Origin of the sequence: [Mycobacterium] fortunisiensis (assembly GCF_019050325.1) — a bacterium.
GTDB classification, from domain to species: domain Bacteria; phylum Actinomycetota; class Actinomycetes; order Mycobacteriales; family Mycobacteriaceae; genus Mycobacterium; species Mycobacterium fortunisiensis.
The window spans coordinates 54,847-111,107 of the sequence record NZ_VOMB01000026.1 but is presented as its reverse complement, the minus strand read 5'-3'; the positions used below and the strand labels follow the sequence as shown (position 1 = coordinate 111,107).

56 protein-coding genes and 1 riboswitch (1 of these 57 running past the window's edge) are annotated in these 56,261 nt (G+C 68.2%); of the genes, 32 read left to right on the top strand and 24 right to left on the bottom strand.

The features are described from left to right. Together FR943_RS24050 and FR943_RS24045 are read right to left on the bottom strand one after the other, a co-directional pair. Nucleotides 1-1,109 carry the 5' portion of an EspA/EspE family type VII secretion system effector gene (locus FR943_RS24050; RefSeq protein WP_308170643.1) on the bottom strand. The gene continues 352 nt to the left of window position 1, outside the view, so the window shows 1,109 of its 1,461 coding nt (coding positions 1-1,109); it begins with the start codon at nt 1,107-1,109; the stop codon falls past the left edge of the window. A 60-nt stretch (nt 1,110-1,169) separates the two neighbouring features. Next, nucleotides 1,170-2,927, bottom strand: coding sequence for a hypothetical protein (locus tag FR943_RS24045; protein WP_217160785.1), 1,758 nt, complete (start codon nt 2,925-2,927; stop codon nt 1,170-1,172). Nucleotides 2,928-2,983: 56 nt separating this feature from the next. Here FR943_RS24045 and FR943_RS24040 point away from each other — a divergent pair, with 56 nt between their 5' ends. Together FR943_RS24040 and FR943_RS24035 are read left to right on the top strand one after the other, a co-directional pair. Then, nucleotides 2,984-3,925, top strand: a complete 942-nt coding sequence (locus FR943_RS24040) for a GDP-mannose 4,6-dehydratase (RefSeq protein ID WP_217160784.1) — start codon at nt 2,984-2,986, stop codon at nt 3,923-3,925. 139 nt (nt 3,926-4,064) lie between these two features. Then, on the top strand, nt 4,065-4,472 hold the full coding sequence (locus FR943_RS24035) for a hypothetical protein (protein ID WP_246585238.1): 408 nt from the start codon (nt 4,065-4,067) through the stop codon (nt 4,470-4,472). Here the strand turns inward: FR943_RS24035 and FR943_RS24030 are convergent. Genes FR943_RS24030 through FR943_RS24005 form a run of 6 tightly spaced genes read right to left on the bottom strand, consistent with a single transcriptional unit; the run spans nt 4,469 to nt 13,418 of the window. Then, nucleotides 4,469-5,758 (bottom strand): tetratricopeptide repeat-containing protein, encoded by a 1,290-nt coding sequence (locus FR943_RS24030; protein WP_246585237.1) that lies wholly within the window; start codon nt 5,756-5,758, stop codon nt 4,469-4,471. The genes FR943_RS24035 and FR943_RS24030 overlap by 4 nt on opposite strands. Continuing rightward, nucleotides 5,751-6,101: a DUF2304 domain-containing protein gene (locus FR943_RS24025; RefSeq protein WP_217160783.1), complete on the bottom strand. Its 351-nt coding sequence runs from the start codon at nt 6,099-6,101 to the stop codon at nt 5,751-5,753. The genes FR943_RS24030 and FR943_RS24025 overlap by 8 nt, the downstream gene beginning before the upstream one ends. Next, a complete protein-coding gene (gene ppgS, locus FR943_RS24020; protein WP_217160782.1) occupies nt 6,098-6,796 on the bottom strand; it encodes a polyprenyl-phospho-N-acetylgalactosaminyl synthase PpgS in 699 nt (232 codons plus the stop codon). Before ppgS ends, FR943_RS24025 begins: the two co-directional genes overlap by 4 nt. Nucleotides 6,797-6,820: 24 nt before the next feature. Further along, complete coding sequence (locus tag FR943_RS24015; protein ID WP_217160781.1) at nt 6,821-8,134, bottom strand: hypothetical protein; 1,314 nt, start codon at nt 8,132-8,134, stop codon at nt 6,821-6,823. Continuing rightward, a complete protein-coding gene (locus FR943_RS24010) occupies nt 8,131-9,462 on the bottom strand; it encodes a M1 family metallopeptidase (RefSeq protein ID WP_217160780.1) in 1,332 nt (443 codons plus the stop codon). Before FR943_RS24010 ends, FR943_RS24015 begins: the two co-directional genes overlap by 4 nt. Continuing rightward, the gene (locus FR943_RS24005; protein WP_217160779.1) at nt 9,459-13,418 is read right to left on the bottom strand and encodes a Pls/PosA family non-ribosomal peptide synthetase; all 3,960 of its coding nucleotides are present in this window, start codon (nt 13,416-13,418) and stop codon (nt 9,459-9,461) included. Before FR943_RS24005 ends, FR943_RS24010 begins: the two co-directional genes overlap by 4 nt. A 243-nt stretch (nt 13,419-13,661) precedes the next feature. Here FR943_RS24005 and FR943_RS24000 point away from each other — a divergent pair, with 243 nt between their 5' ends. From FR943_RS24000 to FR943_RS23980, 5 genes are all read left to right on the top strand, one after another. Further along, complete coding sequence (locus FR943_RS24000) at nt 13,662-14,630, top strand: TerC family protein (protein WP_217160778.1); 969 nt, start codon at nt 13,662-13,664, stop codon at nt 14,628-14,630. 42 nt (nt 14,631-14,672) lie between these two features. Then, nucleotides 14,673-15,104, top strand: coding sequence for a hypothetical protein (locus FR943_RS23995; protein ID WP_217160777.1), 432 nt, complete (start codon nt 14,673-14,675; stop codon nt 15,102-15,104). 125 nt (nt 15,105-15,229) lie between these two features. Beyond that, a complete protein-coding gene (locus FR943_RS23990) occupies nt 15,230-16,450 on the top strand; it encodes a PP2C family protein-serine/threonine phosphatase (RefSeq protein ID WP_217160776.1) in 1,221 nt (406 codons plus the stop codon). After that, nucleotides 16,447-18,024, top strand: coding sequence for a sensor histidine kinase (locus FR943_RS23985; protein WP_217160775.1), 1,578 nt, complete (start codon nt 16,447-16,449; stop codon nt 18,022-18,024). The genes FR943_RS23990 and FR943_RS23985 overlap by 4 nt, the downstream gene beginning before the upstream one ends. Beyond that, complete coding sequence (locus FR943_RS23980) at nt 18,021-18,464, top strand: response regulator (protein WP_217160774.1); 444 nt, start codon at nt 18,021-18,023, stop codon at nt 18,462-18,464. The genes FR943_RS23985 and FR943_RS23980 overlap by 4 nt, the downstream gene beginning before the upstream one ends. Here FR943_RS23980 and FR943_RS23975 read toward each other — a convergent pair. The 4 genes from FR943_RS23975 to FR943_RS23960 form a co-directional block, all read right to left on the bottom strand. Further along, entirely contained in the window at nt 18,437-18,880 is a 444-nt protein-coding gene (locus tag FR943_RS23975; protein WP_217160773.1) for an ATP-binding protein, read from the bottom strand. The genes FR943_RS23980 and FR943_RS23975 overlap by 28 nt on opposite strands. 27 nt (nt 18,881-18,907) lie before the next feature. Beyond that, complete coding sequence (locus FR943_RS23970; RefSeq protein ID WP_217160772.1) at nt 18,908-19,267, bottom strand: STAS domain-containing protein; 360 nt, start codon at nt 19,265-19,267, stop codon at nt 18,908-18,910. Nucleotides 19,268-19,362: 95 nt separating this feature from the next. After that, nucleotides 19,363-19,806 (bottom strand): 2-oxo-4-hydroxy-4-carboxy-5-ureidoimidazoline decarboxylase, encoded by a 444-nt coding sequence (locus FR943_RS23965; RefSeq protein WP_217160818.1) that lies wholly within the window; start codon nt 19,804-19,806, stop codon nt 19,363-19,365. Nucleotides 19,807-19,885: 79 nt separating this feature from the next. Continuing rightward, nucleotides 19,886-20,374, bottom strand: coding sequence for an inorganic diphosphatase (locus FR943_RS23960; protein WP_217160771.1), 489 nt, complete (start codon nt 20,372-20,374; stop codon nt 19,886-19,888). A 127-nt stretch (nt 20,375-20,501) separates the two neighbouring features. Here FR943_RS23960 and dacB point away from each other — a divergent pair, with 127 nt between their 5' ends. The 4 genes from dacB to hpt are packed head-to-tail and all read left to right on the top strand — an operon-like array spanning nt 20,502 to nt 24,514. Continuing rightward, complete coding sequence (gene dacB, locus FR943_RS23955; protein WP_217160770.1) at nt 20,502-21,884, top strand: D-alanyl-D-alanine carboxypeptidase/D-alanyl-D-alanine endopeptidase; 1,383 nt, start codon at nt 20,502-20,504, stop codon at nt 21,882-21,884. Next, complete coding sequence (locus tag FR943_RS23950; RefSeq protein ID WP_217160769.1) at nt 21,872-22,939, top strand: Rv3626c family coenzyme F420 biosynthesis-associated protein; 1,068 nt, start codon at nt 21,872-21,874, stop codon at nt 22,937-22,939. The genes dacB and FR943_RS23950 overlap by 13 nt, the downstream gene beginning before the upstream one ends. Next, nucleotides 22,918-23,877, top strand: coding sequence for a tRNA lysidine(34) synthetase TilS (tilS, locus tag FR943_RS23945; RefSeq protein ID WP_217160768.1), 960 nt, complete (start codon nt 22,918-22,920; stop codon nt 23,875-23,877). Before FR943_RS23950 ends, tilS begins: the two co-directional genes overlap by 22 nt. Before the next feature lie 58 nt (nt 23,878-23,935). After that, nucleotides 23,936-24,514, top strand: a complete 579-nt coding sequence (gene hpt / locus FR943_RS23940; protein ID WP_217160767.1) for a hypoxanthine phosphoribosyltransferase — start codon at nt 23,936-23,938, stop codon at nt 24,512-24,514. An 82-nt stretch (nt 24,515-24,596) separates the two neighbouring features. Here hpt and FR943_RS23935 read toward each other — a convergent pair whose 3' ends face one another. The 4 genes from FR943_RS23935 to FR943_RS23920 form a co-directional block, all read right to left on the bottom strand. Beyond that, on the bottom strand, nt 24,597-25,313 hold the full coding sequence (locus FR943_RS23935; protein WP_217160766.1) for an SIMPL domain-containing protein: 717 nt from the start codon (nt 25,311-25,313) through the stop codon (nt 24,597-24,599). After that, entirely contained in the window at nt 25,310-26,320 is a 1,011-nt protein-coding gene (locus FR943_RS23930) for a zinc-binding dehydrogenase (protein ID WP_217160765.1), read from the bottom strand. The genes FR943_RS23935 and FR943_RS23930 overlap by 4 nt, the downstream gene beginning before the upstream one ends. After that, nucleotides 26,320-27,504 carry an LLM class flavin-dependent oxidoreductase gene (locus FR943_RS23925; protein ID WP_217160817.1) on the bottom strand — a complete coding sequence of 395 codons (1,185 nt, stop codon included), beginning with the start codon at nt 27,502-27,504 and terminating at the stop codon, nt 26,320-26,322. The genes FR943_RS23930 and FR943_RS23925 overlap by 1 nt, the downstream gene beginning before the upstream one ends. Before the next feature lie 62 nt (nt 27,505-27,566). Continuing rightward, nucleotides 27,567-28,529 (bottom strand): alpha/beta fold hydrolase, encoded by a 963-nt coding sequence (locus FR943_RS23920; RefSeq protein ID WP_217160764.1) that lies wholly within the window; start codon nt 28,527-28,529, stop codon nt 27,567-27,569. A 133-nt stretch (nt 28,530-28,662) separates the two neighbouring features. Here FR943_RS23920 and ftsH point away from each other — a divergent pair, with 133 nt between their 5' ends. From ftsH to FR943_RS23865, 11 genes are all read left to right on the top strand, one after another. Beyond that, nucleotides 28,663-31,011 (top strand): ATP-dependent zinc metalloprotease FtsH, encoded by a 2,349-nt coding sequence (gene ftsH / locus FR943_RS23915; RefSeq protein ID WP_217160763.1) that lies wholly within the window; start codon nt 28,663-28,665, stop codon nt 31,009-31,011. Between the two features lie 19 nt (nt 31,012-31,030). Further along, on the top strand, nt 31,031-31,648 hold the full coding sequence (gene folE / locus FR943_RS23910) for a GTP cyclohydrolase I FolE (protein WP_217160762.1): 618 nt from the start codon (nt 31,031-31,033) through the stop codon (nt 31,646-31,648). Beyond that, nucleotides 31,645-32,478, top strand: a complete 834-nt coding sequence (folP, locus tag FR943_RS23905) for a dihydropteroate synthase (RefSeq protein WP_308170641.1) — start codon at nt 31,645-31,647, stop codon at nt 32,476-32,478. Before folE ends, folP begins: the two co-directional genes overlap by 4 nt. After that, nucleotides 32,471-32,854 (top strand): dihydroneopterin aldolase, encoded by a 384-nt coding sequence (gene folB, locus FR943_RS23900; protein WP_217160761.1) that lies wholly within the window; start codon nt 32,471-32,473, stop codon nt 32,852-32,854. Before folP ends, folB begins: the two co-directional genes overlap by 8 nt. Next, nucleotides 32,851-33,387, top strand: a complete 537-nt coding sequence (folK, locus tag FR943_RS23895) for a 2-amino-4-hydroxy-6-hydroxymethyldihydropteridine diphosphokinase (RefSeq protein ID WP_217160760.1) — start codon at nt 32,851-32,853, stop codon at nt 33,385-33,387. The genes folB and folK overlap by 4 nt, the downstream gene beginning before the upstream one ends. Continuing rightward, the gene (locus tag FR943_RS23890; RefSeq protein WP_217160759.1) at nt 33,387-33,863 is read left to right on the top strand and encodes a DUF3180 domain-containing protein; all 477 of its coding nucleotides are present in this window, start codon (nt 33,387-33,389) and stop codon (nt 33,861-33,863) included. The genes folK and FR943_RS23890 overlap by 1 nt, the downstream gene beginning before the upstream one ends. A 76-nt stretch (nt 33,864-33,939) precedes the next feature. Next, nucleotides 33,940-35,472: a DUF6779 domain-containing protein gene (locus tag FR943_RS23885; protein WP_217160758.1), complete on the top strand. Its 1,533-nt coding sequence runs from the start codon at nt 33,940-33,942 to the stop codon at nt 35,470-35,472. A gap of 79 nt (nt 35,473-35,551) precedes the next feature. Beyond that, nucleotides 35,552-36,511 carry a Rossmann-like and DUF2520 domain-containing protein gene (locus FR943_RS23880; RefSeq protein WP_217160757.1) on the top strand — a complete coding sequence of 320 codons (960 nt, stop codon included), beginning with the start codon at nt 35,552-35,554 and terminating at the stop codon, nt 36,509-36,511. Further along, nucleotides 36,508-37,452: a pantoate--beta-alanine ligase gene (gene panC, locus FR943_RS23875; protein WP_217160756.1), complete on the top strand. Its 945-nt coding sequence runs from the start codon at nt 36,508-36,510 to the stop codon at nt 37,450-37,452. Before FR943_RS23880 ends, panC begins: the two co-directional genes overlap by 4 nt. Beyond that, nucleotides 37,452-37,868, top strand: coding sequence for an aspartate 1-decarboxylase (gene panD / locus FR943_RS23870; RefSeq protein WP_217160755.1), 417 nt, complete (start codon nt 37,452-37,454; stop codon nt 37,866-37,868). The genes panC and panD overlap by 1 nt, the downstream gene beginning before the upstream one ends. Further along, the gene (locus FR943_RS23865; protein ID WP_217160754.1) at nt 37,868-38,683 is read left to right on the top strand and encodes a type III pantothenate kinase; all 816 of its coding nucleotides are present in this window, start codon (nt 37,868-37,870) and stop codon (nt 38,681-38,683) included. The genes panD and FR943_RS23865 overlap by 1 nt, the downstream gene beginning before the upstream one ends. A 16-nt stretch (nt 38,684-38,699) precedes the next feature. Here the strand turns inward: FR943_RS23865 and FR943_RS23860 are convergent, their stop codons facing one another. Next, nucleotides 38,700-39,929, bottom strand: a complete 1,230-nt coding sequence (locus FR943_RS23860) for an alanine racemase (RefSeq protein ID WP_217160753.1) — start codon at nt 39,927-39,929, stop codon at nt 38,700-38,702. Nucleotides 39,930-39,952: 23 nt separating this feature from the next. On the opposite strand from FR943_RS23860, the gene lysS reads away from it, so the two are divergent. The 6 genes from lysS to FR943_RS23830 all read left to right on the top strand — a co-directional run bounded on the left by lysS (nt 39,953) and on the right by FR943_RS23830 (nt 46,613). Then, nucleotides 39,953-41,476, top strand: coding sequence for a lysine--tRNA ligase (lysS, locus tag FR943_RS23855; RefSeq protein ID WP_308170640.1), 1,524 nt, complete (start codon nt 39,953-39,955; stop codon nt 41,474-41,476). Nucleotides 41,477-41,606: 130 nt separating this feature from the next. Beyond that, nucleotides 41,607-41,948 carry a histone-like nucleoid-structuring protein Lsr2 gene (gene lsr2 / locus FR943_RS23850; protein WP_066902399.1) on the top strand — a complete coding sequence of 114 codons (342 nt, stop codon included), beginning with the start codon at nt 41,607-41,609 and terminating at the stop codon, nt 41,946-41,948. A gap of 303 nt (nt 41,949-42,251) precedes the next feature. Next, the gene (gene clpC1 / locus FR943_RS23845) at nt 42,252-44,780 is read left to right on the top strand and encodes an ATP-dependent Clp protease ATP-binding subunit (RefSeq protein ID WP_217160752.1); all 2,529 of its coding nucleotides are present in this window, start codon (nt 42,252-42,254) and stop codon (nt 44,778-44,780) included. 64 nt (nt 44,781-44,844) lie between these two features. Beyond that, a riboswitch (cobalamin riboswitch) is annotated at nt 44,845-45,034 on the top strand. Continuing rightward, complete coding sequence (locus tag FR943_RS23840; RefSeq protein WP_443732538.1) at nt 44,990-45,205, top strand: CbtB domain-containing protein; 216 nt, start codon at nt 44,990-44,992, stop codon at nt 45,203-45,205. (Overlaps the previous riboswitch by 45 nt.) Nucleotides 45,206-45,228: 23 nt before the next feature. After that, the gene (locus tag FR943_RS23835) at nt 45,229-46,032 is read left to right on the top strand and encodes a CbtA family protein (protein WP_217160751.1); all 804 of its coding nucleotides are present in this window, start codon (nt 45,229-45,231) and stop codon (nt 46,030-46,032) included. A gap of 26 nt (nt 46,033-46,058) precedes the next feature. Then, nucleotides 46,059-46,613 (top strand): histidine phosphatase family protein, encoded by a 555-nt coding sequence (locus tag FR943_RS23830; RefSeq protein ID WP_217160750.1) that lies wholly within the window; start codon nt 46,059-46,061, stop codon nt 46,611-46,613. Between the two features lie 109 nt (nt 46,614-46,722). Here the strand turns inward: FR943_RS23830 and FR943_RS23825 are convergent, their stop codons facing one another. Both FR943_RS23825 and FR943_RS23820 read right to left on the bottom strand, forming a co-directional pair. Further along, the gene (locus FR943_RS23825) at nt 46,723-48,048 is read right to left on the bottom strand and encodes a serine hydrolase (protein WP_246585236.1); all 1,326 of its coding nucleotides are present in this window, start codon (nt 48,046-48,048) and stop codon (nt 46,723-46,725) included. Nucleotides 48,049-48,061: 13 nt separating this feature from the next. Continuing rightward, the gene (locus FR943_RS23820; RefSeq protein ID WP_217160749.1) at nt 48,062-48,379 is read right to left on the bottom strand and encodes an antibiotic biosynthesis monooxygenase family protein; all 318 of its coding nucleotides are present in this window, start codon (nt 48,377-48,379) and stop codon (nt 48,062-48,064) included. Nucleotides 48,380-48,418: 39 nt separating this feature from the next. Between FR943_RS23820 and FR943_RS23815 the strand changes: the two genes are divergently transcribed. Then, nucleotides 48,419-49,180, top strand: a complete 762-nt coding sequence (locus FR943_RS23815) for an alpha/beta fold hydrolase (protein WP_217160748.1) — start codon at nt 48,419-48,421, stop codon at nt 49,178-49,180. Here FR943_RS23815 and FR943_RS23810 read toward each other — a convergent pair. Further along, nucleotides 49,163-49,393 (bottom strand): hypothetical protein, encoded by a 231-nt coding sequence (locus FR943_RS23810; protein WP_217160747.1) that lies wholly within the window; start codon nt 49,391-49,393, stop codon nt 49,163-49,165. The two genes, FR943_RS23815 and FR943_RS23810, sit on opposite strands and share 18 nt — an antisense overlap. A 71-nt stretch (nt 49,394-49,464) precedes the next feature. Here FR943_RS23810 and FR943_RS23805 point away from each other — a divergent pair, with 71 nt between their 5' ends. Further along, the gene (locus tag FR943_RS23805) at nt 49,465-50,436 is read left to right on the top strand and encodes a GlxA family transcriptional regulator (protein ID WP_217160746.1); all 972 of its coding nucleotides are present in this window, start codon (nt 49,465-49,467) and stop codon (nt 50,434-50,436) included. A gap of 62 nt (nt 50,437-50,498) precedes the next feature. On the opposite strand, the gene FR943_RS23800 is transcribed toward FR943_RS23805, so the two are convergent. Further along, nucleotides 50,499-51,389, bottom strand: a complete 891-nt coding sequence (locus FR943_RS23800) for an HhH-GPD family protein (protein ID WP_217160812.1) — start codon at nt 51,387-51,389, stop codon at nt 50,499-50,501. A 25-nt stretch (nt 51,390-51,414) separates the two neighbouring features. Here FR943_RS23800 and FR943_RS23795 point away from each other — a divergent pair, with 25 nt between their 5' ends. Beyond that, nucleotides 51,415-52,035 carry a carbonic anhydrase gene (locus FR943_RS23795; protein ID WP_217160745.1) on the top strand — a complete coding sequence of 207 codons (621 nt, stop codon included), beginning with the start codon at nt 51,415-51,417 and terminating at the stop codon, nt 52,033-52,035. A 56-nt stretch (nt 52,036-52,091) separates the two neighbouring features. Continuing rightward, a complete protein-coding gene (locus FR943_RS23790) occupies nt 52,092-52,859 on the top strand; it encodes a hypothetical protein (RefSeq protein ID WP_217160744.1) in 768 nt (255 codons plus the stop codon). Nucleotides 52,860-52,874: 15 nt separating this feature from the next. On the opposite strand, the gene disA is transcribed toward FR943_RS23790, so the two are convergent. From disA to FR943_RS23775, 3 genes are read right to left on the bottom strand one after another with little or no spacing between them, the layout of a single operon-like run. Next, a complete protein-coding gene (disA, locus tag FR943_RS23785) occupies nt 52,875-53,993 on the bottom strand; it encodes a DNA integrity scanning diadenylate cyclase DisA (RefSeq protein ID WP_218046138.1) in 1,119 nt (372 codons plus the stop codon). 39 nt (nt 53,994-54,032) lie between these two features. Beyond that, nucleotides 54,033-55,433: a DNA repair protein RadA gene (gene radA / locus FR943_RS23780; protein WP_217160743.1), complete on the bottom strand. Its 1,401-nt coding sequence runs from the start codon at nt 55,431-55,433 to the stop codon at nt 54,033-54,035. 57 nt (nt 55,434-55,490) lie between these two features. Next, nucleotides 55,491-56,078: a copper chaperone PCu(A)C domain-containing protein gene (locus tag FR943_RS23775; RefSeq protein WP_217160742.1), complete on the bottom strand. Its 588-nt coding sequence runs from the start codon at nt 56,076-56,078 to the stop codon at nt 55,491-55,493. Nucleotides 56,079-56,261 lie beyond the last annotated feature (183 nt).

Here is a 56,261-nt window from a genome sequence, read left to right as displayed (position 1 = left end):
GTGTGATCGGCAAAGGGACCCTGTGGATCTGCTGTTATCTGCGGAGCGAAAGGATTTCCGGCGTCATATTTTATCCGTACCGCGCCATCGGCGGTCTGTGTGACGCTGCCTTGGGGCGAGCCGACTTCCACTCTTCCCGGAGATCCATCCGCATTCAATTCAACCGATGGGTTCTGGCGCATTATTACGACACCATTTTCGTAATCGATATACGTTGTAACTTTGGTATCTTCTGGGTCAAAATTTGCATCGGCTGAACGATTATTTCCCATGTCCCGCTTGTAAGGGGGGAAACTAGTAACGTCTCGCTGTTCGATCCACTGCGATACGCGGACTACACCCTCGCCCGGAACTGGGCGTATCTTCACAACCCTGACTTCGGATTTCGTGTTCTCAGAATTGGTCCCGGCATATGCGGGATTGTAGGTGTGCGGGTCCAGTGCGGCTGCAGTGGACCAGTCAGATTTAGACGTCGGATCTCGACCGAATGTATTCTTAAATGCTTCGATCTGATTGCGGCGGCGCGCATCATCCGTGGACGGCGGGTTCTCCTTGAACCCGAGCAGTTCGTTATCCTTTTCATCCTCTTTATCCGGCCCGAACTTCTGATTCGTCCCCAGCTCGTCGTATTGGTTCTTGATATCGGTGATGCGAAAGCCCACCTTGAGCATGTCGCCGTTGGCCGTGCTGACGGTCTTGTTGACCTGGCCGATACCTTCTTTCGCGATCGGGATCAGGCTCTTTTCCCGGGCGTCGGAGCTGAGTGATGCGGGTAGCGAGTTGACGGCGCTGTCGACCCAGGACTTGGTGGCGTCCAATTGCTGACGTCCGCTGGTGACGATGTTGGCGGCGTTGGTGACTTCGGCGGCCATCTTCTTGTCGAGCGCGGCCAGCTTCTCGTATACGCCGGCGTGTTCTTTGTTGGCCGCGGCGTAGGCCTCAGACCCGGAGCCTTGCCAGCGATGATCGGGCGCGGCCGATTCGATCATGCCTTTCATGCGCATCAGCTGAGAGCTGCCATCGTGGCCAGAGCCATCGACGGGCGTGCCCACACCGAAGGTTTCGCGCGCTTTGTTCCACGTCGAATAGAAGCCGTCAAGCGCGCTCACAGAAATGTCCCCCTCGACAGGAATCCCCGACAGTTAACCGTCAGTATCTCAGGTCCGGGACTACCGAGGTGCCAGGAAACCCACAGGTCCGGGGGAGATGCACACCGACAGCGCGGCGGTGTTGGCGGCCACGGCAATCGATTGTCCGGCCCCGGGCAGTCGCACGAACACCCGGTTGAGCCCGGGCCGCACCGGCACCTTCACCTCGGGGCCTTCGGCCAGCGCCATGGTCAGCGAGCCGTCGCTGTTGGCCAGGTAGTTGATCTCGGCCGTCCAGTCGGCCGGCAGCAGCGGCCCATCGAGCGGCATCACCACGGGTTCGTCGGGCTGGACCAGGAACCCGCAGTTCGGCGATGGCCCCGCGACGATGGTGCGCACCCAGGTCACTTTCGCGTCGACCAATGTCCCGGACCGGTCGAACATGCGCAGATCGGTTGTGGCCGACGCGAACTCGGGTCGGGGGGAGGCCAGGGCGAACATGTGGCTGGCCAGGTTCTCCGGATAGGCCACCCGCTGCAGGATCAGCGGGTCCACTTCTTGGTCCAGCAGTGGCGCCGCTGGTGAGGCGGCGGCCAGCGACGCCCGGGCATTGTTCAAATAGGCCGGCACCGGGCTGTCCCGCCACACCTTCGTAAACGTCCAAGTCGAATACAGGCTGCTCGCCACGAACAGCGTCGCGACGGTGACGACGACAAAACTCCGCCGCCGTGACGCGGAAAGCAGACGCGAGGATTCCCGGTTCGGCGCACAGAATCCCACCGCCGCCAACAGCGCGAGCACCACCACCAGATCCGGCAGGTAGCGCAGCGTCTGGGCCAGCTCCAACGCGGTGAACCGGGATGAGCGCATGAGATAAATCGGGATCTGGCAGGCCACCGCGTAGCCCAGCGCCACCACCAGCACCGGCCAGATGCGGGTCTTTCGCACCAGCACCACCGCGACGGCAGCAACAAGCACCACCCAGCCCAGCGCCATCACCGACACCGGCGGCGTGGCCCAGGGCGAGGCGGGTGCCCAGCGCTGCCAGGACCACGGCCCGCCGACCAATCCGGGCACGATGCCATGGGTGAAGGACCGGCTCAGCAGGTCCCAGGTCATGGCCACGTCGAAGCTCCACCGCTTCTGGTCGACGACGAGCAGGTACACCCCGATCCAGGCGACGACGAGCGCCAAACATGACACCCACAGCCGGATACCGCGACGCCACACGTCAGTCAGGCCAAATGAACCGGTCACATAGCCCAGCAGCGCCACCACGGCGAACGCCACGAACGGGATCACCGCGGCCTTCTCGAAGAACAACAACCCGCCGAGGAAGACGAGCGCGCCGAGGACCGCGTGCCGCAGCGCCCCGGTCCGCACCAGCAGCACGGCCTCGCCGCACACCCAGGCCAGCGCGGCCAGCATGGGCAGGGAGTTCAAAGCCGCTGCCCACCAGGCGAACCCGGGTATCGCCAGCGGCGTGAACAACGCGAAGGTCAGCGGGATCAGCAGCACAGGTCGCCAGCCCAGGATCACCCACAGCGCCCGCAGCAACGCCAGTGAGGCCAGCAGTTGCATCACCACCAGGCTCACCGCGGCCAGCACCCAGGAGAACGGGGCCACTCGGGTGACCGCGCCGGACACCAGGAACGCCGCGGGCATGACGTGCCCGTCGTGATCGTCGAACAGGAAGGACGGTGAAAGCAGATTCTGGGTTCCGGCCCGGCCGATCAGGATCAGATCGTCCCAGTAGAAATAGCCTCCGAAGGCCACCACGGCCCGGACCACCAGGTGCAGCGCGATGAGCGCGGCGGCTGCGCGGGCGACCTTGTTCACTCTTGCCGACTGTACGGACCCAGCTGGCGCGAATCTGCCGTCGGTATGGTGTGCCCGTGCGAACACTGGTAACTGGAGCGGCAGGTTTCATCGGATCGACGCTGGTGGACCGGCTGCTGGCGGACGGTCACAGCGTGGTCGGGCTCGATGACCTGAGCTCGGGCCGGGCAGAGAACCTGAGCAGCGCCGAGAACAGCGACAACTTCGAGTTCGTCAAGGCCGACATCGTCGACGCGGACCTGCTGGGACTGTTCAAGGACGTCCAGCCCGAGGTGATCTTTCACCTGGCCGCCCAGATCTCGGTGAAGCGCTCGGTGGACGACCCGCAGCTCGACTCGACGGTGAACGTGGTGGGCGTGGTGCGGTTGGCCGAGGCGGCGCGGCAGTCCGGGGTGCGCAAGGTGGTGCATACGTCCTCGGGTGGCTCGGTGTACGGCACCCCGCCGTCGTACCCGACGAGTGAGGACATCCCGACCAATCCGTCGTCGCCGTATGCGGCGAGCAAGGTGGCCGGCGAGGTGTACTTCAACATGTTCCGCAATCTTTATGACCTGGACTGCTCGCACATCGCCCCGGCGAACGTGTACGGACCGCGCCAGGATCCGCATGGTGAGGCAGGGGTGGTGGCAATCTTCGCCCAGGCGCTGCTGGCCGGGCGGCCGACAAAGATCTTCGGCGACGGCACCGATACCCGTGACTATGTCTACGTCGACGATGTGGTGGACGCCTTCGTGAAGGCGTCGGGCGCCGCCGGCGGCGGGCAGCGGTTCAACGTCGGCACCGGGGTGGAGACGTCGACGCGCGAGATGCACACCGCGATCGCGCTGGCTGTCGGTGTGGCCGACGAGCCGGAGATGCACCCGCCGCGGCTCGGTGACCTGCGCCGATCATGCCTGGACATCAGCCGGGCGCGGGACGTACTGGGGTGGCGTCCGCAGGTGGATCTGGCCGCCGGTATCCCGAAGACGGTGGAGTTTTTCCGGACCAATTCCCGCTAAAAGATTGTGAGTACTCACTTTCTGTTCTAGCGTGGCGTCATGTCTTATGACGTCATCGTTCGCAACGGCCTGTGGTTCGACGGCACCGGTGCCCGCCCGCAGGTCCGCACGCTGGGAATCCGCGACGGAGTGGTATTTCATGGCGGCCACCGCCCGTGAGGTGGCGCGACGCCAGCTGGAGCTGGGCAGCAAGCTGATCGCCGGTATCGCCGCTGAGCAGCCGCCGCTGCCGGCGGTGTTGGCGATCCTGCGGGACATCGCGGGCAGCGACACCAACACCGTGTGGCATGAGCTACTGATGGCGGCCCGCACCGACGAAAAGCTGCGGGGCCCGCTGCAGACCGTGCTGGCCGAGTACATCGACAACATCTACGAAACCGCGAGGAGCACACCGGGAGCCGACCAGATTCCCGAGGAATCGTTCAGCGTGGTGCTGGCCATCTTGCTCAACACGTTCGACGGTGCGGCCATGGTGCGCCGGGTACTGCCGCTACCCGAGCTGGAGGATGCCCGGATCGAAATGTTGGCGGCGTTGCTCAGCCGCTAGCTCCCGGACAGTTCAGCGGCGTCGCTACCGTCCCAGAACGGTGACAGTCCGGTCCATGCCTGGGTCTCGTTGAAGGACAACAACGTCCGCGCCGCGTCGGTCAACGGATCGTCCTCGCCGAGGATGATCGTGCTGTCCTCGACCAGGCGTCGGGCCCGCTGACCGGCCGAGCCGAATTCGTGTCCGGCCCACAGGCACCATCCCAGGTAGTAGCGCCACAGCAACGTCTGGTAGGCATCGTTACCCGCGCCCCGGGCGCACTGCGACAGCGCTCTTTTCGCCGTCAGAACCGATTCGAAGAAATAAGCTTGGTCGGACTCTTCTTCGTCTGCGGCATCAGTTGCCCTGGTCTCGGCTTCGGCGTCGGGGCAATCCGGGTCGTCGCTGCGCTCTTCGAATTCCAGGCTGTAGGCGATATCGCGGGTCACCTCCAGCACGGCTTGCCACTCTGCGCGTGCTGCGTCCCGCCTTTCCAGGGCCGATACGGTCAATGGGTCTGCCTCGCCTCGTACGCGGGCGAGATCCGCTGCGAGAACCTCCCATTCCGAAATACGCTCCATCTGGTTGTCCGCTGATTCCTGGGTCCACACTGCTCGGGTATACCGGGCCGTCAACGTGGTGAGATCATCGTGACCGAGCGCATTTTCCAGCACCGGGATCAGGTCGTCGAGGTCGTCGAGGGTCTTCGCGGTGACCCCCATCGCCTCACCGTGCCAGCTCACGTGTGCCAGTCGAGCCGCCAGGGTTTCGGGATGGTGCTCACCGAGGAGGCGGAGTCGGTGCCGGTACACCACGAGCGCCTCCATGCTCGCCCCGTAGGGATCGCCCAGATCGCGGCGAGCCAACGCCGCCCCGTATGCCGCGGCCAGCGTCAGCTCGTGGCGCACTCCGAAGACACGAGTGTCGGCCCCGCACAGGTGAACCCACCGCAGCAGCCGATCGGCTGGATCTGTTGCGCCGTCATCGATTGCTGCCAGGGTGTGTCGGGCCCACAACGTATCGTGGTGCTCGGCACCGAGAACGCGCATCATCGTCGGGAGCAGGTCACGCAAGGCTTCGACGGCGCCGGCTTCGCCGAGGTTGTGTCGCCAGCTGGCCACCAGCCACGCCACCGCGAGTGTGTCGGGATGATCGTTGCCCAGGGTGGCGCGTCGGGCTTCGAGAACCTCGATGGCGTCACCCAGGGCCCCGCGCAGGTCGCCTGCGGTTTGGCGTGTGGCCGCCACCGCCAACAGCGCGTTCAGCGGCGCTGCGTCGTCGGCTTTGACGGATTCCTCGTCACTCATCTTCAGGGGAGGCCGGCACCCGCGCATTCTGCAGCGCCACCGCCCGGGCCAGCCGGGCGTAGCGCAACTCGATGTCTTTGAGCCGCAGGTACGTCGACAGGGTGACGAAGACGAACGCGATGATCAGCACGTACTCCATCAGGTCCGTACCACGTTTGACGCCAAGCCAATTCGCCACCACGGTGGTGTCGTCGGGACGCAAGATGGCATAGATGCCGGCCGCCACGAACAACACGAAGCCGACCTTGACCCAGGCCCTGGACCGGGCGCTGCGCCGCGACCCGAGCAGGTAGGCCAACAGCACCAGTACCGAGACGATCAGCAGGGCCTGGATCCAGTTCATCGCGACAGCCTCCTGCGTAACAACCCGTCGAAGACGATGTTCACCCCGTTGAGCAGCGGTTGCCCCTTCGACTTCGAGTAGTCGGTGTAGAGAATCTCCACCGGCTCTTCGGCCACCCGCCAACGGTTTTCGTGGGCCAGCGCAATGAACTCACCGGCGTGGCTCATGCCGTTCATCGTCAGGTTGAGTTCGTCGGCAACCAACTTGTCGAAGACCCGCAGACCGTTGTGCGCATCGGTGAGGCCCAGCGCGCGACTCTGCGGACTCAACGCGGCCGCGGCCCGCAGGATCACCCGCTTGAGCAGCGGAACGTGGGCGACGGCCTGGGTCTGGGGATCGGCGAACCGGCTGCCGACCACCAGGTCGACGTTGTCGGTATCGAGCCGGTCGATCATCCGCACCACGTCCTTGACCTGATGCTGGCCGTCGGCGTCGAAGGTGACGAACACCTTGGCGCCCGGGCGGCTGCGGGCGTACTCCACTCCGGTCTGGATCGCCGCACCCTGACCGAGGTTCACCGGGTGCGGGACCACGTGCGCGCCGGCAGCGAACGCCCGGTCGGCAGTGCCGTCGCGGCTGCCGTCGTCCACACACACCACGTTGGGAAACACCGAGCGCACCTCGGCGACGACATCAGCGATGACGCCCGCCTCGTTGAAGGCGGGGATGATGATCCAGACGTCGTGAAAGCGCATGTCGATGGGCCCTAACCTACATGGTCATCGTCGCGCCGCCCGGGCCAGCGCGATCAGGTGAACTGCGATGCCCACCATGGGGCCGCACAGCAGGGCGATGACGGTGCGCGCCTCCAATCCGACCGGCAGCAGCAGCAGCGCCACCGCAGCGACGGTGGCGATGATCCAGCCCGAGGCATACGCCCGGTGCAGGGCGGCCGCCACGGTCGCCGCCCCGGTGAGGGTGAGCATCGCAATGGCGACGGCGGCCGCGGTCAACCAGGCCAGCAGGGCGCCGTCGGCGCGGTACTGGTCGCCGAAGCCCACCCGCAGCAACCAGGGGCCGAGCAGCCCGGCTGCGGTCACACCCAGCACCCCCAGCCCGGCCACGGCGGCCGCCGGTGCCAGCAGCGCCCGCAGTCGCCGGTCGCGTTGATCGACGAAGTGCGCGATCAGGTTGCCCTGCATCGCAGTGAGTGGAACCAGCAGCGGAGCCCGGGTCAGCGTCACGGCCAGGATCACCACGCCGCCGGCCGCGCCGAGATCACCCGAGGTGGCCTTGAGCAGCACCGGGAAACCCATCACCAGGATCGCGCTGGCGCCGGCCGCGGCGATCGAATGCGCGGCGCCGCGCAGGAACGTCGCGGGACTGCCCGCGGTGAGCAGCCCGGCCGCCAGCCGCGCCGCGGGGGCGGCGATCAACATGATCAGCCAGGCCACCGCACCCGCCACGGTGGCCCACAGGAACCCGGCCAGCCCCCAGCCGAGCACGAAGGTCACGGCCGCCACTGCCACCCGGATTCCGGCGTCGGTGACCATCAGGGCCCCGTACTCGGTCCACCGGTTCACCCCGGCCAGCATGCCGAGCAGGGTGGCGTGCAGGCAGAACCCCGCGAGCCCGACGCTGAGCAGCACCACGCTCAGTGCCCGCGACTCGGCGAACACGTGCGCGCTCCACAGCGGTGAGCTGGCGGCGATCACCACGGCTGCGGCGATGCCGACCAGGGCAGCGATCCGCATCGGGTGGGTGGTGGGGCCCGCCGACGAGCGCTCGCGCGAGGAGCCGACCGGCACGCTGAGATCCCGATGCCGAGCCCCGCGCACCTCACGGGTGGCCTCCTGCAACAGGCCGTTGGCGGCGCCGGTCACCAGACCGAACGCGCCCCAGAACACGCTGAAGATCGAGAAGCCGGCGGGCTCGAGGTCGCGCGCGGCCAGATACAGCACGGCATACCCGCACAGCGCGCTGACCGCCGTCGCCAGTCCGACGCGGGCGACGCTGCTGCGCGTGATGGGGCCCGTCGATGAGCCGCTTGCGCGAAGAGCATCGAATCCCGGGGTGCTGCCGGCATCGGTCACAGCTCCGGCAACTCTTTCGAGTACAGCCACGCCTGCCACAGCGGTTGCAGCGGCTCGTCGGTGTAGCCGGCGGCCAGCCCGGTGAAATCATCGGTGAAGGCGGTGCTGTGCCGGTAGCGGGCCGTCCAATCCCTCAGCAGCGCAAAGAAATTCCGGTCGCCGAGGCGGGTGCGCAACACATGCAGGGTGAGCGCGCCGCGTTTGTACACCCGGTCGTCGAACATGTCCGCGGGCCCCGGATCGGACAGCAGCAGATCCTCGGGCAGCCCGCGCAACCGCTGGTGATAGTGCTCGGCCCACTCGGCCGCGCTGCGGCCGCCACTGTGTTCGGACCACAGCCACTCGGCGTAGCAGGCGAAACCTTCGTGCAGCCAGATGTCACGCCAGCGCCGCGCGGTCACCGAGTTGCCGAACCATTGGTGGGCCAGTTCGTGGGCGATCAGCCGTTCGGCACCGCCGTGTCCGTCGCAGTGATTGGCGCCGAAGATCGAAATGCCCTGGGCCTCCAGTGGGATCTCCAGGTCGTCGTCGGTGATCACCACGGTGTAGCCGTTGGACAGCGGGTAGGGGCCGAACAGCTTGACGAACAACTTCATCATCTGCGGTTGCTGTTCGAAGTCGTGATCGAACCCGCGGCGCAACCGGGCCGGCAGCACCGCGTGCATCGGCACCGGTGTCTTGGTCAACCGGCGGCTCTCGTACATCCCGATCTGCAAGGTGATCAGGTAGCTGGAGGTGGGCTCGGGCTGCTCGTAGGTCCACACCGTGTGCCCGGCGCGGGCCTTGCGGGAGATCAACTCCCCGTTGGCCAATGCGTAATACGGGCTGTCGGTGCTGATCTGGATGCGGTAGCTGGCCTTGGAGCTGGGGTGGTCGTCGCAGGGGAACCAGGAGGCCGCTCCGTTGGGTTGGCCGGCCACCAGGGCGCCGTTCGTCAGCTCCTCGAAACCGACGTCACCCCAATAGGATTCGATGGGACGCGGGCTGCCGTTGTAGCGCACCACGACGGTCATCGCGGCCCCGGCCGGCAGCGTCGAGGGCAGGGTGACCGACAGCTTGCCGCCCGAACATCGGTACTGTGCCGGCCGGCGCCCGTTGACCGTCACCCGCGACACCGACAGGGCGTCGGACAGGTCCAGGGTGAAGGTGCGCAGCGCCGCCAGGGTGACCGCGGTGATGGTCGCCGACCCGGCCAGGCGGTTGATCGACACCTTGTACTCGAGCTCGAGTTCGTAGCGCGACACCCGGTAACCGAAGTTGCCGTTGCGCGGGAGATAGGGGTCGATGACCGGGGGCGGCTGCTTCACGGCTTTCTTGGATCTGGTCACGCGGCCGGGTTTTCCGTCTTCTTGGCGGCGGCTTTCTCGGAGCCTTTGGCGGAGGCCTTTTCGACGGAACGCTTCTTGCCGAACATGTTCCACGGCGCGATCGGATTGCCCTGCCAGCGGGTCGAGGGCGGCACCTCGTCGCCGCGCATCACCAGGGAGCCGGGCCCGACGGTGGCACCGGCACCCAACCGGGCCGCCGGCAACGCCACGCAGTGCGGCCCCAGCGTCGAGCCTTCCTCCAGCACCACGCTGTCCAGTCGCATGATGCGGTCATGGAACAGATGGGTCTGCACCACGCAGCCACGGTTGACGGTGGCGCCCGTCTCGAGCACCACCAGGTCGGCCTCGGGCAGCCAATAGGTTTCACACCACACGCCACGGCCGATCGAGGCACCCAGCCCGCGCAACCACAGGTTCATCACCGGGGTGCCGCTGGCGGCCCGCGCGAACCAGGGCGCGGCCACGGTTTCGACGAAGGTGTCCGACACCTCGTTGCGCCACACGAACGAGGACCACAGCGGGTGCTCGACCGCGCGAATCCGGCCCACCACCAACCATTTCGCGATCACCGCGACGGTGCCGGCCACCGCGCCGGCAACCAGCAGCACCACACCGCCGGTCAGGGCGGTGACGAAAAAGCCGAACCGCATCGTGAGGGCCTGCAGTGCACCCAGCACCGCGACACCGATCGCGAACGTCACGATCACCGGGATCAACCGGCAGGTCTCGACCGCCGAGCGCATGATCTTGAGCCGAGCCGAAGGATGGAAGGTGCGCAGCGCATCTGCCGCGGTGGCGTTGCGGCGCAACCGAACCGGTGGACTGCCCAGCCAGGACGAGCCGGCCTTGGCCTTGTGCGGGGTGGCCGACAGCACTGCGACCAGGCCGTCGTCGGGCACCTTGCGTCCCGGCTGGGTGATGCCCGAGTTGCCGAGGAAGGCGCGCTTGCCGATGGTGGCCTTGGCCACGTGGATCCAGCCGCCGCCCAGTTCGTAGGAGGCCACCATGGTGTCGTCGGCCAGGAACGCGCCGTCCTGCACCTCGGTGAACTTCGGGGTGAACAGGGCCGTCGAAATCTCGGTGTCCCGACCGACTTTCGCGCCCAGCAGGCGCAGCCACCACGGGGTCAGCAGGCTGGCATAGATCGGGAACAGGTAGTTGCGGGCAGCGTCCATCAGGCGTTCGGTCATCCACAACTGCCAGCCCACCCGGCTGCGCACCGGGTGATAGCCCTCCGACAGCCGCACCGAGAGGATGCGCACCCCGATCACCGTCAAGGTGGCGTAGGCCAGCAGCGCGACGATGGCCGCGGCCGGGGTCCAGGCCAGCGCGGGCATCACCGCCGCGGCCGCGGACCCGGCGTCGTGGATACCCCAGCCGATCACCGCCAGACCCGCCGCCAGCGCCAGCAACGGCAGACCGGCCAGCAGCAGTGAGGACACCCCGTACACCGCGACCCACAGCGGGGCGCGTCCCGGGCGGTGATCGGGCCACGGATGACGGGCCTTGCCCGATTTGACCGCCGGTGAGCCCTTCCAGAACTGGCCGTTCTTGACCTTCCCTGTCACCGCCGATCCGGGTGCCACATCGGCGTTCTTGCCCACGGTGGCGCCGGGCAGCAACGTGGTGCGGGCGCCGATCGTGGCGTCGTTGCCGATCGTCACCGGCCCGACATGGAACAGGTCGCCGTCGATCCAGTGCCCGCTCAGGTCCACCTCGGGTTCCACCGAGGCCCGGTGCCCGATCTTGAGCATGCCGGTCACCGGCGGCGCGGAGTGCATGTCCACGCCCTTGCCCACAGTGTTGCCCAGGGCGCGGGCGTAGTAGACCATCCACGGCGCGCCGGCCAGGTTCTCCGCGCCGCTGGCGTCGGCCAACCGCTCGGCCAGCCAGACCCGCAGGTGCGCCGAGCCACCGCGGCGGTAGGTGCCGGGCTCCAGACCGCTCAGCAGCATCCGGGCACAGAGCACGGCAATACCCATGCGACCGAGCGGCGTGACAAACAGCAGGAACCCGGCCAGCACCCACCACCAGCTGAGTGGATGGGCCCATGACACAACTCCGGTCACGGCAGCGGCGTTGTTCAGCAGCGCCAACCAGACGACCCATTGCAGGCCGGCCAGCGTGGCCAGCGGCAGCGACAGGGCCACCTGCGCGGCCTGGGTGATCCCCGGGGTCGGCGCGACCTCGCGGGTGTGGATCTGCGGCGGCGGCTTGAGCTCGTCGAGATATCCGGCCAGGGAACCCAGCCGGGGATGGTCGTAGAGGTCGGCCACGGTCACCAGCGGATAGCGCTGACGCAGCGCCGCCACCAACTGGGCCGCCGACAGCGATCCCCCGCCCAGGGCGATGAAATCGGCCTCCGGCCCCTCGACCGGGGTACCGAGCACGTCACGCCACAGGCCGGCCAGCCACCCCATCGTGCCGCCGAGTTCGGGGACGTCCGGTTCGGGATCCCCCGGCGGCGGCCACGGCAGCGCGTTGCGGTCTACCTTGCCCGAGGTGCGGGTCGGCAGTTCGTCGAGCAGCACCAGCCGGGGGACCAGGGCGGCCGGCAGCGATTCGGACAGCGCGGCCCGCGCGGCGGCCAGATCGAAGGACGGGTCGGTGGTGGCGATGTACCCGACCAGCAGCGGGGTGCCGCTGGCGGTCTTGCGCACCGCCGCCGCGCCTCCGCTCACCCCGGGCAGGTGCACCAGCGCGTTGTCCACTTCGCCCAGTTCGATGCGACGCCCGCCCACCTTCACCTGATCGTCGGCGCGGCCCTGGAAGTAGAGGCCGTCGGCCTCCAGCCGGACCAGGTCACCGCTGCGGTAGGCGCGGCTCCATGACCCATGTTGGCTTAAAGAAGGCATGGGCGCGTACTTCTCGGCGTCCTTCTCCGGATCGAGGTAGCGGGCCAGGCCCACCCCGCCGATCACCAGTTCACCGATTTCCCCGAGCGCCACCGGCAGACCCTCGGCATTCACCACGGCCAGATCCCAGCCGGCCAACGGCAGGCCGATGCTGACCGGCCCCTGACCGTCCAGCTTCGCGGCGCACGCCACCACGGTGGCCTCGGTGGGGCCGTAGGTGTTCCACACCTCGCGACCGTCCACCGCCAGCCGGGCGGCGAGCTCGGGCGGGCACGCCTCGCCCCCGAAGATCAAGAGCCGCACGGCTTCCAGGGCCTCGGCCGGCCACAGGGCCGCCAGCGTCGGCACCGTCGACACCACGGTGATGTCGCGGCTCACCAGCCACGGGCCCAGGTCCATCCCGCTGCGCACCAACGATCGCGGCGCGGGCACCAGGCAGGCGCCGTGCCGCCAGGCCAGCCACATCTCCTCGCACGACGCGTCGAAAGCCACCGACAATCCGGCCAGCACCCGGTCGCCGGGCCCGATCGGATTGTCCTGCAGGAACATCTGGGCTTCGGCATCGACGAACGCCGCCGCACTGCGGTGCGTGACGGCGACACCTTTCGGAGTGCCGGTCGACCCGGAGGTGAAGATGATCCAGGCGTCGTCGCGGCCCAGCGGGGCGGCGGCCCGCCAGCCACGGGAGGATCCGGGACCGCGGATCAGGCCCTGCTCGGTGATCACGCCGACCACGTTGGCCTCGCCGAACACCAGCTCGGCCCGCTCGTCGGGATCGTCGGCGTCCACCGGGACGTAGGCCGCGCCACACGCCAGCACCGACAGGATCGCCACGTAGAGCGCATAACTGCCCGAGGGCATCCGGATCCCGAGCCGGTCGCCGCGGCCGATGCCGCGGGCCGCCAGCCAGGCCACGCTGTCGGTGACATCGGTGATCAGTTCGGAGTAGGTGAGCTGCACGGCGCCGTCGTCGAGGGCGGGCGCATCCGGAAAGCGCCTGGCGGTCTCGTGCAGGATGTCGACGAGGGTGCGGGGCGCGGGGGCCAGTGGGGATCGCACATACTGCGGCGGAATCTCGTGCTCACTGGCGGCGGCTGTCACGTATACAAACTACTAAGCCCGTGCGGCGGCGGCTCGCTGGTCGGTGCGGCGTGCCGGTCGGATTTCGATCAGTCGGATTTCGATTAGTCGGGTGCCGTCAGGCAGACTGGTCGGCGGAGGGGAGTATTCCTTCGCTGCGATGTCGTCATCACGTCGGTCGTCATGGGATCGATCGGTGTCGCAGGCCGGTGCGCGTCGTCGGTGGAAGAGACCTCCGGCGCTTGGACGACCGGAGGATTCTCGATGCAGGTAACACAGCTGGAATGGATCGTCACCCTGGCGGTGACGATCGCCGTTCTGCTGTTCGACGTCGTCGTCATCGGCCGGCGCCCACATGAACCCAGCACCCGCGAGACCGCCACCTACCTGTCGATCTACATCGGCATGGCGGTGCTCTTCGGGCTGTGGGTGTGGTTCTCCCACGGCAGCCAGTTCGGGTTGGAGTTCTTCGCCGGCTGGCTCACCGAGTACAGCCTGTCGGTGGACAACCTGTTCATCTTCTTGATCATCATGGCCAGCTTCAAGGTGCCCCGGGTCTATCAACAGCAGGCCCTGCTGGTGGGGATCATCCTGGCCCTGATCTTCCGCGGCATCTTCATCGCGCTCGGCGCGGTGGCGATCAACCAGTTCTCCTGGGTGTTCTACATTTTCGGCGCGTTCCTGGTGTACACCGCGATCAACCTGGTCCGCGACACCGATCACGACGACGACGGCGACAACGGGGTGGTGCGGTTCGCCCGCAAGCACCTGCGCACCACGGATCAGTGGGACGGCCTGAAGCTCTGGGTGCACGAGAACGGCAAGCGGCTGATGACGCCGATGTTCCTGGTGATCGTCGCGCTGGGCACCACCGACCTGCTGTTCGCGCTCGATTCGATCCCGGCCATCTACGGGCTCACCCAGGAGCCCTACCTGGTGTTCACCGCCAACGTGTTCGCGTTGATGGGCCTGCGCCAGCTGTACTTCCTGCTGGGCGACCTGCTCAAGCGGCTGGTCTACCTGTCGCAGGGGTTGGCGTTCATCCTGGCGTTCATCGGCGTGAAGCTGGTGCTGCACGCGCTGCACGAGAACGAATTGCCATTCATCAACGGCGGCGAGCCGGTGCACGTGCCCGAGATCCCGACGCTGGCCAGCCTCGGCGTGATCGTGGTGACGTTGGCCGTCACCACCGTGGCCAGCCTGTACAAGACCCGGGTGCGGGACGCGCGCTAGTTCCTTGGATTCGGCCTGAACGTAACTCTGTGCAGGTGCGCTATGTGCACATACCGTGGCGGAGTGCGGCTATTCGTGGTGGAAGCAGGGGACTGGATCGAGTTGACCGGCGACGACCGGCCGGCAACCCGGATTTCGGCGCCGGATCTGGCCGCCGCGCGACGGATCTCATCGGGCCTGAAGTCCGACGACGGCGCCGCCTCGGTGATCCTGGACGTCGCCGTCGCGGTGGCCGCCGACTACCGGTCGGCGCGCGGCAGCCTGTCCGTGGCGGGGCCCGAGGCCGGGGCAGCGGCGCAGGTGCGCTACGTCGGGACGGTCGACGGCCTGGCCGGGCTGATCGCTGACATCGAGGCCGCCGGGGTGGCCGACGGGGTCACCCTGATCCCGGTCGGCCCCGACCAGGAACCCCGCGTGCTGGGCGATGATGTGCTGCGTCGCCTCGCGCTCCGCTCATCGGCCCGGGCCTCCTGATCCCGGGGGACGAATCCTTCGGCCGCGGGGGAATTGACGTCGACGCATAGGTATTCTCGATCACGTCGTCACTGAGCAGAGGTCAGCGCGACCGGGGTGACCCCAGTGAGTAAGGACGTGATCCCATGCGCGCAGAAGGCCCGTATCCCTCTGCCACGCTCGCCGGGTTCGGTCCGCACTCAGGGGGCCGACGCCTGTCGTTGCTTCTCGTCGAGGACGACCGCGGTGACGCGTTGTTGGTCGAAGAACAGATCGCCGATGTGGCCGACACCGCCGATATCGACCTCACCTGGGTGCAGTCCATCTCGGCCGCCGAGCAGGCCGTCCTCGGGGCCCGCCCGGACTGTGTGCTGCTGGACCTGAATTTGCCCGACGCCGACGGCATCGACGCACTGCACCGGCTCGGCCGACTCGACCCGACGATTCCGATCATCGTGCTCACCGGTCTGAACGACGAGCACTTCGGCATCTCGGCGGTCGCCTCGGGTGCGCAGGACTACCTCGTCAAGGGCCGGGTCGATCCGGAGATGCTGCGCCGTGCCGTGGTGTATTCGATCGAGCGCAAGCGCGCCGAGCTCACGGCGGTGGACCTGCACGCCAGCCGGCTACGTGAACGCGAGAACGCCCGGCTCGAACGCGGCCTGCTGCCGTCGGCACTGCTGTTGGAGAATCCGGGCGTCGAGATCGTCACCCAGTCCCTGCCGAACCGGCGGGACGCACTGCTGGGCGGGGACTTCTACGACATCGTGCAGACACCCGACCGGACCGTGCACGTGATGATGGGCGATGTCGCCGGCCACGGACCCGACGAGGCCGCGCTCGGGGTGGCGCTGCGGATCGGCTGGCGCGCACTGACGTTCGCCGGGCTGCGGGGAAACGAGCGGATGCGGCAACTCGACCGCATCCTGACCACCGAACGACCCGGCCCGGGAATCTTCGCGACGCTGCTCAGCGTGGCCCTGGAACCCGACACGGGCAGTTACACCGCCGTTCGGGCCGGACATCCGGGCATGCTGGTACAGGGCCACGGCGCAGTGGAATGGGTGGAGCCCACGGCGGGCTCGGCGCTGGGCCTGGGTGCCAGTGAGTGGCCGGTCAACCGGCTGCAACTGCCGGAAGGACACGGACTGCTGTTGCTCACCGACGGATTGTTCGAAGGGCACGCGGGGCCCGGCGGCAGCCGCCTCGGCGAACCGGGCCTGCTCGAGCTGGCGAGATCGCTCGCCGCCCGGCCCGGCCGCGAGTTCGTCGGCGCACTGATCGCCGAGATCGAATCCCGCGCCCGACCGCACGGCGGCCTCAGCGACGACATCGCGCTGATCAGGGTGGAGCGCTCGCCGCGATGAAACTCTCGGTGCAAGGTTGGCAGAACCTGCTGGTGTCGGCGATGTGCGTGATCGTGCTGGCCGGCGCGATCGCAGGTGTCGGCCTCGTCGGTCGCACCGACGCGGTCTCGCGTGAGCTGATCGACCACATCCAGCCGGCCCGGGTCGCCGCCTACCAACTGCAGGCGGCGCTGCGGGACCAGGAGACAGCCGTCCGCGGCTACGCGATCGCCGCCGATCCACGCTTCCTCGACCCCTACGGCGACGGTCAACGTGCCGAGGCCGCGGCCGCCGGGGAGATCCGTGGCTACCTTGCCGACCACGGCCATCTGCTGACCGATCTGGACGCGATCGAAGCCGCGGCCGCGGCATGGCGGTCCTCCTACGCCGAGCCGCTGATCGCGAGCGTCCGGGTTGGCAATCCGACCGTGGTCGAAACCGGCACCGCGGATCGCGGGAAAGCCGAATTCGACCGGCTGCGTGGATTGTTCGACGCTCAGAACGCCAATCTGGGTGCGGCCAGGCAGTCCAGCGTCGACGAGATGGACCAGGTTCGGGGCTGGCGCGACACGGTGGTGATCGCGATGATCGTGGCCTTCTTCGCCATGGCGATTCTGCTGACCATCCTGGTGCGCAGCGCGGTCACCCGGCCGCTGGCCACGCTGGCCGCCTCCTGTCGCAGGATCACCGAGGGCCACTTCGCCGAACGCATCGCGGTGAAGGGCCCCAAGGACATCCGTGCCATCGCCACGGACGTCGAGGACATGCGCCAGCGCGTCGTCGACGAACTCGAAGCCTCACGGTCGGCGCAGGCGGCCCTGGACCAGCAGGCCGAAGAACTGCGCCGCTCCAACGCCGAACTCGAACAGTTCGCCTATGTCGCATCGCACGACCTGCAGGAGCCGCTGCGCAAGGTCGCCTCGTTCTGCCAGTTGCTGGAGAAGCGTTACGGCGACAAACTCGACGAGCGGGGCGTCGAGTACATCGGATTCGCGGTCGACGGCGCCAAGCGGATGCAGGTGCTGATCAACGACCTGCTGACGTTCTCGCGGGTGGGCCGCCTCGGCGCCACCCACACCGAGGTGGATCTCGACGACGCCCTCGACACCGCGCTGAACAACCTCACCACCGCGATCGACGAAGCCGGGGCGCAGGTCGAGCGACCCGCCGAGCCGCTGCCCCGGATCGACGGTGACCCCACACTGATGGCGATGCTGTGGCAGAACCTCATCGGGAATGCGGTGAAATTCCGCCGCGACGGCGAAATCCCGCGGATCGCGATCGAATGTCGGGCCGGCCGGGATGAATTCGCCGATCACTGGGTATTCAGTGTGGCGGACAACGGGATCGGCATCGCCGATGAGTTCGTGGACAAGGTTTTCGTGATCTTCCAGCGCCTACACGCTCGGGACGCGTTCAGCGGCACCGGGATCGGGCTCGCGCTGTGCAAGAAGATCGTCGAACACCACGGCGGAGCCATCTGGATCGACACGTCCTACACCGGGGGCGCCCGGTTCCTGTTCACCCTGCCGGTCACGCCGGCCACCGTGCCCAACCCTGTTCTGCAAGCCCAGCCGGAAGGTAGCCCCGAATGACCTCATCGGAAAGCCGTGCCATCGACATCCTGTTGGTCGAGGACGATCCCGGCGACGAACTGATCACCCGGGAAGCGTTCGAACACAACAAGATCAAGAACAACCTGCACGTCGCGCGCGACGGTGAGGAAGGCCTCGACTTCCTGTACCGCCGTGGGCGTTTCGACGATGCACCGCGACCCGACCTGATCCTGCTCGACCTCAACCTGCCCAAGTACGACGGCCGCCAGTTGCTGGAGCAGATAAAGTCCGACCCCGAGCTGTGCCACATCCCGATCGTGGTGCTGACCACGTCGTCGGCCGAAGAGGACATCCTGCGCAGCTACAAACTGCACGCCAACGCCTACGTCACCAAACCCGTCGACCTGGACCAGTTCATGAGTGCGGTCCGCCAGATCGACGAGTTCTTCGTTCAGGTGGTGCGGCTTCCGCAGCCCTGATCGACGTGATCCCACTGCAGGTGCACCGTGGTGCCGGCATGGTTGGAGTCGATCACGGTGCGATCGGTGAGCGCGCGCATCAGCGGGATGCCCCGGCCGCGCGCCGGGTTGGTGTGGTCGGTCTCGCCGATCCGCCACACGCCTTCGTCGGTGACGGTCACCGTCAGTACCGCCGCGTCGTCGTCGTAGTGCGCCTGTACCTGCATCGCGCCGGGCGCAGGCGCATCGACGTAGGCGAATTCCGCGGCGTTGGCCAGGGCTTCGTTCACCGCCAGCACGACATCGCTGGCCCTTGTCGGGTCGAGGGCCAGATGCGTGCTCAGCCAACTGGAGAATTCACGACGTATCTGCGCCGCGTTCTCGGGCGCGGCGGTGACGTTCTTCGTGAAGTGTGCTGACTGGCCTGCGTCTGTCATAACGACCTGCTGGCTACCCTTCGCCGGTTACGTCGTGAGTGCGGTCAACGCCTCATCGAGGGTCGGGTACAGATCGACGACCTCGTCGATGCCGACCAATTTGAGGGGGCGGCTGGTGGCAGGTCCGTCGGCGACCACCGCGAACCGCACGGCCTCGCCCAGATCCTGCTTCGCCGCGACCAGCACGCCCATGCCGGCCGAGGCCAGGAATTCCACCGCGCCGAGATCCACGACGATCCCCGCCGGCGAGCTCTTCGCGGCGGCACGGATGGCTTCCTCGAGTTTGGGCGCGGTGAGCATGTCGACCGTGCCGGATACTGCCAACACGCTGATCTCGTCGGTGCGTCTTTCTTCCACACTGCAACTCACCGGATTCGGCTGAGTCATCGTCACCTCCGACGGGTTCTGCGCATATGGAGACAGTCGGCAAATACTAGCCGGTGTGACCGCTGTGCCGCTGCCGCGCCCCCGGGCGCGCGCAGTCACCAGTTGTAAAACCCGCCTTCGGGTCCGAGCATGCGCTCCAACCGAGCCCGGTTGATCCGGGCCAGCTCGTTGCGGACCACCTTGCGTTCGGTCTCCAGATCGTTGTGCAGCCGTTCGGCCAGGGCCGCCAGGGCTGCGCCGGTGTCGCAGCCGGCGCCGCACATCACGAAGCTGAAGCCGAACTGCCGGTGATAGCGCCGGCATGCCTCGTCGTCGGCGACCGAGCACGGATAGGCCTGCAACATCCGGTCGATCGAATCCTCGCCGAGGCTGAACAGCAACGTGTCGGCCTGCCGGAAGAACGAGCAGTGGTCGGTGTAGGGGCGCCCGCCGGCCAGATCGGCCGACAACACCACGCTGTAACAACACTCGTAGACGGCGTGCACCGCGCGCCGCAGCGGCAGCGCGTTGTACGCCTCAAGACCCATGCCCTGATGCATGAACACCTGGTCAATGATCGTCTGCCCAGGGCACACAGGAGTTACCCCGTGTTACGGCGAGGCTAACTCTGCTCCAGATCTAGTGACCGGAGGTCTTGAACCGCTCGATCGAGCGCTGCAGTTCGGCCTCGGCCTCTTCGCGTCCCACCCAGTCGGCGGTCTTGACGAACTTGCCCGGCTCCAGGTCCTTGTAGTGCACGAAGAAGTGCTTGATCGCGTCGAGTTCGAACTGCGACACGTCGCCGAGATCCTGGACGTGGTCCCAGCGCGGGTCGCCGGCCGGCACGCACAGCAGCTTGTCGTCGCCGCCGGCCTCGTCGGTCATCTTGAACATCGCCACCGGGCGGGCCTCGACGGTGCAGCCGGGGAACACCGACTCGGGCAGCAGCACCAGCGCATCCAGCGGGTCGCCGTCCTCGCCGAGGGTGTCCTCGAAGAACCCGTAGTCGGCCGGGTAGCCCATCGGGGTGTAGAGGTAGCGGTCGAGCTTGACCCGGCCGGTCTCGTGGTCAACCTCGTACTTGTTGCGTGAACCCTTCGGGATCTCGATGACGACGTCGAACTTCACCGTCGCGGCTCCTTCGCATCTGCGGTCAGGCGGGGGTCGTCGGGCGACGACGCGGGTCAACCCTAAACGAGCGATAGTCTGGCTGAAACGGGTGGCTCGTTCCCACCACCGGCAGAGCAGGAGAACTATGCGGCCCACTCGGTGGCGGCAGTCCACCCATGTGGCGGTTGGCGTCGTGGTCGTGATGCTGGTCGCTGCCGTCGTCGCGGTCGCCGGCCTGCTGTCCGGGGACCGGTCCAGCGATGCCGCCGCGGTCGAGCCGGCCCCGGCGGCCGCGACCGCCAGCCCCGGCGTCGTCCCGGTCGACATGTCCGCACCCAGCCCCACCGTGAGCGGCCTGGCGGCGGCGCTGGCGCCGGCGCTGGCCAACCCCGATCTCGGCGACGTCACCGGCCGGATCACCGATGCCGAGACGGGCGCCGAACTGTGGGAGCAGAACTCCGGGGTGCCGATGCAGCCGGCCTCGGTCAACAAGGTGCTGACCACCGCGGCTGCGCTGCTCACCCTGGACCGCAACGCACGGCTGGCCACCACGGTGCTGGCCGTCGACTCGCAGCCCGGCCTGGTGGTGCTCAAAGGTGGTGGGGACACCACCCTTTCAGCGGCCCCGGCCGACACCGACACCTGGTACAAGGGTGCGGCCCGGATCAGCGATCTGGCCGAGCAGGTGCGCAACAGCGGCATCACGGTCACCGCGGTGCGGGTGGACACCAGCGCCTACAGCGGCCCGGCGATGGCGCCCGGCTGGGATCCCGCCGACATCGAGGGCGGCGACATCGCACCGATGGAACCGGTGATGCTCGACGGTGGCCGGATCCAGCCGACGACGGTGGAGTCCAGACGGTCGACGACACCGGCGCTGGACGCCGGCCGGGCCCTGGCCGTCGCGCTGCGGGTGGATCCGACGACGGTGACGGTGCTGCCCGCCGCCGTGCCCGGCGCCCGGCAGATCGCCGCGGTGCAATCCGCGCCGCTGATCGAACGGCTGCGCCAGATGATGAACGAATCCGACAACGTGATGGCCGAGTCCATTGCCCGCGAAGTGGCCGCCCAGCTCAACCGGCCGCAGAGTTTCGACGGCGGTGTCGACGCCGTGCTGAGCCAGCTCGAGGGGATCGGGATCGACACCTCGGCAGCCAAGCTGGTCGATTCGAGCGGCCTGTCGGTCGATGACCGGCTGACCGCCCGGATCCTCGACGAGGTGGTCAACATCGCGGCCGGCAACACCGAACCGGCCATGCGGCCCCTGGTGGACCTGCTGCCCGTCGCCGGCGGCAGCGGCACGCTGTCCAACCGCTACCTCGACACCGTCGCCGGCCGGAACGCGGCGGGCTGGCTGCGGGCCAAGACCGGTTCGTTGACCGGGACCAACTCGCTGGCCGGCATCGTCACCGATCGCAACGGGCGGGTGCTGACATTCGCCCTGATCTCAAACAACGCCGGGCCCACCGGCCGCACCGCGATCGACGCGCTGGCCGCGGTGCTGCGTTCGTGCGGATGTGGGACGTGAGCGAGCGGTCCACGATCACCGCGGGTCGCGCGGTCGACTGGGATTTCGCCGCGACCGTCGGGGCCAAGCTGGCCCGGCCGACCCCGGCCACCACCGATTACACCCGCAACCAGGTGATCGAGCAGCTCTCGGAGAGCTCGAAGGCCGCCGAGTTGCCGGTGCGGGAGGTCACCGGCCTGATCGAGGGCGCGACGATTCCCGAGGCCCGGGTGGTCGATCGTCCCGAGTGGATCCGGGCGGCCACCCGGTCGATGCGGGTGATGACAAGCGGTGGCGCCGAACCGGACAGCCACAAGCCGGGATTCATCACGGGACGGGTGACGGGTGCGCAGACCGGCGCGGTGTTGTCGTTCGTCTCCACCGGCATCCTGGGCCAGTACGATCCGTTCGGCCCCGACGGCGGTGAGCTGTTGCTGGTGTACCCCAACGTCATCGCGGTGGAGCGCCAGTTACGGGTCGCCCCAGCCGATTTCCGGCTGTGGGTGTGTCTGCACGAGGTCACCCACCGGGTGCAGTTCCGGGCCAATCCGTGGCTGGCCGACCACATGTCGCAGGCGTTGGCGGTGCTCACCTCCGATGCCGGCGAGGACGTCACCGAGATGGCGGGCCGGCTTGCACAGTTCGTCCACGATCAACGCAATGGTCAAGCGGCGGACACGAATTCGACCGGCGTGATCGGCCTGATGCGCGCCGTGCAGGCCGAACCGCAGCGCCGCGCCCTGGATCAACTGCTGGTGCTGGGCACCCTGCTGGAAGGCCACGCCGACCATGTGATGGATGCGGTGGGCCCGGCGGTGGTGCCGTCGGTGGCGACGATCCGTCGCCGCTTCGACGAGCGCCGGCAGCGCAAGCAGCCGCCGCTGCAGCGGTTGGTACGTGCGCTGCTGGGCTTCGACGCCAAGCTCAGCCAGTACACCCGCGGTAAGGCGTTCGTCGACCACGTGGTGTCCGCGGTGGGGATGGCCCGGTTCAACGCGATCTGGTCGGGCCCCGAGACGCTGCCGCACCCCGATGAGATCGACGAGCCGCAACGATGGATCGACCGGGTGCTGTAGCCGCGCTGCGGCACGCGGTGGCGGCGGCCGGCGCGGAGATCGAGGGTACGCGCTGGTGCGTGGCGCTGTCGGGCGGGCCGGATTCGCTGGCGCTCACCGCGATCGCGGCGAACCTGCGGCCGACCACCGCGTTGATCGTCGACCACCGGCTGCAACCGGCCTCCGACGCCGTCGCCAACGTGGCGCGCGATCAGGCCCTGAAGTTGGGATGTGTTGCAGTGCAAGTTCTTTCAGTCGATGTCGGGCGTGCCGGCGGGCTGGAGGCGGCCGCGCGTCAGGCCCGCTACGGCGCCCTGGACGCGGCCCGGGACGGGATGCCGGTTCTGCTCGGCCACACCCTCGACGATCAGGCCGAAACTGTCCTGCTCGGGCTGGGCCGCGGTTCGGGTGCCCGCTCGATCGCCGGCATGCGACCCCACGACCCGCCCTGGCACCGGCCGCTGCTCGGCGTGCGGCGGGCGCTGACTCACGCGGTGTGCGACGAACTCGGCCTCAACGCCTGGCAGGACCCGCACAACGCCGAACCCCGATTCACCCGGGCCCGACTGCGGCACGAGGTGCTGCCGCTGCTGGAGGACGTGCTCGGCGGCGGGGTGGCCGAGGCGCTGGCCCGCACCGCCACCGCGCTGCGCGAGGACACCGAGACGCTCGACGAGCTGGCCCACCGGCACCTGGCGGCGGCGCGGACACCGGACGGCGCGCTGGACACCGCCCAGCTGGCCACCCTGCCCGCCGCCGTCCGCCGCCGGGTCATCCGAGCCTGGCTGCTGGACGGCGGGGCCTGTGATCTCACCGACATCCAGATCCGCGCGGTCGACCGGCTGGTGACCGACTGGCGCGGGCAGGGTGGCGTCGCCGTCGGGTCCGGGCTGCGCAAACAGCGATTGTTCGCGGCCCGACGTGACGGCGCTCTGAAACTGCACACCGAACCCGTCTGAGCGGCGCGCGTTGGTCACGCGTTGGTCAACCGCCCCCTCGACATGGCACGCTGTTCGGGTGGCTGTCGATTCTGCCGAGCTGTACGCGGGAGACATCAAATCGGTGCTGTTGTCCGAGGAGCAGATCCGGACCCGCACCGCCGAGCTGGCGGAGATGATCGCCGAGGAATATCGGGACAATCTGGGCAGCGACGACCTGCTCCTGGTGACCGTGCTCAAGGGCGCGGTCATGTTCGTCACCGATCTGGCCCGCACCATCCCGCTGCCCACGCAGCTGGAGTTCATGGCCGTCAGCTCCTACGGCTCGTCGACGTCGTCCTCGGGCGTGGTGCGCATCCTCAAGGACCTCGACCGCGACATCAACGATCGCGACGTGCTGATCGTCGAGGACATCATCGACTCCGGGCTGACCCTGTCCTGGTTGCTGCGCAACCTGGCCACCCGGCACCCGCGCTCACTGCGGGTGTGCACCCTGCTGCGCAAACCCGAGGCGGTGCGCGCCGAACTCGACGTCGCCTACGTGGGCTTCGACATCCCCAACGAGTTCGTCGTCGGATACGGCCTGGACTACGCCGAGCGGTACCGCGACCTGCCCTACATTGGCACGCTCGACCCCAGGGTGTACGAGACGCCCTGAGTCTGTGCCGAAACCGCATTCCAGCCGCGTCTTACTCGCACTTTCTCTGCTGGAATGCCATTTCGGCGGGAAGCGGGTCAGATCAGGTGAGCTCCCAGATCACCGTCACCGAGAAGTCCACCGTCTGCTGACCGGGTTCCAGCGGAACCGCCTGCATCGCCGCCCGGGGCATCGGGGTGGGAGCCGGCGGCGTGGAACCACCGGGCTGCTCGGATATCGACAACACCTTGCCGAGTTGCAGCCCGGACAGTCCGGCGTACTGCTCGGCGCGGTCCCTGGCGTCGTCGAACGCCCGGGCCCGTGCGTCGTTCACCAGGTCGGAGTCGTCTTCGATCGAGTAGTCCACCGAGTTGATCCGGGTGGCGTCCCCGCCGGTGCTCGCGATCAACGCCAGGGTCTGCGAGGCCTTGGCGGTGTCGCGGATCTTGACCTTGATGGCATTGCCGGCCCGATAGCCTGAGATCACGCTGTCGGTGAACTGCGGTTGCACGCTGACCTGGGTGGTGCTGATGTCCTTGCGGTCGATGCCGGAGCCGACGAGCGCGTCGATCACGGCCTGCTGCCGCTGGCTGGACTGGTTGAGCGCCCCTGACACATCCGGGGCGGTGAACTCCATCGCCACATCGGCGGTCAGGGTGTCCGGCACGCCCTCGACCTGGCCGGAGCCGACGACCGTCACCTGCCGCGCCCCGGCCGGCGGGGCGGCGCCCGGCCCGCTGGTCGCGTCGCATCCGCCGACGCCCACCGCCACCAGGCCGGCCGCCGCGGCACCCAGTACCCGCAACTTCACATTCGTCATGGCGTCACCAGCACCTTGCAGTGGTGGTCGGGGGAGGCCAGTTCGTCGAAGGCGGTGGCCACCCCGTCCAGGCCCACCGAGCCGGTGATCATGGGTGCCACGTCGATGTCGCCCTCGGCGATCGCGCGCAGCGAGCCCGCGAATTCGTCGGGGTCGTAACCGAAGACGAACTGGATGCTGATCTGCTTGGTGATGGCGTAGAACGGGTGCACCGTGTCGGGCTGCATACACACCCCGGCCACCACCAGGCGGGCGCCGGCCGGGGCCCGGCGCAGCACGTCGTCGATCAACCCGGGCGCACCGACGGCCTCGAACACCACCGCGGGCGTGCTGTGGTGGAACGGTGAATCCTGGCCGGGGTCGATCGTGGTGTGCGCGCCCATGGTGGCCGCCAGCGCCCGCCGGGTGGCGGAAAAATCGGACGCCACGATGGTGCGGACGCCGCGCAGCTTCAGTGCCGCGATGATGGCGATGCCGACCGGACCGCAGCCGATGACGAGTGCGGTGTCGGCGGGTTCGATGCGCGACGCGTTCACCGCGTGCAGGCCCACGGCCATCGGCTCGGTGAGCGCGGCATGTTCGGCGCTCAGCCCATTGGGGACCGGCAGCAACAGCGGAGCCGAGAGCAACATCTTCTCGGCGTAGCCACCCACCGCGGTGTTGCTGTACACCAGCATGTCCATTCCGGTGGCCGACAGCAGCACCGGCACCGAGGTGACCAGGGTGCCGGCCGGCGGGGCGTCGGTGCCCGGTCCGGCGTCGAGGATCTCGGCACTGAACTCGTGGCCCATATAGATGTCGCCGGCCAGATCGATGTCGAGGGCGGGCATGCCCTCCATGTCGGCGCCCGCGGCCAGCATGTCGGCGCCGTGGCTGGCGAAGTGCAGGTCGGATCCGCAGATGCCGCAGGCCTTCACGTCGACAAGCACCTGCCCTGGCCCCGGTACCGGATCGGGCACGTCGTCGCGGACCACCATTCGGCCCTCGCGTAGTACGGCGGCACGCATCAACTCTTCCCTTCGCTGTCCTCGGAGGTGTGCTCGGTGATGGCGTTGACGATGGCCTGCCCGGCCCGGCCCAGCAGCTGATCCCGCATGCCCTTGGCCCAGTCGTGCGACGCCCGGGCAGCCGTGAGCTGCCCCTTGAAATGCGGGATCACCTCGCGGGCGAACAGCTCGTAGGAGTGGAACGTCGCCGCCGGTGTCGCCCAGTCGTGGCCCAGGAGTAGTAGGGTGCCGAACCCGCCGGAACGGTCGAGCAGGTCCTGGATGTAGGCGATCGCGTCGGCGGTGGTGCCGATACAGCAATTGCCCTTGGCCGCATAGTTTTCCACGAACTCATACGCCGACTCGGTGGCCTCGGTCTGCTCGGACAGCGGGACGAAACCGGCAGCGCCGAAGTAGTTGGCGAAATCCTGCAGGCCGTAGGTGCAGTCCTCGATGGCCTGCTCACGGGTGTCGGCGAGGTGGACGATGCCCAGCACCCGCCAGTTCTGCCGGTCCGGTTCTGCCCGGCCCGATTTGGCGGCCTGGTCGCACACCACGTCCCAGGTGGTCTCGAGCGCCGCATAGCCGCCGGGTACCGACATCGACAGTGACAGCAGCGAGGTGCCCAACGCCCCGGCCAATCGCGGACCGGACGGGGAAACCATTGCCGCGGTGGAAATTTCGGGATACGGCCAGGTGTACGGCCGGATGTGCAGGGCGGCGTCGCGCAACGTGAACCAGTCGGTTTCGCGGCTGATTCGCTCGTCGGGAGCGGCGCGGAACAGGGCCAGGATGGCCTCCAGCGATTCCTGCATCATCGGCCGCTGGTCCACCGGGTCGATCCCCATCATGTAGGCATCCGAGGGCAGCGCACCCGGCCCGGTGCCGAACATCACTCGGCCACGGGTCAGGTGGTCGAGCAGCACCCAGCGATCGGCCACCATCAGCGGGTGGTGGTATGGCAGGGACACCACGCCGGTGCCCAGCCGGATGTGGCGGGTCCGTTCGGCCGCGGCGGCGATGAATACCTCCGGGCAGGCGATGAGTTCGTAACCGCCCGAATGGTGTTCGCCGAACCAGGCCTCGTCGTAGCCGAGCCGGTCCAGCGCCTCGACCCGGTCCATGTCGTATTGCAGTGCGGTGGTGGGAGATTGGCCGACCGGATGGAACGGCGTGATGAACACGCCGAAGTTCAACGGCCTCATCGCATCCTGTTGGCTCTTCGCGCGAGCGCTCATCGCATCCTGTTGGCTCTTCGCGCGAGCGCTCATCGCACCCCCTCCAGGAACTCCAACAGCGCCGCGTTCACCTCATCGGGCCGTTCCTGCTGCAACCAGTGCCCGGCGCCGTCGAGCAGCACCTCGCGGTAGTCGCCGGTGACCACGTCGCGCACCCGGTCGCGCGGGGTGAAGCCCAGCACCGGATCGGCGCTGCCGGCCAGGAACAGCGTGGGCACCGTGATGGTGGGCGCGGGGGTGTTCTCGGTCAGTTCCCAGTTCCGGTCGAAGTTGCGGTACCAGTTCAGCGGCCCGGTGAAGCCGGTTCGCGTGAACTCGGCGATGTAGTGGTCGAGTTCGTCCTGGGTGATCCAGTCGGGGAGACTCACGGGTTCGGGCAGCCGGTCGATGAAACCCTCGGGTCCGGGCGCGGTCATTCGCTGCGCCGCGAACTCGTCGCCGGTGGTGCGTAGGCCGCCGATCATCCGGCGCAAGGCCCGGGCCGGGTCGGCGCTCAACGCGGCGTCGGCCACCCCGGGCTCCTGGAAATACAGGATGTAGAAGAAGTTGTCGCCGAAGATCTTGCGCCAGATCTGCGTCGGCGGGGCAGGCGCCCGGGGCACCGGCGGCACGCTCATGGCCACCACCGCGCGGACCCGGTCGGGATAGAACAGCGGGAAATTGGTCGCCACCGGCGAACCCCAGTCGTGCCCGACGATCACCGCCTGTTCGGCGCCGACATCATCCAGCAACCCGGCGATGTCGGCGGTCAGTTCGGTGATGTTGTAGGCGCCGATCTCCTCCGGCCGCGACGAGCCGCCGTAACCGCGCTGGTCAGGGGCCAGAACGTGATAGCCGGCGGCGGCCAGGGCCGGGATCTGGTGGCGCCACGAGTAGGCCAACTCGGGAAAACCATGGGCCAGCACGACCACCGGGTTCCCGCGTTCACCCGCCTCGGTCACCGTCAACGTCACGCCATTGGTATCGACCGATCGCTCGGTGGGTGTGAGCACGATCTCACCCAAGCACAGCCGCGAGCGTTCGGCCAGATACCGTCGGGAACAGCCGGACGTTGGTCTAGCGGTAGCCTTGAATGTCTCAACTGCGCACGTTGGAAGGACCGGGCCGAACTCGGCCGAGTGATCGATGAACCGCAAGAATGTGATCCGCACGCTGACCGTGGTCGCGGTCGTGCTGCTGCTGGGCTGGTCGTTTTTCTATTTCAGCGACGACACCCGCGGCTACAAACCCGTCGACACCTCGGTGGCGGTGGCCCAGATCCGCGCCGACAACGTCAAGAGCGCCCATATCGACGACCGCGAGCAGCAACTGCGGCTCGACCTCAAGAGCGGCAACGGCGAGACCGAGAACTCCGACAAGGTCATCACCAAGTTCCCCACGGGCTTTGCGCTGAAGTTGGCCGAGCAGCTCGACAGCAAGAACATCAAGTACGGCACCGCCGTCAACCAGGGCAGTTTCCTCGGCTCGATGCTGATCTACATGCTGCCGCTGTTGTTGTTGGTGGCGCTGTTCGTGATGTTCTCCCGCATGCAGGGCGGCGGCCGGATGGGCTTCGGCTTCGGCAAGTCCAAGGCCAAGCAGCTGGGCAAGGACATGCCCAAGACCACGTTCGCCGACGTCGCCGGGGTGGACGAGGCGGTCGAGGAGCTCTACGAGATCAAGGACTTCCTGCAGAACCCCAGCCGGTACCAGGCCCTGGGCGCCAAGATCCCGCGCGGTGTGCTGCTCTACGGCCCGCCCGGAACCGGCAAGACCCTGCTGGCCCGCGCCGTCGCCGGTGAGGCCGGGGTGCCGTTCTTCACCATCTCCGGTTCGGACTTCGTCGAGATGTTCGTCGGTGTCGGTGCCTCCCGCGTGCGGGACATGTTCGAGCAGGCCAAGGCCAACAGCCCGTGCATCATCTTCGTCGACGAGATCGACGCCGTCGGTCGGCAGCGTGGCGCCGGTATGGGCGGTGGCCACGACGAACGTGAGCAGACCCTGAACCAGCTGCTGGTCGAGATGGACGGCTTCGGCGACCGCCAGGGCGTCATCCTGATCGCGGCCACCAACCGCCCCGACATCCTCGACCCGGCGCTGCTGCGGCCCGGCCGCTTCGACCGGCAGATCCCGGTGTCCAACCCCGACCTGGCCGGCCGCCGCGCCGTGCTGAAGGTGCATTCGCAGGGCAAGCCGATCGCCCCCGACGCCGACCTCGACGGCCTGGCCAAGCGCACGGTCGGGATGTCCGGCGCCGACCTGGCCAACGTCATCAACGAGGCCGCCCTGCTGACCGCCCGCGAGAACGGCACCGTCATCACCAGCGCTGCGCTGGAAGAGGCGGTGGACCGCGTGGTGGGCGGCCCGCGTCGCAAGAGCCGCATCATCAGCGAGCAGGAAAAGAAGATCACCGCCTACCACGAGGGCGGGCACACCCTGGCCGCCTGGGCGATGCCCGACATCGAGCCGATCTACAAGGTGACGATCCTGGCCCGCGGCCGCACCGGCGGCCACGCCGTCGCCGTGCCCGAGGACGACAAGGGTTTGATGACCCGCTCGGAGATGATCGCCCGGCTGGTGTTCGCGATGGGCGGCCGCGCCGCCGAGGAACTCGTTTTCCGCGAGCCCACCACCGGCGCGGTGTCCGACATCGAGCAGGCCACCAAGATCGCCCGGGCGATGGTCACCGAGTACGGCATGAGCTCCAAGCTCGGTGCGGTGCGCTACGGCACCGAGCACGGCGACCCGTTCCTGGGCCGCACGATGGGCACCCAGGCCGACTTCGGTCACGAGGTGGCCCGCGACATCGACGACGAGGTGCGCAAGCTCATCGAGGCCGCGCACACCGAGGCGTGGGAGATCCTCACCGAGTACCGCGATGTGCTCGACACCCTGGCCGGCGAGCTGCTGGAGAAGGAGACGCTGCACCGCGCGGAGCTGGAAGCCATCTTCGGCGACGTCAAGAAGCGTCCCCGGCTGACCATGTTCGACGACTTCGGTGGCCGGGTGCCGTCGGACAAGCCGCCGATCAAGACCCCCGGTGAGATCGCCATCGAACGCGGCGAGCCGTGGCCGCCGCCGGTGCCCGAGCCGGCGTTCAAGGCCGCCATCGCCGCGGCCAGCGCCGAAGCCGAGCGGGCCAGGGAAACCAACGGCTCGGTCGCCAACGGTGCACCGGGTAACGGAGCGCCGGCCGGCTCGACACAGCCCGATTACGGCGCGCCCGCGGGCTGGCACGCCCCGGGCTGGCCGCCGCAGCACGCACAGCCGCCGCACCCACAGCAACACCAGCAGCCGGGCTACCAGCCGCCCGCCCAACAGCAGGGCTACTGGTACCCGCCGCCGCATCCGTCGGGATGGCAACAGCCCCAGCCGTACCCGTATCAGCCCTATCCTCATCCCGGTCAGTCCGCTCCGAACGAAGACGCCGGCAAGGACGGCGATTCAGACCGGACTGACCGGGCCGACCGGTCCAATCCACCGGCCCACGGCTGATCCGACGAACGGAGGCTTCATGTCGCAGTCGCTGCGCGAGCACCACAACAACACCGACACGTCCCTGCGGGTGTTCGACCAACCGCGGGCCGAGGCGGCGGTGCGTGAGCTGCTGATCGCCATCGGTGAGGACCCCGACCGTCAGGGCCTGGTGGACACTCCCGCTCGGGTGGCGCGTGCGTACAAAGAGCTGATGGCGGGCCTCTACACCGATCCGGATGCGGTGCTGAACACCACCTTTGACGAGGAGCACGACGAACTCGTGCTGGTCAAGGAGATCCCGATGTACTCCACCTGTGAGCACCACCTGGTGTCGTTCCACGGGGTGGCGCACGTCGGATACATCCCGGGGGTGGACGGCAGGGTGACCGGCCTGTCGAAGATCGCCCGCCTGGTCGACCTGTACTCCAAGCGCCCACAGGTACAGGAACGCCTGACCGCCCAGGTCGCCGATGCGTTGATGCGCAAGCTCGATCCGCGCGGGGTCATCGTGGTGATCGAAGCCGAGCATCTGTGCATGGCCATGCGCGGGGTGCGCAAACCAGGCGCGGTCACCACCACCTCTGCGGTGCGCGGACAGTTCAAGACGGACAAGGCATCCCGGGCCGAGGCGCTGGAACTCATCCTGCGGAAGTGAACCCAACCCCTGTGCAGGTCATGGGAGTTGTGAACGTCACCGACGATTCCTTCTCCGACGGCGGCAAGTTCATCGATCGCGATCGCGCGGTCGAACACGGGCTGGCGCTCGCGGCCGCCGGCGCGAGCATCATCGACGTCGGGGGCGAGTCCACCCGGCCCGGCGCGGTGCGGATCGACTCCGCCGTCGAGGCGGCCCGGGTGGCCCCGGTGATCGAAGCGCTTGCCTCCCAGGGGGTCACCGTCAGCATCGACACGATGCATGCCGACGTGGCCAAGGTTGCGCTGCAGAACGGCGCACAGATCGTCAACGACGTGTCCGGCGGTCTGGCCGATCCGAACATGGCACCGCTGCTCGCCGACGCGAAGGTGCCGTGGATCCTGATGCACTGGCGTTCGGTCGCTGCCGCCCGGCCACACGAGGCGCCGGGCTACGGTGACGTGGTGGCCGAGGTCCGGGCCGAACTGCTGGCCGCGGTCGATGCCGCGGTGGCTGCCGGGGTCGACCCGGGACGGGTGATCATCGACCCCGGTCTGGGATTCGCCAAGACCGCACAACACAATTGGGCGCTGCTACACGCCCTGCCAGAGTTCGTCGCCACCGGGATCCCGGTGCTGGTCGGCGCCTCCCGCAAACGCTTCCTCGGTTCCCTGCTGGCCGGTCCGGACGGCACACCACGGCCGCCCGACGGTCGCGAGACCGCCACCGCGGTGATCTCGACGCTGGCCGCGCTGCACGGCGCCTGGGGAGTTCGGGTACATGACGTGGTGGCCACTGTCGACGCGCTGGCCGTGCTGGCCGCCTGGAAATCCGGAGGTCGGGTTGGCTGATCGAATCGAGTTGCGTGGCTTGCGAGTTCGCGGCAACCACGGGGTTTTCGAGCATGAACGCCGCGACGGCCAGGAGTTCGTCGTCGACATCACGGCGTGGGTGGATCTGCGCCCGGCCGCGGCCACCGATGATCTCGCCGACACCCTCGACTACGGCGCGCTGGCCCAGTTGGCCGCCGACATCGTGGCCGGCCCACCGCGCAACCTGATCGAGACGGTATCGGCCGAGATCGCCGACGCCATCATGACCGACGAGCGCCTGCACGCCGTCGAGGTGGTGCTGCACAAGCCCAGCGCACCGATTCCGCTGACATTCGACGACGTCGCGGTGGTGGCCCGGCGGTCGCGACGCGGACGGGACGGGGGCGCGGGATGACCTCCACCGTGCTGTCGATCGGCTCGAATCTCGGTGACCGGCTGGCCCATCTGCAGTCGGTTCTCGACGGGCTCGGGCCACGGGTGCGGGCGGTGTCGCCGGTGTACGAGACCGACGCCTGGGGTGGGGTCGAGCAGAATCCGTTCCTGAACGCGGTGCTGATCGCCGACGACGCCGGCCTCGATGCGCACGGCTGGCTGCGGCGGGGGCAGGAACTGGAGCAGGCCGCGGACCGGGTCCGCGAGCAGAAGTGGGGGCCGCGCACCCTCGACGTCGACGTGATCACCTGCCATGACGGCGAAGACGAGGTGCGCTCCCGAGATGCGGACCTGACCCTGCCGCATCCGCTCGCCCATCTGCGCGCGTTCGTGCTGATCCCGTGGCTGGCGGTCGACCCGGATGCCACGTTGACGGTGGGCGGCCGGTCTCGGCGGGTGGCGTACCTGCTGGAGGAGATCGACCCGGCCGAACGGGCCGGCGTCCGGCGCACCGATCTGACGCTGGCTATCCGGACCGGACCGGGGGCCGACTGATGGGGCCGACCCGCAAGCGTGACCTGGCCGGGGCGGCCGTCGTCGTCGCCGTCCTCGGTTACATGCTGATCGGTGTGCTCTACCAGTGGTTCCCGCCCCTCACGGTCTGGACCGGGTTGTCACTGCTGGCGGTTGCGCTGGCCGAGGCCGGCTGGGCCTTCTACGTGCGGGCCAAGATCAGCGACGGGCAGATCGGTGTCGGCGCGGGCCGGCTGCACCCGCTGACAGTGGCCCGCTCGGTGGTGATCGCCAAGGCCTCTGCCTGGGTCGGTGCCGTCGTGGCGGGGTGGTGGATCGGTGTGCTGGTCTACCTGCTGCCGCGGCGCGACGAACTGCGGGTGGCCGACGAGGACCTGCCCGGTGCCATCGTCGCCGCGATCAGCGCACTGGCTTTGGCGGTCGCCGCGGTGTGGTTGCAGCATTGCTGCCGATCTCCCGAGGAACCGCCGGACAATGGCGACCCCGCGCAGCAGTGAGGATTTCCTCAGCTCGGTGGCCGAATCGCCGCAGCGGTCGACCGGCTCGATGGGTGGTGACGGGTACAGTCGGCGCATGACCGTTCTGCCCCGCGGTGGTCGGCCACGGCGCGGCGGCCGAAGGCCGGGCTGGCTGCTCTTAACGGTATTGCTGGTGCTCGCGATTCTGGCCAGCTCCGCATTGGTGTTCACCGATCGCGTCGAGTTGCTGAAGCTTGCCGTCATCCTGGCCCTGTGGGCTGCCGTGGTGGGGGCCTTCGTCTCCGTCATCTATCGCCGCCAGAGTGACCTGGACCAGGCCAAGGCCCGCGACCTCAAGTTCGTCTACGACCTGCAGCTGGATCGGGAGATCTCGGCCCGGCGCGAATACGAGCTGACCGTGGAGACCCAGCTGCGCCGCGAACTCGCCTCCGAGCTGCGCGCCCAGGCTGCCGACGAGGTTGCTGCGTTGCGCGCGGAGTTGGCCGCGCTGCGGGCCAACCTGGAGATCCTGTTCGACACCGACCTGGTGCACCGTCCGGCCCTGGAGACCGACAAGAGTGCGGTGCGCACGGCGGGCCGGGTCACCGCCAGTCGCCTGGATGTACCGCCGGTCGAGGTCACCGACATCCGCAACTCGCGTACCGAGGAAAGCCCGATCATCGACGTGCCGGCCGTGCCGCACCCGCCGGAGAACGATTGGGCGACCACCGGGGGTGCGCACCGGCTGCCGTCACGACCCGTGCCTGCCAATGAGCAACCGCGTCGCCGTCGCCGCCAGTCCGAGCGTCAGCCGGAACCGCCACGTCCGCCGGCTGCCGGGCGCCCGCAGGAGCCGAAGCCGCAGCCCGAGCCCAGGCCTGAACCGCGGCGTGAACCGCAGCCCGAACCGCAGCCCGAACCCCAGCCTGAGCCCCGGCCCGAGCCGCAGCCGGCCGCGCGCCGGCAGCCCGAGCCGCCGTCCGCCTGGGCGCCACCGCCCCCACCACCGACCATGCCGCCGATGCAGCCGTCGCCGACCATCGACGTCCCCGCACCCAATCCCGAACCGGCGCCCGCGCCCGAGCCTGCACCAGCACCGGAGCCCGCATTCGAGCCCCCGAGCGCGCCCGAGCCGGCTGCCGAGCCGGCGGCGGCGGGCTGGCGTCCGGCGCCTGCAGAGGGGCAGTGGATCCCGGCAGGCGCACCGGGCAGCAACTGGTCCGCGCCGGTGACGCCGCAGAACGGCGCCGCCACCGAGTACGTCGGCCGGCGCCGCGCCCCGGAAAACACCCCGGAACCGGCGCCGCAATCGGCCCCCGAACCGGCTCCGGCCCCCGAACCCGCCCCGGAGCCGACGCCGGCCCCGGCGATGTCGGCAGGGCAGGCGCCGGAGCGGCCGCGGGGCCGTCATTACGCCCCGGCCGAGTCCGATCCGGGCCGGCCCGCGCCCGGTCAGCAGTCCCCGACGCTGGCCGCCGAACCAGCGCAGCCGCCTGAGCCGCCGCGGCGGGCGTCCCGGCACCGCAGCGACGACGAACCCGAGCCGCCCAACGGCCACCACACCGGCGGACAGTCGGTGAACGAGCTGCTGGCACGGTTCCAGGCGAGCCCCGGTGAAGGCGGGCGTCGCAGGCGGCGCGAGGAGTGAGCTAGTCTCGTGGCGACCGTCCGGTACCCGCAACGCGGGACTGGAACGAGAATCTAGTCATCCTGTGAGGTCGTCTGCGATGGAGCAGCCCCCTGTCGGCGGGTGGTCCCCGCCCGAGGGATTGCGTCCGGCCAGGCTCAGCGTCGGCATCATCTCCGCCGGCCGGGTCGGGACGGCGCTCGGTTATGCCCTGGAGCGGGTCGAGCACGTGGTGGTGGCCTGCAGTGCGATCTCCGAACCGTCGCGGCTGCGAGCCCAGCGCAGGCTGCCCGACACGGCGATCCTTGCCGTCCAGGACGTGGCGCAGCGGTCCGAACTGCTGCTGTTGACGGTGCCCGACGCCGAGCTGTCCGCGCTGGTGTCCGGTCTGGCCGCCACCGGCGTCGTCCGGCCCGGCACCATCGTGGTGCACACCTCGGGGGCCAACGGGGTGGCGGTGCTGGCCCCGCTCACCGAACAAGGCTGCATACCGTTGGCCATCCACCCGGCGATGACGTTCACCGGCGCCGACGAGGACATCGCCCGGCTGCCCGACGCCTGCTTCGGCATCACCGCGGCCGACGAGGTGGGTTACGCGATCGGCCAGTCGCTGGTGCTTGAGATCGGCGGCGAGCCGTTCCGGGTGCCCGAATCCGCTCGGACGCAATACCATGCGGCGCTCGCACATGCCGGCAACCATCTGGTCACGTTGGTACTCGACGCGGTGGACGTCCTGCGGGCATCGCTGCGCGGACAGGAGCTGCTGGGGCAGGAACTCGTCGGCGACGCCCCGGGCGGTCTGCCCGAGCGCGTGGTGGGCCCGCTGGCCCGGGCCGCGCTGGAAAACGCACTGCAGCGCGGCCAGGCCGCCCTGACCGGCCCGGTGGCCCGTGGCGACGCCGCCGCGGTGGCCGCCCACCTGCATGCCCTCGGCGAGCTGGATCCCGAACTGGCGCAGGCCTATCGGGCCAACTCGCTGCGTACCGCGCAACGTGCCCGTGCACCGCGGGACGTGCTGGCAGTCCTCACGGAACCGAGCCCGGAAACGAGTCACGGATGACCCAAGCCAACCCACCCAAGTTCGTCGCCGGCGACCTCAACGTGTACTCCGCACCGGCCGATGTGGCGGCGGTCGCCCGCGCCCTGCGCGGCAGCGGCCGGCGGGTCACCCTGGTGCCCACCATGGGCGCGCTGCACGAGGGACACCTGACCCTGATCCGAGCGGCCAAACGGGTACCAGGTGCGGTCGTGGTGGTGTCGATCTTCGTCAACCCGCTGCAGTTCGGGGCAGGGGAGGACCTCGATGCCTACCCGCGTCCCCTCGACGAGGATCTGGCCCTGCTCCGGGCGGAGGGGGTGGAGATCGCTTTCACCCCAACTGGTTCGGCGATGTATCCGGATGGGCCGCGTACCAGCGTGCAGCCGGGGACAGTCGGCGGTGAACTCGAAGGCGCTTCGCGGCCGGGACATTTCGCCGGAGTGCTGACCGTCGTGTTCAAGCTGCTCCAGATCGTACGGCCGGACCGGGCCTTCTTCGGCGAGAAGGACTACCAGCAACTGGCGTTGATCCGGCAGATGGTGGCCGATCTCAATGTCGACGTGCAGATCGTCGGGGTTCCGATCGTGCGCGAGTCCGACGGATTGGCGATGTCATCCCGTAACCGCTACCTCGACGCCGACGAGCGTGAACAGGCCGGTGCCCTGTCGGCGGCGTTGCTGGCGGGCAAATACGCCGCCGCGGGCGGGGCGTCGGCCGCCATCGACGCGGCCCGCGCGGTGCTCGACGAGGTTCCGGCCATCGAGGTCGACTACCTGGAGGTGCGTGATCCGCTGCTCGGTCCCGCACCGGAGGAAGGTCAGGCCCGGCTGCTGGTGGCCGCGCGTCTGGGCCGAACCCGCTTGTTGGACAACATCTCCGTCGACATCGGCGCGTCCGCGGGGATCGACGGACATCCTCGCGTCGGCGACGACAACAATCGCGAACTGCCCTGGAGGAACTGATGCAGCGCACCATGCTGAAATCCAAGATTCACCGCGCCACCGTGACGCAGGCCGACCTGCACTACGTGGGCTCGGTGACCATCGACGCTGATCTGATGGAGGCGGCCGATCTGCTCGAAGGTGAGCAGGTGACCATCGTCGACATCGACAACGGTGCCCGGCTGGTGACGTATGCCATCACCGGTGAGCGTGGCAGCGGGGTGATCGGCATCAACGGTGCCGCAGCACATCTCATCCACCCCGGTGATCTGGTGATCCTGATCGCCTACGGGGTGATGGAGGACGCCGAGGCGCGCGCCTACCGGCCGAGGATCGTGTTCGTGGACAACGGCAACAAGCAGATCGACCTCGGCGAGCACGGCCACGATCCGGCCTACGTCCCCGAGGACGTGTCCGAACTGATGTCGCCGCGATAATGTTGCTCGCGATCGACGTCCGCAACACCCACACCATCGTCGGGTTGATCTCCGGATCCGGAGATCACGCGAAAGTGGTGCAGCAGTGGCGGATCCGGACCGAGTCCGAGGTGACCGCCGATGAGCTGGCGCTCACCATCGACGGTCTGATCGGTGACGACTCCGAGCGGTTGACCGGTGCCGCCGGGCTGTCCACCGTGCCCTCGGTGCTGCACGAGGTGCGGCTGATGCTCGAGCAGTACTGGCCGTCGGTGCCGCACGTGCTGATCGAGCCCGGTGTGCGCACCGGCATCCCGCTGCTGGTCGACAACCCGAAGGAAGTCGGCGCCGACCGGATCGTGAATTGCCTTGCCGCGTACCACAAATACGGAACCGCCTCGATCATCGTCGATTTCGGCTCCTCGATCTGCGTCGACGTGGTGTCGGCCAAGGGTGAGTTCCTCGGCGGGGCGATCGCACCGGGTGTGCAGGTGTCCTCCGATGCCGCGGCGGCCCGATCGGCCGCGCTGCGCCGCGTCGAGCTGACCCGCCCGCGCTCGGTGATCGGCAAGAACACCGTGGAATGCATGCAGGCCGGTGCGGTGTTCGGTTTCGCCGCGCTGGTGGACGGCCTCGTCACCCGGATCCGGGACGACGTCGACGGTTTCGCCGGCGACGATGTCGCGGTGGTGGCCACCGGCTACACCGCATCGCTGGTGCTGCCGGATCTGCGTACCGTGCAGCACTACGACCGGCATCTCACCCTCGACGGGCTGCGCCTGGTGTTCGAGCGCAACCGGGACAGTCAGCGGGGCCGGCTCAAACCGGCCAAATAGTCACCGGGCCACAGCGTCAGAAGAAGGTCCGCACGAACTCGATGACCCGGTGCTCGTCGTTGAGCACCAGGATCAGCTGCCATTTGTCGAATGTGGTGCACGGGTGCGAAATTCCGAACGGCAGCCACGCGCCGACCGGGGCCTGGTCGGGTTCGGTCAACTGGACGTAGGCGTGCTGGTCGTCGAGTTTGACCACAGAGCAGCCGGGCAGGCTCAGTGGCACTGGAAGTCCGGCATCGAAGGACACGTCGCGCCGCCCCATCGTCACCAGCGCCAGTCCGGGTTCGGGTCGCGACACGACCTGTGCCCACACCTGCAGGGCCGACTGCAGCTGCAGCGGCGAGGTCCGGGCGTACAGGCCGTGGTCGTGGGTGAGGTAGCAGCCGCTGCGCAAGATCGTCCGCACCGACAACGGCGCCGGCCAGTCGCCGGTGAGCTCGTCGGCCACCAGGTCGGGATAGGTGCTGCCGCCGGCGCTGACGATTACGGCGTCGGTCTCGAACAGCCCGGCCAGCCGGATCGTGGCGGCCCGCAGGCCCCGCAGGTAGGCCCGCACCCGCTCGGTCGCCTCGGGGCTCACCTCCTGGCCGGCTGAGGCCTCGTAGCCGGCGATCCCGACCAGCCGCAGCGCGGGGCTGGCCGCGACGGCGCGGGCCACCTCGTCGATCTCGGCGTCGGTGCGGCATCCGCTGCGCCCGCCGGCCATCCCGACCTCGACGCACACGTCGACCCGGCGCCGGGCACCGGCGAGCGCGGCCGTCATCAGCTCCACCCCGGCCACCGAGTCCGCCCAGCAGACGGCGTGGAAGCCCGGATCGGCGTCGAGTTCGGCCGCCAACCAGGCCAGCCCGCCCAGGTCGACCACCTCGTTGGCCAGCACCACGTCGCTGACCCCGAAGGCCCGGAAGACTCGGACCTGGTTGACGGTGGCGGCGGTGACGGCACACGCACCGGCGGCGAACTGGCGGGCCAACAGCTGCGGCGCCATGTGGGTCTTGCCGTGCGGTGCCAATTCGACGCCGCGCTCGGCACACCACGCCGCCATGCTTGTGAGGTTGTGCACAAGCGCCGATTCGGCCAGCACGCACACCGGGCCGGACGGCCCGTCGCCGAACAACGCCGGGTGCAGCGAGCTGACCTGGGCCGCAGTGCGTCCCGACCAGGATGCGGGCAGGCCCTTGAACCGCCAGTCCAGCGGCTCGTGTCCGAGAGCGGCCAGCGCCTCGCCGTGCAGTTGTGCGTTCACGTGTTCATTTAAGCTGGCATTTTGTGAGCCCCGCCGATCGTGCCGACGTGTCCCAGTCCCAGGCCGACCTTCCCGAGCAGTTCCGGATCCGTCAGGCCAAGCGGGAGCGCTTGCTCGCCGAGGGGCGTGAGCCGTACCCGGTGACCGTTCCGCGCACGCACACGCTGGCCGAGCTGCGGGCGGCCTATCCCGAGCTGGCCGCCGACACCCAGACCGGCGACATCGTCGGGGTGTCGGGCCGGGTGGTGTTCGCCCGCAATTCCGGCAAGTTGTGTTTCGCGACGCTGCAGGAGGGCGACGGCACGCAGCTGCAGGCGATGATCAGCCTGGCGCAGGTGGGCCAGGAGTCGCTGGACGCCTGGAAGGCCGATGTGGATCTCGGCGACATCGTGTTCGTGCACGGTGAGGTGATCAGTTCCAAGCGCGGTGAGCTGTCGGTGCTGGCCGATTCGTGGCAGCTGGCGGCCAAGGCGTTGCGGCCACTGCCGGTTGCCCACAAGGAAATGAGCGAAGAGGCCCGGGTCCGGCAGCGTTATGTGGATCTCATCGTGCGACCGGAGGCGCGCACCATTGCGCGGCAACGGGTGGCTGTGGTGCGTGCGGTGCGCTCGGCTCTGGAGCGCCGGGGCTTTCTCGAGGTCGAGACGCCGATGCTGCAGACGCTGGCCGGTGGGGCGGCGGCCCGGCCGTTCATCACCCACTCCAATGCCCTCGATGTGGATCTGTACCTGCGGATCGCCCCGGAGTTGTTCCTCAAACGCTGCATCGTCGGCGGATTTGACCGGGTTTTCGAGTTGAACCGAAACTTTCGTAACGAGGGTGTCGATTCCACGCACTCGCCGGAATTCTCAATGTTGGAGACATATCAGGCCTACGGCGACTACAACGATTCGGCGGTGGTCACCCGGGAACTTATTCAAGAGGTGGCCGACGAGGCGATCGGAACGCGTCAAGTGCCATTGCCCGATGGCAGTGTCTACGACCTCGACGGGCAATGGGACACATTGGAAATGTATCCTTCGTTGTCCGCGGCTCTCGGTGAGGAGATCACCCCCGAGACGTCAGTTGAACACTTGTGGGGTATTGCCGATCAGCTCGGCGTCGAGATTGCGCGTGACCGTGGCTACGGGCACGGGAAATTGGTCGAGGAACTCTGGGAACACACGGTGGGCGAGAAGTTGTGGGCCCCGACGTTCGTCCGCGACTTCCCGGTCGAGACGTCGCCGCTCACCCGGGCTCACCGCAGCATTCCCGGCGTGACCGAGAAATGGGATCTCTACGTACGGCGTTTCGAACTCGCCACCGGATATTCTGAACTCGTCGACCCGGTAATCCAGCGGGAACGATTCGAAGCCCAGGCCCGGGCGGCAGCCGCCGGCGACGACGAAGCAATGGTTCTCGACGAGGATTTCCTCGCCGCATTGGAGTATGCGATGCCGCCCACCACCGGCACCGGAATGGGTATCGATCGCTTGTTGATGGCACTGACCGGCTTGTCTATTCGGGAGACGGTTTTGTTCCCGATTGTTCGCCGTCACGGTAACTGAGTCGCAGGAACTGAACTGCCGCGATCCGCGCGTTGTTGGAAATGTGCGTGTTGTGTGGCAGATTAGGGCTCGGGTGCAGGATACTCACCGGTAGTCACCAATGCGTAGCAGAAGGGTTCGGTGCGGGGTAATGGCGAAGAAAGTGACCGTCACGTTGGTCGATGATTTCGACGGTGAAGCGACCGCTGACGAGACGGTCGAATTCGGCCTCGACGGTGTTACCTATGAGATCGATCTTTCCGCCAAAAATGCCGCCAAGCTCCGCAACGATCTGAAGCAGTGGGTGGAGGCCGGCCGCCGGGTCGGCGGGCGTCGGCGCGGACGGGCGGCAGGCCCGGCTCGTGGTCGCGGCGCCATCGATCGTGAGCAGAGTGCGGCCATCCGTGAATGGGCCCGCCGCAACGGCCACAACGTGTCCACTCGCGGGCGGATCCCGGCGGATGTGATCGATGCCTTCCACGCCGCCACATAATCGACCGCAACTCAATAGATAGTTGCCAGCTCCGGACCGGTGAGAATTCCCGGTCCGGAGTTTTCGCTAGCGGCGAACTCCGAAACCGGGGGTTTTCGGAAACGATTCGCCGACCGGCGGCGTTGCTCATCTGCAGCACCGGATGCCGGCAGGTCTCCTCGGGCGGAACGGACCGCCAACCTCCGCGCCCGGGGCGGCCGCCCATTAGAGTGGACGGTAGGTACTACGTGCGGGCCGGAAGAAAACCGATATAACGAAGCCGTACGCGGGTATCGCTACGCGATGGAGAGCAGGTAACCACCGATGTTTGAGAGATTCACCGACCGTGCCCGCAGGGTCGTCGTCCTGGCGCAAGAAGAAGCCCGGATGCTCAACCACAACTACATCGGGACCGAGCACATCCTGTTGGGTCTTATTCACGAGGGCGAGGGCGTAGCCGCCAAGTCGCTGGAGTCGTTGGGCATTTCGCTGGAAGGCGTGCGCAGCCAGGTCGAGGAGATCATCGGCCAGGGTCAGCAGGCCCCGTCCGGCCACATCCCGTTCACGCCGCGCGCCAAGAAGGTGCTGGAGCTGTCCCTGCGCGAGGCGCTGCAGCTCGGCCACAACTACATCGGCACCGAGCACATCCTGCTCGGCCTGATCCGCGAAGGCGAAGGCGTGGCCGCCCAGGTGCTGGTCAAGCTCGGCGCCGAGCTGACCCGGGTGCGCCAGCAGGTGATCCAGCTGCTGAGCGGCTACCAGGGCAAGGAGGCCGCGGAGGCCGGCACCGGTGGCCGCGGCGGCGAATCCGGCTCGCCGTCCACCTCGCTGGTCCTCGACCAGTTCGGCCGCAACCTGACCGCCGCCGCGATGGAGGGCAAGCTCGATCCGGTCATCGGCCGTGAGAAGGAAATCGAGCGGGTCATGCAGGTGCTGAGCCGGCGCACCAAGAACAACCCGGTGCTGATCGGCGAGCCCGGCGTCGGCAAGACCGCCGTCGTCGAGGGCCTGGCCCAGGCCATCGTGCACGGCGAGGTCCCCGAGACGCTCAAGGACAAGCAGCTCTACACCCTGGACCTGGGTTCGCTGGTGGCCGGCAGCCGCTACCGCGGTGACTTCGAGGAGCGCCTGAAGAAGGTGCTCAAGGAGATCAACACCCGCGGCGACATCATCCTGTTCATCGACGAGCTGCACACGCTCGTGGGTGCGGGTGCCGCCGAGGGCGCCATCGACGCCGCCAGCATCCTGAAGCCCAAGCTGGCCCGTGGCGAGCTGCAGACCATCGGCGCGACCACCCTCGACGAGTACCGCAAGTACATCGAGAAGGACGCCGCCCTGGAACGCCGGTTCCAGCCGGTCCAGGTGGGTGAGCCGACGGTTGAGCACACCATCGAGATCCTCAAGGGTCTGCGGGACCGCTACGAGGCGCATCACCGCGTCTCGATCACCGACGGTGCCCTGGTGGCCGCGGCCACCCTGGCCGACCGCTACATCAACGACCGGTTCCTGCCGGACAAGGCGATCGACCTCATCGACGAGGCCGGGGCCCGGATGCGGATCCGCCGGATGACCGCTCCGCCAGACCTGCGTGAGTTCGACGAGAAGATCGCCGACGCGCGCCGGGAGAAGGAGTCCGCGATCGACGCGCAGGACTTCGAGAAGGCCGCGAGCCTGCGTGACCGGGAGAAGCAGCTGGTCGCCCAGCGCGCCGAGCGTGAGAAGCAGTGGCGTTCCGGTGATCTCGACGTCGTCGCCGAGGTCGATGACGAGCAGATCGCCGAGGTGCTCGGCAACTGGACCGGTATCCCGGTGTTCAAGCTGACCGAGGCCGAGACCACGCGCCTGCTGCGCATGGAAGAGGAGCTGCACAAGCGGATCATCGGCCAGGAAGACGCCGTCAAGGCTGTTTCAAAGGCCATCCGGCGTACCCGTGCCGGTCTGAAGGATCCGAAGCGCCCGTCCGGTTCGTTCATCTTCGCCGGCCCGTCCGGTGTCGGTAAGACCGAGCTGTCCAAGGCGCTGGCCAACTTCCTGTTCGGCGACGACGACGCCCTGATCCAGATCGACATGGGCGAGTTCCACGATCGCTTCACCGCGTCGCGGCTGTTCGGTGCCCCTCCGGGCTACGTCGGCTACGAAGAGGGCGGTCAGCTCACCGAGAAGGTGCGCCGCAAGCCGTTCAGTGTCGTGCTGTTCGACGAGATCGAGAAGGCCCACCAGGAGATCTACAACAGCCTGTTGCAGGTCCTGGAGGACGGTCGTCTCACCGACGGTCAGGGCCGCACTGTCGACTTCAAGAACACGGTGTTGATCTTCACCTCCAACCTGGGCACGTCCGACATCTCCAAGGCGGTCGGGCTGGGCTTCAGCCAGGGCGGCGGCGAGAACAACTACGAGCGGATGAAGCAGAAGGTCAACGACGAGCTCAAGAAGCACTTCCGGCCTGAGTTCCTCAACCGCATCGATGACATCATCGTGTTCCACCAGCTGACACAGGACGAGATCATCCAGATGGTCGACCTGATGATCGGCCGGGTCGGCAACCAGCTGAGCGCCAAGGACATGGCCATGGAGTTGACGCCGAAGGCCAAGGCTCTGCTGGCCAAGCGCGGCTTCGATCCGGTGCTGGGCGCGCGCCCGCTGCGGCGCACCATCCAGCGCGAGATCGAGGATCAGCTCTCGGAGAAGATCCTGTTCGAGGAGCTCGGCCCGGGCCAGCTGGTCACGGTCGATGTCGAGGGCTGGGACGGCGAAGGCGCCGGCGAGGACGCGAAGTTCACGTTCTCCGGTGCGCCCAAGGCGGCCGGCTCCGACGGTCCGGATCTGGCCAAGGCCGCAGCCACCGCGGAGTAGTCACCGCTGGAACGCTTGAGAACGCTTGAGGCGGAAAATGCCCCCGGGTCCCCCCGGGGGCATTTTCGTGCGCCGGTCGCTACGATGCTGTTGTAATTGACAGGCCAAGGAACCTGGTGAGAGTCCAGGACGGCCGCGCCACTGTTCACAGTCAGACCCTGGCCTGTCATGTAACGGACTGGGACGCGAATTCCCGGGAAGGAATACCGATGACTACTCCTGAGGTGCAGAAGAGCCGGGCGGGCGCGATCGATCTGTCGGCCGCCGGTGCGGTGGCCTGGCTGTCACTGACCGCGTTCTTCGCGCTGGTGGTGCTGTACTTCGTCGGCGTAGACCAGGGCGCCACGTCGGTGTTCGGCGACAACATGTACATCCATGAGTTCGTCCACGACGCTCGCCACCTGCTCGGCTTCCCCTGCCACTGACGCCGGGTAAGACAGCCGAGACAATGGAAAAACACGTCATCTGGCGCGGCATTCTGGCCGGCGCCATCGCAGGTGTGCTCGCGTTCTTCTGGTCGAAGATCTTCATCGAGCCGATCGTCGGGCGGGCCATCGACTTCGAGGACGGCACCTCTGCCGCCCACGAGGCGATGGAAATGGCGCACCACGCGCATGGGCACAGCCATGGTGAGGAAGGCGGCGAACTGTTCAGCCGCGGCATCCAGTCCACGGTCGGCATGGGATTCGGGGTGTTGCTGTTCAGCGTGGCGATGGGCGCGCTGTTCGCCGTGGTGTTCTGCGTCGCCTATGGCCGGCTGGGCAACCTGTCGGCGCGCACGCTGTCGGTGCTGATCGCCGGCGGCATGCTGATCTCGCTGTGGATCGTGCCCTCGCTCAAGTACCCGCCGAGCCCCCCGGCCACCAGCCTCGACGAGACAATCACCCAGCGGACGCTGCTGTACCTGCTGATGCTGGGGCTGTCGGCCCTGCTGATGGTGGCCGCGGCTTACCTGGGGCACCAACTGGCACCGAAGCTCGGGGCCTGGAACGCCACGCTCGCCGCCGGCGGCGCCTACATCGTCGCGGTGGCCGTCGTGATGCTGATCCTGCCGACGATCAACGAGACCCCGGGTCCGTTGCGCGACGAGGCCGGAAACATCGTGTTCCCGGGCTTCCCCGCGGCCGATCTGTACGAGTTCCGGCTGTACAGCCTGGGCACCCAGGTGGTCATCTGGACCACGATCGGGCTGGTGTGCGCGGCGACGCTGTCGCGCCTCCTGGACGGAAAACGGGAGTCCGTCGCGGCCTGATGTCGGGTGAATTCCAGTGAGTTCCGATGAGTGAGATCGTCCGGCTGTCGTTGGTGTCGCATGCCATGACCGACGCCACGGCGGCCGGGCGTTTTCCCATCGACGAGCCGCTGAGTGCACTGGGCCACCGCCAGGCCGATGCGGCCGCCGAACCCGGGGACGTCGACGCCGCCTATTGCGGGCCGGAGAAGCGGGCCCGTCAAACTGCCGAGCTGCTGGGCCTGTCGGCGGTGGTCGATTCCCGGCTGGCCGATCTGGAGTACGGAAGTTGGCGCGGGGCGGGCTTGAGCGATGTGCCGCCTGCGGATCTGGCGGTCTGGCTGACCGAGCCGTCCCAGGCGCCGCACGGCGGTGAATCCGTGGTCGAGCTCGTCGAACGGGTGCGCGGCTGGATGGACGGTTTGGCTTCGGCGCGGGGCCGGATCGTGGCGGTGACGCACCCAGCGGTGATTCGGGCCGCCGTCCTGGTGGCCCTGGACGCCCCGCCGAGGTCGTTCTGGCGCCTCGACATCGCGCCGCTGAGCCGCACCGTGCTGCATCTGCGCGGCCAGGCCTGGACGCTGCGCAGCAGCAGGGGTTAGCAGGGGTGTATCGACCGGGTGCGCCGGTTCCTACACCAGGGTTGTGATTCGGCGAAGACCACAGCCCACAGGTAGAAATCGGCACAGCCGGTGTGGGGGGCTTGGCCGGTCAGCCCACGGGCGCCATGGCGAAGGCCCGCTTGGCGATCGACAGCAGCCATCCTGCCGCCGTCGGGCTGCGGAACTTCGGCCAGTTCAACTGGAAGCTCACCACCCACGGCTGCCCGGTGTGGTCCACCGCGTACCAGCTGAAGGTCAGGTCGCCGGGCAGGTTGCCGCCCTTGGCGCCGATGTAGTCCCACTTCGCCGGGTCCAAGTCGATTCCGGGCAGTGCCGAGAGGATGTCTTTCACCGGGGCGGCGGCGCCGACAGCCGAGGCCTGCAGCGCGGCATGGACCCGGCAGATGTCGGCGGCGCTGGCGAACCACTCCAGGCCATCGTTGGATGCCGGGGTGTGCGTCCGGTTCGGATCCGGTTCGTACGGGCGGGAATTGGTCTGTTTGAGCAGCGCCACCCGATCCGCCGGCGAGGCGCTCTTCCATTCGTCGCGCAGGTTCGGTTCACCCCAGCCGACCGAGAACACCTGGTGCATGGTCGGGAACGGGGTCATGCTGGCCGGGTCGTGATGGCCCGCGGTGACCAGAGCGCGCTCCACCGCGGTGGTGCCCACCCGGCCGATCAACAGATCGGTGGCCATGTTGTCGCTGGCCGAGATCATCTGCTGGGCGGCGGTGCGCACCGTGATCTGCGCGCCGGGCGGCAGCTTGTCCAGTCCGGCCGAACCGAGTTTCTTGCCCTCTTTGGTGATGGTGAGGTGATCGTCCCACTTCAGGGTGCCGGCTTTGACCGCATCCGAAACCGCAAGCAGGACATACAGTTTGAAGATCGAGGCCAGCGGCAGCGACAGCTCGGTGTTGGTGCCGGCAACCTGCTCACACCGGCCGTCGACCACCTTCGACACCCCGTAGGAGTACCGCGCGCCCGACTTGGTCAGCTCGGTGTCGATATCGGCCCAGTTCTCAATCCTCGGTGGCACCAGCGTCACGTCGAAGCGGTCGACCAGGCCGGCGTCGTTGGTCTTGAGCTCGATGTCCTGTGCCACGTTGTACGAGTTCAGTACGTGCAACGTGGCCTGCGCGGCGCCGATGTCCACAGAGGTGAGCCGGTACGGGCGGTCCCACCAGATCGAGTCCATCTTGGTGCCCACCAGATCGACCTTCTCCGGCGCTGCCAGCGTGCGCACGCCGACCGGGCCGATCGGCCAGTCGGAGTTGAGCATGTCCATGGTCTGCTTGGCCCGCAGACCGGGTGGGGTGATGGTGTCGATGTGCGCGCCGTAGGACACCTCGGCCGCCGGCGCGACACTGTGCGCGCAGCCACAAGCCAGGGAGGTGGCGACCGCGGCGATGGCCGTCAGGCCAACCGTGCGGTGCAAACTCCGGCTGCGGCTACGCCTGCGCAGCCGGCCCTGCAACGTCCAACACAACCTCGAACTCCAGCAGTGACGCCCCGGTGGCCACCGGGTTCTTGTGCTCGCCCTTGTGGGCCTCGGCGGCACGGCCGTTGGCCCAGGCCTGGAAGGCCTCTTCGGTCTCCCACTGGGTCACCACGAAGTAGCGATCTTCACCCTTGACCGGACGCAGCAGCTGGAACCCGAGGAAGCCCGGTTGGTCGTCGACCGAATGTGCGCGGTTGGCGAACCGCTTCTCCAGTTCCGGGCCGGCGTTGGGCGGGACCTCGATGGCGTTGATCTTCACGACGGGCATGGCATTCAGGCTACCGCGACGGCCCGGCAAGATAACGGCATGGTCACAGATCTGCTCACGCCCCGCGGGGGCCGAGGCGAGCCCATCGTTCTGGTTCACGGTCTCATGGGGCGCGGCAGCACCTGGTCACGCCAATTGCCGTGGTTGACGGGCTTGGGGGAGGTCTACACCTACGACGCCCCCTGGCACCGTGGCCGCGAGGTGCCCGATCCGTACCCGATCAGCACCGAACGGTTCGTGGCAGACCTGGGCGATGCCGTTGGTGCGCTGGGGCGCCCGGCGCGGCTGGTGGGCCATTCCATGGGGGCCTTGCATTCCTGGTGTCTGGCCGCCGACCGGCCGGAGCTCGTGACCGCCGTGGTGGTCGAGGACATGGCTCCCGACTTCCGCGGCCGCACCACTGGTCCGTGGGAGCCGTGGGTCCATGCGCTGCCGGTGGAATTCGGCTCGGCGCAAGAGGTTTACGACGAGTTCGGGCCGGTGGCCGGGCGGTACTTCCTGGAGGCGTTCGACCGCACCGCCACCGGTTGGCGGCTGCACGGGTATCCGCAGTGGTGGCTGGACATCGCCGCGCAGTGGGGGACGCGGGATTACTGGCAGCAGTGGCGCGGGGTGCGGGTGCCGACGCTGCTCCTGGAGGCGGGCAACTCGGTGGCGCCGCCCGGGCAGATGCGGCGCATGGCCGAAATCGGCCAGGCGACAACGTATGTGCATGTGGAAGGGGCCGGCCACCTCATCCACGACGACGAGCCGCAGGTGTACGGCGAGTCGGTGACCGCGTTTCTAACGTCGCTCGCCTGAGGCCCCGGCGCTGGGCCAGGACGGGTGGCGCTCGAAGCGGCTGCGGATCGCGTCGAGGTCCTGGCCGGCGCGGTAGGTGTCGTAATCGCCGGGATGGATGCCGAACAGGTCGAGGCGGAATCGCAGGATGTTGGCGCGGTGCGCCGCCCAGCCCACTGCGGCGGCGACCGCGATCGGCGAGATCAAGATCAGCAAGGCGAGCGCTACGGTCATGGCAGTAATTTTTGCCAGATGAATATCCCGCCAACAGTGGCAGGGCTGACACCTTACGATAAAATACTGCCATGCTGAAAAGCGTCTCCACCCTGGTGCTCGATGGCCTGGCGGTATTCGAATTCGGGGTGATCTGCGAGGTCTTCGGGGTCGACCGCACCGCGGACGGGGTACCGAACTTCGACTTCAAAGTCTGCGGCCCCGAACCGGGAAAGCCGGTGCGGACGTCGGTCGGCGCCACACTGACCCCCGAACACGGCCTGGACGCACTGCAGGGCGCCGACCTGGTGGCCATCCCCGCCATCACCGACTCCGATTACCTGCCCGAGGCGCTGGCGGCCGTGCGCGCCGCCGCCGACGCCGGCTCGATCATCCTCACCGTCTGCTCGGGAGCCTTCCTGGCCGGCGCCGCCGGGCTGCTGGACGGCAGACCGTGTACCACGCACTGGATGCACGCCGACGCCCTGGCGCAGAAGTTCCCCACCGCGAAGGTGGACCGCAACGTGCTGTTCGTCGACGACGGCAACCTGATCACCAGCGCCGGCACCGCCGCGGGCATCGATGCATGTCTGCACCTGGTCCGCCGGGAACTGGGCAGCGAGGTCACCAACAAGATCGCCCGCCGCATGGTGGTACCCCCACAGCGCGACGGCGGGCAGCGCCAGTACATCGACCAGCCGATCCCGGTCAGATGCTCGGAAGGGTTTGCCCCACACCTGGATTGGATCATGTCCAACCTCGACAAACCGCACACGGTGACAACGCTGGCCCGGCGCTCGGCAATGTCCACCCGCACCTTCGCCCGCCGGTTCGTCGAGGAGACCGGCACCACCCCCATGCAGTGGATCACCGACCAGCGAGTGCTGTATGCCCGCCGGTTGCTGGAGGAAACCGACCTCGACATCGACGGGATCGCCGGGCAGTCCGGGTTCGGCACCGGCACGCTGCTGCGCCACCACTTCCGCCGCGTCATCGGGGTGACCCCCTCGGACTATCGTCGCCAGTTCTCTTGCGGCGCAGGGGAAGACGCCGTCACCGCCTGAGGTTCCTCAGCGCGCTCCTTCGTCGCGCGCATCGTCACCTTCGGGGTTGTCTGCTCGGTTCCTCAGCGCGCTCCTTCGTCGCGTGCATCGTCACCTTCGCCGGCAAGCGCGAAGCGCCCATCAACCGTCTGCTCCACCAACCCATCGACCAGCAGTGAATCCAGCGCCCGGTCGCGCTGGGCGGTATCCGACGTCCAGGCCAGGTCCAGCTGACCGCGGACCACCGGAGAATCACTGCCGCGCAACACATCCAGCAGCTTGCCGCGAACCTGGCGATCGGTGCCGGCATAGCGCTGCACCCGCCGAACGGTGGTGGCCGCCGGATATCCGGCCGAGCGCCACCGGCACCGGCTCAACGGGCAACTGCCACACCGTGGTGCCCGCGCGGTACACACCGTCGCGCCCAGCTCCATCAGAGCGGCCGAGAACGTCGGCGCGGTCTCGTCGTCCGGCAACAGCGCGGCCACGTCGTCCAGGTCGCGGGCCCGGGCCGGGGCGTCGGCCTGCCCGTGCACCACCCGGGTGACCACGCGGCGCACATTGGTGTCCACCACCGGAACGCCGGCCGAATACGCGAAACAGGCCACCGCGCGTGCGGTGTAGGCCCCGACGCCGGGCAGCGTCAGCAGCGTCTCGACGTCGTCCGGCACCACGTCGTCGTACTCGGTCGCGATCGTCACCGCGCACTCGTGCAGGCGCTTGGCCCGGCGCGGGTAACCCAGCTTTCCCCAGGCCCGCAGCACCTCGGCCGGCCCGGCGGCAGCGGTTGCCGAGGGGGTGGGCCACCGCTCGGTCCAGGCCAGCCAGATCGGCTCGACGCGCGACACCGGGGTCTGCTGCAGCATGAACTCACTGACGAGGATCTGCCAGGCGGAAACGCCTGGTCGCCGCCATGGCAGGTCGCGCTGGGCAGATTCATACCAACCTACTAATTCGCCCGGGTCGATGCTCATCGGCGGCTCAGGCAGAATGACGGGCATGCCCAATTCGAATCCGGTGTCCGCATGGAAGGCACTCAAGGACGGTAACGCTCGTTTTGTTGCGGGCGAACCGCAGCACCCCAGCCAGGACATCGCCCGTCGAACCAAGCTGGCGCAGGGGCAGAAGCCCACCGCGGTGGTGTTCGGCTGCGGTGACAGCCGGGTGGCCGCCGAGTTGCTGTTCGACCAGGGGCTCGGCGACATGTTCGTGGTGCGCACCGCCGGCCACGTCCTCGACGCCGCGGTCCTGGGCTCCATCGAATATGCGGTGTCCATCCTGAACGTTCCGCTGATCGTGGTGCTCGGCCACGACAGCTGCGGCGCGGTCAAGGCCGCGATCAACGCCCTTGACGAGGGCGAGGTTCCCGGCGGCTACGTCCGCGACATCGTCGAGCGGGTCACCCCCTCGATCCTGATGGGCCGGCGGGCCGGCCTGAACCGGGTCGACGAGTTCGAGGCCTATCACGTCAACGAGACGGTGTCGCAGCTGAAGATGCGCTCGGCGGCCATCTCTGAGGGCCTCGCCGCGGGCACCCAGGCCATCGTCGGCGCCACGTACCACCTCGCCGATGGTCGGGTGGAACTGCGCAGTCACCTGGGCAACATCGGCGAAGCCTGACGACACGCCGGGTAGCCTCGGACAACTGTGCATGACCTCGGCTTACCGTGAAACCTGTGTTGGATCTGGAACCCCATGGGCCGCTGCCCTCGCAGATTTACTGGCGGCGCCGGGCGCTGGCTATCGGAATCGCGGTAGTCGTCGTGGGGATCGTCGCCGCGATCGTCGCGGTGATCATGACCAGCAGCTCCGACGCCGAGACCAAGCCCGCCGACGAACCTTCTGCCACCGCGCCGACGCCACTGCCGGGTGAGAACCCCGAAGTCAAGACCCCGGTGGTGCCGCCGGCGCAGCATGCGCCACCGCCGACGGCCACGCCGACGGCTGCGGTGACCCCGCCGCCGCTGCTCAAGGAGGGCGACGACTGCCCGGATTCCACGCTGGCGGTCAAGGGCATCACCAGCCAGCCCCAGTACGTGGTGGGCGATCAACCGAAATTCACCATGGTGGTGACCAACATCGGGCTGGTGGCCTGCAAGCGCGACGTGGGCGCCGCGGTGCTGGCCGCCTACGTGTACTCGCTGGACAACAACCGGCTGTGGTCGAACCTGGACTGCGCCCCGTCCAACGAGACGTTGGTGAAGACCTTCAATCCCGGTGAGCAGGTGACCACCGAGGTGACCTGGACCGGCATGGGCTCGGCGCCGCAGTGCCCGATGCCGCGCCAGCCGATCGGGCCGGGTACGTACAACCTGATCGTGCAGCTGGGCAATCTGAGATCGGCGCCGGTGCCGTTCATCCTGGCGCAGGGCAATCCCCAGCAGCCCGAGGCGCCGCCGGTCGAGGGTGGGCCGGCCCCTGAGGTGCCGACGCCGGGCAACTGATCGCCCGGTACCGACCTAGGCCAGCCGGTCGGCGATCGTCGACTCGGCCAGCAGCGACAGCCCCTCGCGGATGTGCCGGGCCCACATCGATCCGATGCCCTCGACAGACTGCAGGTCGTCGGCGCTGGCGGCCAACAGCCCCTGCAGCGAACCGAACGACCGGACCAGCAGATCGACGTGGGCGAACTGCAGACGCGGTATCCCGGCCATGGCCCGGTAGCCGCGTGAACTCATCGCCGAGTCCTGGGCATCGGCGGTCGACGGGTATCCGAAAACCCTTGCCAGGGTGGTGAAGTCGAGCAGTTCGCTGTCGGTGAGGGCGTCCAGCTCCTCCAGAGTGGTGTGTACCTGGGCCGCGGTCGGCGGGTCCGGTAGCGCGTGGTAATCGCGCACGATCAGCTCGCGGGCCGCCTCGTTGTCGCCCACCAGTTCGTCGAGTTGCAGTTTGAGCTGTCGTCCGTCGGTGCCCAGTTCGACGACGTCGGCGTCGATCTCCAGGCTGATCCGGCGCACCATCTCCAGGCGCTGCACCACGGTCATGACGTCGCGCAGGGTCACGAAGTCCTCGATCTCGGCGGTGGACAGCTGCTTGCTCACCTCATCGAGGCGGCCCTTGTAGCGTTCCAACGTGGCGATCGTCTGGTTGGCCCGCGACAGGATGGTCGCCGACTCGGGCACCACGTGGCGCTCCCCGGCCACGTAGACCGTCACGATGCTCATCGAGTGGCTCACCGAGATCACCGGATAGCCGGTCTGGATGGCGGTGCGCTCGGCCGAGCGGTGCCGGGTGCCGGATTCGTCGGTGGGAATCGACGGGTCAGGCACCAACTGCACATTGGCGCGCACGATCCGGCTGCCGTCGCTGGAGAGCACCACGGCGCCGTCCATCTTGGACAGCTCACGTAGCCGGGTGGGGGCGTAGCGCACGTCCAGGGAGAACCCGCCGTCACAGATCGCCTCCACGCTGTCGTCGTAGCCCAGCACGATCAGGGCGCCGGTTTTGCCGCGCAGAATGCGTTCCAGGCCGTCGCGCAACGGGGTTCCGGGCGCCAGCCGGCCCAGCGTTTCGCGCAGCGTCGGCCGCGCCAGGTGCACGACGGTGCGGCTGGTCCTGGCACCGGGGTTCACGGCCATCAATTCTCCTAGCGTCGGCCGTCATTGTCGGTGATGGGATCAGGTGCTGGCAATCGCGATGTCCTTGAGTGCCCGCAACGCCGCCCCGATGGTGTCGACGGTGATGACGCGCAGGCCGTCGGGCACGCTGGTGATCCCGGGCGGGACCACGGCAACGGTGAAACCGAGCCGGGCGGCTTCGGACAGCCTGCGGTCCATGCCGGTGACCCGGCGCAGATCGCCGACCAGCCCCACTTCGCCGATCACCACCGCGTTCATCGGCAGGGCCATGTCGAGGTAGGCCGAGGCGACGGCCACCGCCACGGCCAGGTCGGAGGACGGGTCGGTGAGCCGCATGCCGCCGACGGTGGACAGGTAGATGTCGTGGTTGCCGATCGGCAGACCGCAGCGGGTCTGCAGCACCGCACCGATCATGGCGGCGCGGGCCGAGTCGATCCCGCTGACGACGCGCCGCGGCGGCCCCACGGGCGGGGCGACGAGCGCCTGAACCTCACCGATCATGGGGCGCTTGCCGTCGAGGGTGACCGTGACGGCGGTACCCGGGACGGCCGCGGGGCGCTGGTCCAGGAACAACCCGGAGGGGTCGCTGACGCACTCGATCCCGTTGTCGTGCATCTGAAAACAGCCCACCTCGTCGGCGGCGCCGAAGCGGTTCTTCACCCCGCGCACCAGCCGCAGGCTCGACGTGTGATCACCCTCGAAGTGCAGCACCACGTCGACGAGATGTTCCAGGGACCGTGGCCCGGCGATGGCGCCGTCCTTGGTCACGTGCCCCACCAGGATCATGGCCACCGCCGGATCACCCACGGCGGTCTTGGCGTAACCGGTCAGCGTCGTGGTGACCGCGCGCACCTGGGTCACCCCGCCGGTGACGCCGTCGGCCTCGGTGGTGGACATGGTCTGCACCGAATCGACCACCACCAGACTGGGTTTCACCTCGTCGATGTGGCCGAGGGCGATCTGCAGGTCCGATTCGCCTGCCAGGTACACATTGTTGTGGGTGCAGCCGGTGCGTTCGGCGCGCAGCCGGATCTGACCCGCGGATTCCTCGCCGGACAGGTACAGCGCACGGCGACCGGTGTGCGCCCAGCGGTTGGCCACCTCGAGCAGCAGGGTCGACTTGCCGACGCCGGGATCCCCGGCCAGCAGGGTGACCGACCCGGCGACCAGGCCGCCGCCGAGCACCCGGTCCAGTTCACTGACCCCGGTGGGGTAATGCCGGGTGATGCCCGGATCGATCGCGGTTATCGGCACGGCCGGGGAGGTCGGGGCCACCGACCGCCGGGCGGCGGCGCCGGCCCGGCCACCGGGCAGGGCGAGCACCGTTACTTCATCGACCGTGCCCCAGGTACCGCAATTGGCGCACCGGCCCACCCATTTCGGGGTGGCGTGCTGGCATTCCGAGCAGCGGTACTGCGAACGTATTTTCGAACCGGCCACGCCGTGAGGGTAACCGGTGGGCCCGACATCTCGAGGTCTCCGACACCCGGGTAGCGGCTAGTGGTGGCCGCCGGCCTCGCCGCCCTCGGCGGCTTCGGCCGGACCCTCGCCGGTCTTGTCGCGGCGCGGCGCCTCGCCCGCCGAGATCGGCACGGCCACGGTGGTCTCACCGTCGGAGAACGTGAACGTGAAGTCGTAGAGCAAACCGTTGGTGACCGGCTTGGTCAGGGTGACCTTGGCGGTGGCAGCGTCGGCGGCCTCGGCCTTCTCCAGCGGCTTGGTCTGGCCGTCGGGCTCACCCACGACCAACACGCCGCCGGCCGGGATGTTCAGATCCCCGCTCAGGGCCACGTCGCCGATGTTCGACTTGATCGACAGGAGCTTGTTGGGAGCCTCGGTGGAATCGTTGGCTGCGACGAACAGCAGTTCGGTCTCCGAGCCGGCCTCGACGTAGGCCTTCTGCTGCGGCGCGCGCAGGTGCACGTTGCGCAGGGAGACGGAGCCGGCCTGTGCATTGACGCCGTTGACGGCGGGTTCCTGGGTTGCCGTCTGGGACACCTGCCCGGAGCTGCAGCCGGTGAGAACGGCGACGGTCAGGCCACATGCGGCCAGACCGGCCGAGGCGCGCATTGCGAAGCGGTTCACTCAAGCCTCCTGAGCTGGGTCGGCGTACTTCGACTATGCACAGTAGTAGGTGGCTGACGCGGGGGGAATGCGAGGGGCGGCTCAGCTACACATCTACTCCACAATGACTTTGCGGGCACGCCTGTTTCGAGCCCCCGGCGGGCCCCGCGGTTGCACGGTTTCGTCACCATGTCAACCCCTGCT

Excerpts from the sequence above, each read along its gene's own strand:
- FR943_RS23990 (WP_217160776.1), top strand. The coding sequence starts at position 15,230 with ATGCGCGCAGAAGGCCCGTATCCCTCTGCCACGCTCGCCGGGTTCGGT.
- FR943_RS23835 (WP_217160751.1), top strand. The coding sequence starts at position 45,229 with ATGGAAAAACACGTCATCTGGCGCGGCATTCTGGCCGGCGCCATCGCA.
- FR943_RS23815 (WP_217160748.1), top strand. The coding sequence starts at position 48,419 with ATGGTCACAGATCTGCTCACGCCCCGCGGGGGCCGAGGCGAGCCCATC.
- FR943_RS23970 (WP_217160772.1), bottom strand. The coding sequence starts at position 19,267 with ATGACTCAGCCGAATCCGGTGAGTTGCAGTGTGGAAGAAAGACGCACC.
- FR943_RS23865 (WP_217160754.1), top strand. The coding sequence starts at position 37,868 with ATGTTGCTCGCGATCGACGTCCGCAACACCCACACCATCGTCGGGTTG.
- FR943_RS24035 (WP_246585238.1), top strand. The coding sequence starts at position 4,065 with ATGGCGGCCACCGCCCGTGAGGTGGCGCGACGCCAGCTGGAGCTGGGC.
- ftsH (WP_217160763.1), top strand. The coding sequence starts at position 28,663 with ATGAACCGCAAGAATGTGATCCGCACGCTGACCGTGGTCGCGGTCGTG.
- tilS (WP_217160768.1), top strand. The coding sequence starts at position 22,918 with ATGGATCGACCGGGTGCTGTAGCCGCGCTGCGGCACGCGGTGGCGGCG.
- panD (WP_217160755.1), top strand. The coding sequence starts at position 37,452 with ATGCAGCGCACCATGCTGAAATCCAAGATTCACCGCGCCACCGTGACG.
- FR943_RS23985 (WP_217160775.1), top strand. The coding sequence starts at position 16,447 with ATGAAACTCTCGGTGCAAGGTTGGCAGAACCTGCTGGTGTCGGCGATG.
- FR943_RS24030 (WP_246585237.1), bottom strand. The coding sequence starts at position 5,758 with ATGAGTGACGAGGAATCCGTCAAAGCCGACGACGCAGCGCCGCTGAAC.
- FR943_RS23880 (WP_217160757.1), top strand. The coding sequence starts at position 35,552 with ATGGAGCAGCCCCCTGTCGGCGGGTGGTCCCCGCCCGAGGGATTGCGT.
- FR943_RS23930 (WP_217160765.1), bottom strand. The coding sequence starts at position 26,320 with ATGCGTGCCGCCGTACTACGCGAGGGCCGAATGGTGGTCCGCGACGAC.
- panC (WP_217160756.1), top strand. The coding sequence starts at position 36,508 with ATGACCCAAGCCAACCCACCCAAGTTCGTCGCCGGCGACCTCAACGTG.
- FR943_RS23840 (WP_443732538.1), top strand. The coding sequence starts at position 44,990 with ATGACTACTCCTGAGGTGCAGAAGAGCCGGGCGGGCGCGATCGATCTG.
- FR943_RS23925 (WP_217160817.1), bottom strand. The coding sequence starts at position 27,504 with ATGAGGCCGTTGAACTTCGGCGTGTTCATCACGCCGTTCCATCCGGTC.
- FR943_RS23830 (WP_217160750.1), top strand. The coding sequence starts at position 46,059 with ATGAGTGAGATCGTCCGGCTGTCGTTGGTGTCGCATGCCATGACCGAC.
- folE (WP_217160762.1), top strand. The coding sequence starts at position 31,031 with ATGTCGCAGTCGCTGCGCGAGCACCACAACAACACCGACACGTCCCTG.
- FR943_RS24000 (WP_217160778.1), top strand. The coding sequence starts at position 13,662 with ATGCAGGTAACACAGCTGGAATGGATCGTCACCCTGGCGGTGACGATC.
- FR943_RS23810 (WP_217160747.1), bottom strand. The coding sequence starts at position 49,393 with ATGACCGTAGCGCTCGCCTTGCTGATCTTGATCTCGCCGATCGCGGTC.
- dacB (WP_217160770.1), top strand. The coding sequence starts at position 20,502 with ATGCGGCCCACTCGGTGGCGGCAGTCCACCCATGTGGCGGTTGGCGTC.
- lsr2 (WP_066902399.1), top strand. The coding sequence starts at position 41,607 with ATGGCGAAGAAAGTGACCGTCACGTTGGTCGATGATTTCGACGGTGAA.
- clpC1 (WP_217160752.1), top strand. The coding sequence starts at position 42,252 with ATGTTTGAGAGATTCACCGACCGTGCCCGCAGGGTCGTCGTCCTGGCG.
- FR943_RS23935 (WP_217160766.1), bottom strand. The coding sequence starts at position 25,313 with ATGACGAATGTGAAGTTGCGGGTACTGGGTGCCGCGGCGGCCGGCCTG.
- FR943_RS23980 (WP_217160774.1), top strand. The coding sequence starts at position 18,021 with ATGACCTCATCGGAAAGCCGTGCCATCGACATCCTGTTGGTCGAGGAC.
- FR943_RS23890 (WP_217160759.1), top strand. The coding sequence starts at position 33,387 with ATGGGGCCGACCCGCAAGCGTGACCTGGCCGGGGCGGCCGTCGTCGTC.
- FR943_RS24025 (WP_217160783.1), bottom strand. The coding sequence starts at position 6,101 with ATGAACTGGATCCAGGCCCTGCTGATCGTCTCGGTACTGGTGCTGTTG.
- ppgS (WP_217160782.1), bottom strand. The coding sequence starts at position 6,796 with ATGCGCTTTCACGACGTCTGGATCATCATCCCCGCCTTCAACGAGGCG.
- folK (WP_217160760.1), top strand. The coding sequence starts at position 32,851 with ATGACCTCCACCGTGCTGTCGATCGGCTCGAATCTCGGTGACCGGCTG.
- FR943_RS23975 (WP_217160773.1), bottom strand. The coding sequence starts at position 18,880 with ATGACAGACGCAGGCCAGTCAGCACACTTCACGAAGAACGTCACCGCC.
- FR943_RS23995 (WP_217160777.1), top strand. The coding sequence starts at position 14,673 with ATGTGCACATACCGTGGCGGAGTGCGGCTATTCGTGGTGGAAGCAGGG.
- disA (WP_218046138.1), bottom strand. The coding sequence starts at position 53,993 with ATGGCCGTGAACCCCGGTGCCAGGACCAGCCGCACCGTCGTGCACCTG.
- FR943_RS23965 (WP_217160818.1), bottom strand. The coding sequence starts at position 19,806 with ATGCATCAGGGCATGGGTCTTGAGGCGTACAACGCGCTGCCGCTGCGG.
- FR943_RS23805 (WP_217160746.1), top strand. The coding sequence starts at position 49,465 with ATGCTGAAAAGCGTCTCCACCCTGGTGCTCGATGGCCTGGCGGTATTC.
- FR943_RS23795 (WP_217160745.1), top strand. The coding sequence starts at position 51,415 with ATGCCCAATTCGAATCCGGTGTCCGCATGGAAGGCACTCAAGGACGGT.
- FR943_RS23950 (WP_217160769.1), top strand. The coding sequence starts at position 21,872 with ATGTGGGACGTGAGCGAGCGGTCCACGATCACCGCGGGTCGCGCGGTC.
- FR943_RS23820 (WP_217160749.1), bottom strand. The coding sequence starts at position 48,379 with ATGCCCGTCGTGAAGATCAACGCCATCGAGGTCCCGCCCAACGCCGGC.
- FR943_RS23885 (WP_217160758.1), top strand. The coding sequence starts at position 33,940 with ATGACCGTTCTGCCCCGCGGTGGTCGGCCACGGCGCGGCGGCCGAAGG.
- FR943_RS23800 (WP_217160812.1), bottom strand. The coding sequence starts at position 51,389 with ATGAGCATCGACCCGGGCGAATTAGTAGGTTGGTATGAATCTGCCCAG.